Raw genomic sequence first — 52,530 nt, 5'->3', positions numbered from 1 at the left:
CGTTATAGGTTTGGCTGCCGCTCAGGGTGACGGCCAGCGGGTTGATGGTCATGCCGCCGCTGGCACCGGTCAGGGTGTAGTCGCTATTGCTCAGCGACAGGCTGTTGAAACCCGACAGGGTACGGCTGCCTGCATGGATGCTGTCCAGCGTGGCGGTGCCGCCCACGGTGACGCTGTCGCCGCCGATCAGATTGCTTACCGCCAGATTGCTGCCCTGCGCCGTCGCCGTGCCGTTATAGGTTTGGCTGCCGCTCAGGGTGACCGCCAGCGGGTTGATGGTCATGCCGCCGCTGGCACCGGTCAGGGTGTAGTCGCTATTGCTCAGCGACAGGCTGTTGAAACCCGACAGGGTACGGCTGCCTGCATGGATGCTGTCCAGCGTGGCGGTGCCGCCCACGGTGACGCTGTCACCACCGATCAGATTGCTTACCGCCAGGTGGCTGCCTTGCGCCGTCGCCGTGCCGTTATAGGTTTGGCTGCCGCTCAGGGTGACCGCCAGCGGGTTGATGGTCATGCCGCCGCTGGCACCGGTCAGGGTGTAGTCGCTATTGCTCAGCGACAGGCTGTTGAAACCCGACAGGGTACGGCTGCCTGCATGGATGCTGTCCAGCGTGGCGGTGCCGCCCACGGTGACGCTGTCACCACCGATCAGATTGCTTACCGCCAGGTGGCTGCCTTGCGCCGTCGCCGTGCCGTTATAGGTTTGGCTGCCGCTCAGGGTGACCGCCAGCGGATTGATGGTCATGCCGCCGCTGGCACCGGTCAGGGTGTAGTTGGCGTTGTCGAGTGTCAGGCTATTGAAGCCAGACAGCGCACGGTTGCCCACATGGGCGCTGGCCAGGGTGGCAGTACCACCGACCGTGACGCTGTCACCACCCACCAGGTTGCCAACCGCCAGGTTGCCGCCCTGCGCAATGGTTGACCCGTTATAGGTTTGGCTGCCGGACAGGGTGACTGCTCGTGGTTGAATCGTCAGCGTACCGTTGGTGTTGCCGCTGCTTGCCAGCACATAGTTGGAAGCGCCCGAGCCGGTAAGGCCGGTGACTTTTTCTACATAGCTACCGACCGCTGTATTGGCAGCCAAGGTCACGCTGGATCCGCCTTGGGTAAAGGCGCCCACGGTACCGAACACCTGATCGTTGTTAAGGATACCCGTCAGGGTGGAGTTGCCCAGGGTTGCCAGCGTGCCATAGGTCGAGAAGGCATCTGCAACGGAATAGCTCAGCGAGGTGTAGAGGATTGCCGGCTGCAGGTTCAGCGTGCCCGTGTGGTACTGGATGGTGTAATTACCCAGCCCGGTTCCGGTTGCCGCCGCCGGGGTGATGGTGTAGTTACCGACTGCAGTCGAGGCAGTGGTCGCCGTCAAACCGCCCGGTATCGTTTCAGTCAAACCGGTAATGGCATCACTGTTGACAAGACCGGTTTGCGTATAGCCGGTGTTGAGCGCGGTTGACAGCGTATATGGTGTTCCATAGGTGGCGGTTTGATCGCTGGCGGTGATGATTAGGGTGGCAGGGTTGACCGTTAATTGGCCGCTATTGGTAAACGTGGTTGCACCATAACCGTTGCCAACGCTTAGCGTTCCTGCGGCCCCGCTAATCGTATAGGGGCCACCTGCCACGGTGGCACCAACAGCCGTGCCACTTGAGGACATGCTCGGCGCACCGCTGTACACCATGGCTGCGGTATCGGCAAGATAAGCGCCACTTACCGCCGGCTGTAGGCCGCTGATGGTGTAGTCGGACTGGATAGCGGAAGAGGCATCAACGCCATAGGTCTTGCTGCCGTTGGTACTGGTAACCGTCAAGTGCGGCTGATAGGCAAAAACGTAGCGGTTGCCGCTGGCGCTTACCGAGGCACCGGCTGCGGTATTCCACACCGCCGTGTTATTACTATTCAGATTGCCGAAGGTATCCCCACTCGGGCCTGCCGAGTACACCAACCAGCTACCATTGGGAACAGACAGCGCACTTGCCCCGGCGTTATTGATGAAGTTACCGCCGGTTTGCAGCGTAATCGTGCCGTTGTTTGCGCTAGCGGTGAGTGCGGCACCGCTAGACAAGGTAATCGATCCGTTCTGGGTTCCGAGGTTTTTCACCGAGATACTGCCAGCACCGATACTGCTGGCCAGCGTGATATTGCCAGCCGCGTTGTTGGTGTTACCGGCCCCATTATCAAGCGTGATGTTCACCATGCCGCTACCAGCCGACAGGTTGGCACCGGAGGCAACCGAGATGGATGCCGCTCCACTATCGCGATCAGCATTGACCACGTTATGAGAAGCGGTGTCGTTCGCAGTCAGCGTCAAATCACCATTGCCGGTGTCGATGGCGGCATTAACCGCAATACTGCGGCCTGCATCCAGAGTCAGGCCCGCTGTCGAGCCCGAATTGGCCGCAATCGCGCTGTTGACGGTGATGTCGTTATTGGCCTGCAGCGTGACAGAAGTGCCGCTGTTAAGGGTTTGCAAAATCAGGCTAGGCGCAATGGTAACGTCAAGCCCGGACATGAACCCATAAGTGAAAAGGGTGGGATCAGTAAACGCCAGCGTCACCGTTCCGCTGCCATCACTCGGCCGCGCCACCAGGAACTCCTTGGCGCTATTAAGCGCAGATACGGTCTGGCTACTGTTAGCGGTTGCGCCGGCCAGGCTGTTGCCCGTGTTGACGGTTCCGGTGATGCCACCGGTGGAATTGCTCCAGGTTGCCGCGCCACGGCCGCCGTTCCAGCTCGGGCTGGAAATGACATAATCACCGCCGGACAACAGCGCAACACCGCCACTGCCAACCTGATCGCCAGCGGTGCTACCAATCAGACTGTTACTGGACGATACCGCTCCAGTTACCGCGCCACCGTAGCTGACATAAGTCACCGCACCAGCCTGGCTGTTCCATTGGGAGCTGAATACCAGGTAATTATTGCCGCTGACATACTGCATGCCACCATAGCCAACTTGGTCGCCACCTGTGGTCGAAATCGAGAAGGTACCATTGCCTTGGGCATAGCTTGATAAGGTACCTGCCGTTGAACCAACCAGGCTGTTGCTGCTACCGACTACGCCGGTAGCACCACTGCTACCATTGCCGTAGGAAACAGCACCACGATTGTTGTTCCACAGCGGGCTGAACACGACATAGTCGTTATTGGCCTGTACGACGACATTGGTCATCCACAGATTTTGGTCGCTCTTATAGAAATAATTGGCGGAACCGCCGGTGCCAATCGCGTCGCCGTTCTCATACTGCTTGTAAACGTTTCCACTGTAGTTGTAGGTATTGACGGTGCCTGAATATTGACCGACCAAACTATTGGAAGACGACACATCACCTACCGTTGCCGATGAGGGATTGATAAAGGAGATCGCCCCCTTATTGCCGCCCCATAACGGACTCAAAACCAGGTAATTGCTACCGCCATTATTGGATAAGGTCAGAATACCGCCAGAACCAACCTGATCGCCGCCAAACAGACTAACCACGTTACCGCTGACCGAACCGTTGAATTGTGTAGAAGCAGTGGAGCCGACCAGACTATTGCCCGATGTCACATTGCCGGATGTGGCCTGCGCTGCCGTCATCAGCGTAACGGCACCTTTCTGCTGCGCCCAGTTGGGGCTGAGCACAACCCAATCACCATTGCTCAGATTGACGATGCCACCACTGCCAACTTGATCGCCGCCAAGATTGTATGGATTGCTGCCCCCCAGTATCCCCGTAGTACCAACAATACTGTTGCTTGAGCTGACGCTGCCGGTTACGCCTGCGCTGCCGCTGCCACGGGTAACCGCACCGCGATAACTGTTCCACACCGGGCTGAGTACGACATAGTCGTTATCGCTCAGGCTGACAATGCCGCCAGAGCCAACGTTGTCGCCGCTGCTGCTGCCCACCAGGCTGTTGGATGACGATACCGTACCGGTAATGCCACTCGTGCCAGAGCCGAAGGTGACTGCACCTTGATGGCCATTCCAGGCCGTGGCAGTCACCACATAATTACTATTACTGAGTTTGGTGACACTACCAACCTGGTCGCCACCGCTGATGGAATTCTGGTGATAGGTGGAGTCATAACCGGTTGCCGCGCCTGCCGTGCTACCCACCAGCGAATTACTGGACGATACCGCGCCCGTCAAGGGTGAGGTCAGCGACATGAAAGTAACCGCACCTATGTTGCTGCTCCAGTTGGTACTGGACGCCACGACATTGCCGTTACCCAGATCAGTTACCCCACCAGAGCCAACGGCATCGCCGCCATAGTAAGCGCGATAACCATAGTTGGAGGTGTAGTAGGTGTTGCCGCCGCTGTCGCCAATGCCTTGGGTTGTCCCCACCAGGCTATTGGCAGCACTGACGGTACCGGTCACGCCGCTGGTACCGTTACCGATGGTCACCGCACCGCGCCCATGCCCCCAGGCAGACGAAACCACGGCATAGTAGCCGTTGGACAGCGCAACCACACTGTTACCAACACTGTCACCGTTGTAGTACCCATAGCTGGTACCGCTATTGGTACCGTTAGAGCAGGAAATGCTACATGTGGCGGAATACCAGGTACCCGCATTACCAACCAGGCTATTGGAAGCGCTGACCGCACCCGTCAGCCCCGAACTTTTATCAATCAGCGTTACCGCACCCGCGTTCTGGTTCCAATACGGGCTATCCACCACAAAATTGCCATTGCTCAGAATGGTGATGCCATTGGAACCAACCTGATCGCCACCCAAATTGTTATTTGCGACAATGGTGCCATGGGTACCAACCAGGCTATTAGACGATGAGACGACGCCCGAGACGCCACTAGCAGCACTACCAAACGTGACCGCCCCCATGCCGGTATTCCACTGCGGCGCGATGGACACGTAATTGTTGTTGGGCAGCAAGTTGACGTTGTTACCGATATAATCATTCGCCGTACTACCCAGCAAGCTGTTGCTGGACGACACCGTGCCGGAAAGACTACCGTTGGCGTTCACCCAAGAGATGGCCCCCGCAGTGCTGTTCCAGCTCGGACTGAGGATCAAGAATGACTTGGTGGTATCGTTGACCAGCGGGGTACCGATGTAATAGGTGTTGTACCAATTCTGATAATTCAGGAACAACAAGCCACCGCTACCCACTTGGTCATTCGCATGCGAGCCCTGCAATGCAGACATCAGCCCGCCGGTCGTGCCGTTATAAAAATACACCGACCCGGCACTGCTATTGCCTGCTACCGTATCGCCCGGTTTGGTCACCACGTAGCTGCCATTGCTCAGTTGCACCGCAGCAGTACCGAAACCGGAGCCGGAACCGGCATTCGGGTCGATCAGATTGGCACTGGCAACATCCCCGGCAGTGGCACTAATGGTAATGTTCTTCGGATCCAGCAACAGTCTGCCTGCAGCCCCTGCGGGAGCACTGGCGTTCGCCACACCACCATAGACAAGCTGGTCACCGCTCGACGCTTCAATCAGGCCACCATTTCCACCTTGCTGGCCAGCCCGTGCGTTGACGGTACCCAAGAAGGTGGTTTTCGTATTTGACCAGACCACAACCTGGCCACCATCACCAACACCGGTGGCATTGGCGGCAAGCGTAGTCGAGGCATTGACGACGGTGGTATCCGCCGTTTGCGAACCACTACCATGCAGCCCACCGCCGATATTGATTTGGCCCCCGCCCTGCACACCATTCGCTTCAAAATCAGCGGCGGCAAGCGCTACCCGCTGGCCGAGTGCAGAAATCGTTCCGCCTCGCTGCCCATTGGCAGTGACTTTCCCGGAGCTAAACAGCGATCCCGCGCTTGTCAGCTGCACCGTACCGGCTACTCCGTTGGTGCTATTGGCTGAGGTTTTTGCCGACGCAGTCTGAATCAGATTACCCTGGGTAGACAAAGCCACTACCCCGCCCGGCCCGGCAAGGCCGTCCGCACTGATCGTGCCGGACTGTAACAAGCCAACGCCCTGCACCGTGACATTGCCACCACTGTCGCCGTCCGCATGAATGGCACCAGACTCAACAATCTGCCGCCCAGAGACCGCGATATTCCCCGCTGCACCGCTACTCGACGACGCGGTGATCGTGCCGTCCAGCAGAACCACGCCATTGCTTCCGTTATGATCCGCAGCTGCCTGTACGCTTATCGAGCCGCCGGCACTACCCGCGCTACCCGCAGAGGCATCCAGCGTTGCACCGCTGCCCACCTGCACCGTGCCACCAGGCGCTGACAGCCAGATCTGACCACCCTGCCCACTGACTTCAGTGGCACGAATCAAGCCTTGGGTATTACCTGCGAGCGCATAGACATTACCATTCTCGGTACGAAGTTCCGCTGCGGTCGCCTGGAGCAGGCCTGCATTAGTCACCGAGGTCGACGTGCCGCCCAGTCCGATGACAAAGCGTCCATCCTGATCGGCCTGGTCTTTCACCAGCACCTGATAGCCCCCCAGCAACCCAACCCGGCCATTAGCAGCCTGAATCTCACCTTGATTGGCAACCTGAGCCGCAATCAGGATGACATCGCCGCCGGAGGCACCGATTTTGCCAAGGTTAGTCACCGAGGCTTCGGAATTGCCACTGAAACTCAGCGCACCGCCAGCCATGAAGTTGTTATTGGACAGATCCTGAGTCGAAGCAACGAAAGAGCCCCCTACCCGGACTTCACCATTGCGCCCAATGATGACGCCAGCGGAGTTAATCAGGTACACGCTGCCAGAGCTCGCCAGCAGGCCATCGATGACGGATGTCGGAGCGCCAACCGCAACGCGGTTAAGGGTTGCCCCAGCGCCGTTGTTGAATCGGACGGTTTCGTTGCCTGCAATCGAAAATGACGACCAGTCGATGATTGCACGGGCGGTATTCTGGTTGATCGTGGTTGTGCTGCCGGATGCGGCAATCGACGCACTGCCGGCTGAAACATTCCCCCCGACAGGAGCCGCCTCGGACAATGCGGAAGCCAATACCAGAGACAGCGTCACCAGGCTGCGACAGGATGAGCCGCCTTTGCGCTGGCTGCGCGTTGTTTCAGCCACTACGACATAACACCCGCGACTGTCATTCCATACTGTGCGATAGGCGCTGTTCACCCTGAGACTCCTTCATAGATGTGATAACCGAATTTACTTAAGTCAAGGGGACCATTGCCGCCATCAATAACTTTTCGTCATAAAACAAAACATACAAGCAAGCCACCGCCATGCAGGCATGGCATACATTGCTTCTGCGTGCACGATGCAAGGATCAGAAGCATAACCGGCAAAGTAGAGGTAGATACATTTGGTGATGCGGACCAGATGGCACCGCGTGCGCAGTCAAAACGCTTCACCTTGCATATAACTGCAACTCACCCATAGGCAAAAATGCATCTAAATCAAAATAGATGCACAAAAATAAGCATTTAATGTCAAATATATAAAAATACAGGCCGAATTAAACCACAGCGGCCACCCTCAAAAAGCAGTCTCAGTTGGTAATTTCCGCGCAAATTGCGTCACTTTTACTCTATTTCGATCTAACTTATCCGAGGTGAGCGTGCTATTGATACGACTTTAGATGACAATGTTTTTTATATCATGGTGTTGTATCCGTCAAGATAAATCCCAAGTGAATAGTGATTCTCAAAACCATCCAGTATCCCCTGCCCGCCAGCTACTGAATCGTCTCTGCTGCTCCAGATGCGTATACGCCCGAAATCAATACAGAAGCGGATGTCGAGAGCCTGGCGGTGACTGACGGCCTTGGCCTTGGCCGAAGCAGCAGCGGTCAACTGCCGTCACAGCTCCCTGCCATCACGCAGGGTGATTTCATTTTTAGGCGGCGGTAAGGTATCGAAAAACAGGATGGGACCTCCCTCCTCCATCACAGGAAAAGGTCGCGGCAAGGAAACGCGAGATCGCCAGTGATATCGCCAGTGATCCTGCGCTGCGGTGACAGTAAAAGTGCAAAGCAATGCTAAAACTGCGGCAAAGTTATCGTCAGGCAAAATCGAAAAACTTGAGGCAGATTGTTATGCAGGAAAAACATAAGGGACAACAAAAAGCCCCGAATAATCAGGGCTTTTTGTAGATATCTGGCGAAGGGGGAAGACCAAATTTAATCACAAAACCCCCTGTTTTTCTGGCATGTTTCATCAATCCCACACAGCTAGACAATCGCGTTTGTGTAGAACTGATTGCGCACTGGCAGTTGATGTATTCACAACATATAAGCCCATCTGCTTATTTTGGCCTTTCGCCAGAGGGCTGCGTGTCCAGAAAGAGTCTGTGACTCAATATCCTGCGGTCAAACCGAAATCCAGCATGACATTGGCCCCGGTCACCCCGGCACAGGCGGGAGACAGCAGCCAAAGCACATGGTCGGCCACCTCGGAGGGGGTCAGGAAACGGGCTTTGTCTTGTTGAGGATAGTGCGCCATCAGTCGGCGATAATAGCCTTCCGGATCGCCCTCGCCGTAACGCACCACCTGAAACTCCAGCATGGGAGAGAAAATATCGGACGGGCATAATGCGTTGACACGGATGCCACTGGGTGCCAATTCCCTGGCCAGCGCCTTACTCATGACGGTGACCCCTCCTTTGCTGGCGCAGTAAATGGCGGCACCGGCATTGCCGATCACGCCCGCATCGGAACTGACATTGACGATGGCACCCTGCGTCTCGCGCAGTGCCGGAATGGCACGGCTGCACAGAAAGAACACCGCTTTGAGATTGATATCCACGCAATGATGCCAATCGTCTTCGCGGGCCAATTCGCTTGGCCCTTCCACCCATACGCCTGCGCAGTTAGCCAAGCCGTCTAGCCGGCCATATTGCTGCAGGCTGAAATCAATCAGGGCTTGCGTGTTTTCAGCCTGGCGCAAATCGGCAGCAAAGGCCGCAGCGCCCAGTGCGTCGGCGCGCTGTTGCAGCCGATCGCGCTGCACATCGGTCATGACAACCTGCGCGCCCAAGGACAACAGTTTTTCCGCCACGCACCCACCCACCCCGCCGGCGGCGCCGGTTACCAGGTAGACACGTCCGGCAAACAAATCTGGCTTGAATGGTGTCATCCCTTGCGCTCCTGCAGACAGTTGGCACCATCCACCACCAGCATCTCTCCATGGATGTAGCTGGCGGCGGGCATGGCGAGGAATACGATGGCCGCCGCCATCTCTTCCGGGGTACCGGCACGCCCCATGGGGGTATGCATTGCGGCTTGCTTCTCCACCTCGGTCTGCGATGCCGTGGCCACCCAGCCCGGCGCAACGCAGTTAACGGTAATGCCCTTGTGGCCAACTTCCAGCGCAAGTGCCCGGCTCATGCCCACCATGCCGGCTTTTGCCGCGCTGTATGCCACCTCACCTGGGTTTGCCACCAGAGGGCCGGTGACCGATGCCACGTTGATAATGCGGCCATGGCCGCTTGCCAGCATGCCGGGCAACACGCGCCGCGTCAGCAAATAACAAGTGTCGAGATTGCGCTGGAGGGTTCTCGTCCAGTCGCTATCTTCCAGCCGGTCAAACGTGGTGAATGCTTCGGCCTGCCCTTCCTGCGCCATCCCCGCGTTATTCACCAGAATATCGATGCAAGGAAAGTCCTGCGCCACCCGCGCTAGCAAACGATCAACTTCCTCAGCAACGGTCAGGTCGGCGATATAACCCTGGGCCGCTATGCCTTGTTGTCGCAAAGCGGCTGCGCGATCGTGGATGCGTGGGCCTGTGGCACACAAGGCAACACGACAGCCCAGCTCGCCCAGCAGTCTGGCGGTGGCAAAGCCGATACCTTCTGCGCTGCCTGCACCGCTGATCAGCGCCGTCTTTCCTTGCAAGCTAAACAGCGGGTGCGCTGTTGCCGGATGCGTCACTGCCTTTGTCATGAAGCCATCCTTATGATCAAAAAATAACGTAACAATGAATATTTATCACAAATATCTTTGTTATGCGCATTTATTTGATCAAATATAGCAATGGCTTTATGTCTTGCCCTCAGTGTCTGACGTTAGCAACATGCTCTTGATGTCTTTATGCACGGCAGCCCAAGACTGAAAAACACCACATTGCAATCGGGTGCTTGCCCTAGCCTGCCGGTGCTGGATGATGATGTTTAGCCGCGACCGGGCATAGCTCTACTGAAATGCCGCGTTGAGTGTGAGGCGCTCGCGGTATCCAGAAATGGAGGGGCGATTCAACCCATCCCCCAAGCAAGGAGGGCAGCTCCTGCTCTGGCTCGACACAGGCATGCACGGGCAGGCTCCGGCTAGCGCTAACCCGGTCGACGAACGCTAGTGAAAAACGCAGATGGAGACAGGCCGAAGTGTTTTTTGAAGGCCACGGCATAAGCACTATGGCTTTCATACCCGCTGCTTAACGCGACTTGGGTAATGGGTGCACCTTCGAGAAGTTGGGCCATGGAAGACATCAGGCGCATCTGTTGTCGCCATCGTCCAAATGTCAGCCCTGTACTTTTCTGAAAGCGGCGATGGAAGGTCTTTGTACTCATGGCCAACTTCGCAGCCCAGTCATCGGCCAGTGCCGGATGAGATGGATCCTGGACCAACTGATCACATACGTACTGAATCTGAGCGTCAGAAGGCCAAGGCAGGTGAAATGGCAATGGACGCTGCAAGCCCAGTTCTTCCATGAACAAATCAGCCAGCAGTTGTTCGCGTCTTGAATGGATGGACTTGGGGTCGAGTAACGTCAACGCACCAATCAGCTCCCTTAGCAAACCGGAAACATGAAGGACGCAGTCTTCCGATGGCAAATGCTTTGCTGCACTTTCATCAATGAAGATTCCGTGCACTTCCACTGGAACCGTAATGACCAGGCGATGGGATATGCCAGGTCTCAACCAGACGGCAGCTGTCGGGGGCACCAGCCAGTGTCCTGTTGCAGCCTCAACCAGCAGCACCCCTTCGGCGGCATACAGCAGGTGTCCTCGGTGGTGTGCATGCTCTGGCACGATGTGGCCAGCAGGGTATCGGCCGACTACGCCGGTAACCGGGAAGGCCGAAGATTCGTGATTGCTAAGGTCCAGTAAGCGGGGGCCTGCTGATGTAGAGACAAATCCCATGTTAAATCCGAATGTCCATTTTGATAAAACATCTGTCCAAAGCTATGTAGATGGACAGGTATAGTCAAGCCTATAGTCCCATCAAGACTTCCTGAATCAGAAAAACATGCCTGCCTTCTTAGCTATTTCGCTACTGCTACTACGTCTGACACCCGGTCGGGGTCCGGACGCACTTGTCTGCGTCATGACCCATCCTGATTCCCCCTGACCCCGACCTAGGCCAGCTTGCTATCAGCAGGGGAATCAGGTGTTTCCAATTCCATTGTTGAGGTTTTCATGCTGGCAAATCCTTCTACCAAATATCATGCCTTTCCTGGTATCGACATGCCGGATCGGCAGTGGCCATCCTGTGTGCAGTCCCAGGCGCCCATCTGGCTTTCTACTGATTTACGCGATGGCAATCAGGCCCTGTTTGAGCCGATGAATCTTGCGCGCAAGCTGCGCTTGTTTCAGGAGCTGCTCCGCATCGGTTTCAAAGAAATCGAGGTAGGCTTCCCCGCCGCATCCCGTACCGATTACGACGTAATCCGTCACCTGATTGATACCGAACAGATACCGGAAGACGTCACCCCCATGGTGATGACGCAATTGCGTGAAGACCTGATCACAGAAACCGTGCGCAGCGTGCAGGGCGCACGCCGCGTGATCGTGCACTTTTACAATGCCATCGCACCGGCCTGGCGTGAGATCGTGTTTGGCATGGATGTGCCACAGATCATTGCCATGGTCGAACACCATATTGCCTTGTTCAAAAAGCTGATCGCTGACTATCCGCAAACGGAATGGGTACTCCAGTACTCCCCCGAAACCTTCTGCATGGCAGAACTGGACGTATCACTGGCCGTATGCAATGCCGCTATCCGGGCTTGGGATGCAGGCCCGCAGCGCCCCATGATCATCAATCTCCCCACCACGGTAGAAGTTTCAACACCCAATGTTTTCGCCGACCAGATTGAGTGGATGCATCAGCGTCTGGAGCGACGTGAGCATATCGTGCTGTCCGTGCACCCGCATAACGACCGTGGAACCGGTATCGCCTGTGCCGAACTGGCAATGCTGGCGGGGGCACAGCGGGTTGAGGGTTGCCTGTTTGGCAATGGTGAACGTAGCGGCAATCTCGACATCGTGACCTTGGCACTCAATCTCTACACGCAGGGCGTCGCACCCGGCCTGGATTTTTCCGATATTGCGGCGGTCGCCCGTATTGTTGAGGCGTCCACCGCCTTGCCAATTCATCCGCGCCACCCCTATGTCGGGGACCTGGTATTTACCGCCTTTTCCGGGTCACATCAGGATGCTATTGCCAAGGGCCTTGCCGCGCAGGAGCCTGACGGACTTTGGCGCGTTCCGTATCTGCCAATTGATCCGCACGACCTGGGGCGCACTTACGATAGCATCGTGCGCGTCAACAGCCAGTCAGGCAAAGGCGGAATTGCCTTTCTGCTGCAGCGTGATCATGGCGTGGTCATGCCGCGTCGCATGCAGATTGAATTCAGCACCATTGTGCAAGCGCTGGCAGATACAAATGAAACCGAGTTGACCAGTGAGCAGATCTGGACCGTGTTCGCGGAAACTTATCTGGCACCGGGTACTGGGGCCGATTGCGCCAGCTATCGGCATCATCGCTTGTTTGACACCCCCGAAGGCCAGGGCATTGAGCTGGAACTGGTATCCCCGGAGGGCAGCGTGTATACCCGCCAGGGTGTTGGCAATGGGCCCATTGCCGCAACTGTCGCAGCCCTTGGTTTGCCGCTGCGGATCGACCACTACGAAGAGCGAAGCCTAGGCGCAGGTGCCGATGCGTCGGCAGTTGCCATCGTGGAAATAGCATGGCCAGGGGTAGCAGGCTCCCGCTTTGGCGTTGGCATGCATCCGAACATCATCACCGCGTCAGTGCTTGCAGTACTGAGTGCGGTGGCCCGATGTTCAAAAGTAGCCGAAGAAAGAGCCGCGCTCTTGAACGAGTGAGCCACTTTGGTAGTGGCCGATTATTTGTGCCTAGCGAAGTCGCCGACCTGGCTGGTATCCCGGCAGGTCGGCCTAAGCGATCCTTCCGCGTCGGGCAATCAAACCACGTGCTATCACGGCCCTGCGCTGGGCGCGGTGGCTGTTATATCGTTCACCACCATGCTGCCTGTTGATTCACACGCATCACGAATCCCGGCGAGCGCCAACTTGAGTTCGCTTGAAAGCGCCTGCAGTTCCCGGATTTTTCGATCGACCACACCAATCTTGTCAACAAGAATGGCGCGCTTCTGCTCCGGCCTGAAGCTGTGATTGGCCCATGCGTCCAACAGCTCCTGGATTTCTCCCAGCGAAAACCCCAAAGCCTTGGCCTGCTTGATCAGGCCCAGGCGTCGCACAGTCGACGCATCGTAACGGCGGTAGCCGTGGCGACCTTCTGGTCCGCGTTCGGACCTGATAAGGCCTATCCGCTCGTAGAACCGAATTGCATCTCGCGTCATCCCTGTCTGTTCGGCCAACTCTCCGATCCGCACGATCAAACTCTCCCGATGAATTTAGTCTTGACCTTGGACTATACACCAATGTTTACAGTGTTCTTTCCAACAGCCTTGGCTGACATCCGCAACACCCCTCATGGGCTGACGATCAGGGAAAAACATGACGCAAGAAAAAATCGCATTTGTCACCGGAGCTACCGGATTGCTAGGTAATAATCTGGTTCGTTTACTACTGGCAGAAGGCTATCGGGTCAAAGCCTTAGCCAGATCCGAACAGAAAGCCAAGGCGCAGTTCGGGGCGCTAATAGGCAACCGTTTGGAGGTGGTACCGGGCGATCTCACGCATGTCGAGGGATTCGCAGCGGCATTGCAGGGCTGTGACCTTATGTTTCATACCGCAGCGTACTTCCGTGAAAGCTACAAAGGTGGCCGCCATCAGGCCGCCCTGCACAAGACCAACGTGGAAGGCACGCAAAGCCTGCTTAGCGAGGCATACGCAGCCGGCATTCGCCGCATGGTCCACATTAGCTCCATTGCCGTATTGGGCCGCAATGATGCTGGATTGACCGACGAGAGCATGGTGCTGGCAATCGAGGAGGCTCCGGATGACTATTACCGTAGCAAGATTGAAACCGACGCGGTGATATTCGCTTTTCTCGACCGCCATCCTGACATGCATATTTCTCTTGTCTTGCCGGGCTGGATGCATGGGCCGGGCGATCTTGGCCCCACTTCAGCCGGACAGTTTGTAGAAGATTATCTGCAGCAAAAAATTCCGGGCGTGGTCGATGCGGCGTTCTCGGTGGTGGATGCCCGCGATGTGGCGCAAGTCGCTTTGGCATCCAGCAAAACTGGGGAACGGGGCGAGCGCTATTTGGCTGCGGGCCACCCCGTCAGCATGGCCCGCCTGTTGCAGACCATGGAAGTTGTCAGTGGTGTAGCCGCCCCACGTCGCAAACTGCCGCGCACGCTGTTGTATGTCATCGCATTTTTGCAGGAAGTCTATGCTCGACTAAGTGGTAAGCCGGTATTACTCAGCCTGGCCATGGTAAACAACATGGCAAACGACTACGGCAGAAAATTCTCAGCGGAAAAAATCGGCAGGCGGTTCGGCCTGGGCTTCAGAACCCTGGAAGAAACGTTGACAGACGAAGTCAGGTGGACCCAACAAAGAGCCATGCGAGGGGATGTGTAGCAGCTTGCAAACTACTCACCGCTTGGTCAATGCGCGTCGTTGATCGTATCAAATGGGATAGGCGCCCGCTTTCCACCCAGAGCAGGCCGTGACAGCAAGGAGATGAACGTCCCTTCTGCTTGAGCAAGCGCTTTCCATCTTGTCAACGCACAGGGCGGCGGGGCCGCTGACGCCAGCGCTGCGTGAAGCACGCTCATATGGCAAGCTATAGAACAGACGCGGACGCGTTGCGCCAATGCGAATTCCCCCCTCTCTTTTGCGACTCGACATGCCCCAGAAATCAGCATCCACACGCCCGGACTGGGTGATGCACGCAAAGCCGATCGAAGGCATCGAGCGCATCGAAGCCTGGTTTCAGGGCAAAGCGTATGCCATGCATCGCCACGATACCTATGCGATTGGCCGCACGCTGGCGGGCGTGCAGAGCTTCAACTATCGGCGCAGCCGGCGCAACAGCCTGCCAGGCAATACCATGGTGCTCCATCCTGATGAAGCACACGACGGCCAGGCCGGTACGTGCGAAGGCTTCCGCTACCGAATGATCTACGTGGAACCCGTGCTCTTTCAGGACGTACTGGGTGGCCGTGCGCTGCCCTTTCTCGAAGGTGGCGTCACGGCCGATCCGCGCATTGCGGTGGCAACCGAAGCCTTGTTGCAACACGTCGGCCACACAATCGAGCCGCTTGAACAGAGCGACGCGCTGGCCGAACTCGCGCATGCGCTGGCCGCCGCCGCAGGCATGCCACGTGCACGAGGGAAAGGCGATTATCTTGCGGCGAGCCGGGCGCGCGACTATCTACAGGCAAACTTCACGCGAGTCGTCACGCTCGAAGAGCTGGAAGCCGCGATAGGCCGCGACCGCTGGAGCCTCTCGCACGATTTCCGCACCTTCTACGGCACGAGTCCGTATCGTTATCTCACAATGCGACGCCTTGACGCCGTGCGTGGCCTACTGCTCTCAGGCAGCTCGCTCGCAGGAGCGGCAACCGACGTGGGCTTCGCCGATCAAAGCCACATGACTCGACATTTTCTGAAGACCTTCGGCTTCACGCCAGGACGTTGGCTCCAGATCATGGCTAATGTGTCCCGCGATTGAATTCTCAGCCACGATCATTCAATACGGTGTTCCGGCGGCTGAGTATTCTCGGTGCATCCACACCCGAACGGAGAGAACGATGTCCACATCAACAGATTTCCACACTGCGCCCGCCGCGCGCGGCCAATGCGAGGCCATCGACCTGGCTGGCAAGATCGCGCTGATTGACGGTTACTGGCAACCGCGCGTCGTCGCGGAAATGAGCGATTACCAATTCAAAGTCGTCAAGCTTGAAGGGGAATTCGTCTGGCATCATCACTGTGATACGGACGAAACCTTTATTGTGCTGGACGGCGAGTTACGTATCGATTTTAGAGGCGGGCCATCAGGTAACGACGCGATAATACTGCGCGCCGGTCAGATGGCCGTCGTGCCGAAAGGTGTTGAACACAAGCCCAGTGCGCACGCCGAAGTCAAACTGCTGCTGATCGAGCCGCGTGGCGTGGTGAACACCGGAGATGGCGCAATAAACGAACGCACTGCCAAGAACGACCAATGGATTTAAGGCCCGCCGGATAACTGGTAAAACCCTGCGCTGCCAGTCAGCAACACAAAGGCGTCCGCTGTAAGGGGGACGCCTTTGTTGCATCTGCCGGTATCGCGCCGCTGCACAGTGTCAGAACACCGGCACCACCGCGCCCTGATAACGCTGGTCGATGAACTGGCGCACTTCATCGGTGGACAGCGCCGCCACCAGCTTTTTCAGCGCCGGGCTGCTGCGGTTGTCCTCGCGCGCGACGATGATATTGGCGTAAGGCGACTGGCGGCCTTCGCTAAACAGCGCATCACGCTTGGGTTTCAGCCCGCCTTGCAACGCGTAGTTGGTATTGATCAGCGCAATGTCCACCTGGTCCAGCACGCGTGGCAGGGTGGCGGCTTCCAGTTCCTTGATCTTGAAATGGTGGGGGTTGCTGCTGATGTCACGCACGCCGGACAGGATGTTGGCCGGGTCCTTCAGGCTGATCAGCCCTTGCTTGTGCAGCAGCAACAAGGCGCGGCCGGTATTGGACGGGTCGTTGGGAATGGCAATGGTGGCACCGTCCGGCAGCTCGCTGGCCTTGTGATACTTGTGCGAGTACGCGCCGAAAGGCTCCACGTGAATGGCCGCCACGCTTACCAGCCGGGTGCCTTTGGACTTGTTGAAGCTATCCAGAAAGGGTTGGTGCTGGAAGTAATTGGCATCGATTTCCTTGCCGGCCACCGCCAGGTTTTCCTGCAGGCCATTGCTGAACACTTTCACTTTCAACTCAATGCCCTGTTTGGCCAGCGCCGGTTTCACATGTTCCAGAATCTCGGCATGCGGTACCGCTTCGGCACCGATGGTAAGTACTTCGGCGTGGGCGGTGAGGCTGGCGGCCAGGCCAAACAAGGCCAGCCAGAGGCTTGCGCGTTTCATGCGTATTCTCCTGCGGAAGTAGAAAGGGAAGCGGCCTGCAATGCTTGCGGGGAAAGCAGGTCGGCATGGTGTCGGACGGCCACTTTGGGATGGGAGCGCAGCCGCCCTTTGAGATAGTTGTCACCCACACGGTAAAACAGCGGGTTGTCCGGGTCGGCCTCCGGGCCACGCGCTTCGGCAGCCAGCTGTGCCGGCAGTTGCAGCAGCGGAATGGTGGCATCCAGTCGCGGGCCGAGGAAAAAGGCCACGGACAAGCGGTCCTTGCCTGTCGGCGGACTCAGCACGCGATGCACATTAGCCCGCAAATACCCATCGGATGCCATTTCCAGCGATTCACCGATATTGACGATGAAGCTGCCCGGCAATGACGGCGCATCAATCCAGCCCTGCTCGGTTTCCACTTGCAGGCCGTCCTGGCTATCGTCTTGCAGCAACAGGGTAAGGAAGCCGCCGTCCTTGTGCGGCCCCACGCCCTGCCCGGCTGCGCCTTGCCGGCTGCCCGGATAACGGATGATTTTCAGATGCTCAACCGGGGCTTCGACAAAAGCATCGTCGAAAATGTCGACCGGCTGCTGCAGGGCTTCGGCAAAGGCACGCAACAGGCGGATGGAAAGGCGGGTGGTTTCCTGCTGCCAGTCCAGCAGCACCGGCTTGAGTTGCGGCAAGGCTGTCGGCCATTGATTGGGGCCTTGCAGACGCCACCACGGGTCCTGTGCTGCCAGGTCCGGGCGCGGGGGGCGCTCGGCACCGATATCCAGTTGTTCGCGCCAGTCGGCAGCGCCGCGAGTGCGTTCTTCTCCAGCACGGGTATAGCCACGAAAATGCGGCGAGTTTTCCATGTCGATGGCCAGCTTGGCGGCTTCAGACAGGGCAAAAAATGCGCGTGATGCCCGACGCAGTGCCGTCACTTTGTCAGCGGCAATACCATGGCCGACCAGATAAAAGAAACCGTGATCACGTGCCGCGCCACGCAGTTTTTGCAGCAGTTGCTGACGTTGTTCGGCGCAGCCATCCAGCAGGCTGAAATCGATGACGGGCAAGGCAAGAGGGCTTGGCATGACAACTCCGTAAAGCAGCACCACCGGGGTGCCGGGAAGCTTCACGATATGTCATGCCAATGGCAGTGCGAACCAAGAAAAACTGATTTGAATATCAAACCCATGACTGCAGCGAAACAGCCCTCAGGCTGCCTCGACACTGCCACCCAGATAGAACTGGTGTACGTCTTCACGCGCGGCCAGCTCGGCCGAGCTACCCGACAGTGCCACATGGCCGTTTTCCAGCAGATAAGCCTGATGGCTGTAATGCAAGGCCAGGTTGGCGTTCTGCTCGGCCAGCAAAAAGCTCACCCCTTCCTGCCGGTTCAGCACTTGCAGGATATCGAAAATTTCCTCGACGATTTTCGGGGCCAAACCCATGGAAGGCTCATCCAGCAACACCAGCCGTGGCGCGGCCATCAGGGCACGGCCAATGGCCACCATCTGCTGCTCGCCACCCGAGGTATAGCCCGCCTGCGCGCGGCGGCGTTCTTTCAGACGCGGGAAATACTGGTAGATGCGTTCCAGATCCTGCTGCAAGGCCGCGCGGCTGGGTTTGCGCACAAAGGCAGCGGTCAGCAGGTTCTCTTCCACGCTCAGGTGGGCAAAGCAATGCCGTCCTTCCAGCACCTGCACCAGCCCGCGCTGCACCAGTTCATGCGGGGCGGTGTGGCTGACATCCTGCCCGGCATAGACAATGCGCCCTTGCTGCAGGCAGCCGCGCTCGGCGGTTACCAGCCCGGCAATGGCCTTGAGCGTGCTGCTCTTGCCTGCCCCATTGGCACCCAGCAAGGCCACGATCTGCCCCTCATCCACCTGCAAGGAAACACTGCCCACGGCCAGAATGGCCTGGTTGTACACCACCTGAATACCTTCCACCTGTAGTAAGGGCTGGCTCATGATTCAACTCCGCAATCCGTCAAAAACCGGGTGATAAAAACCCGGCGCAGCAAGCCGCACCGGGCGTGAACGGGCTCAGGCCATCACGATTCCTTGCTGCAATCGCGCGGGGTAATGCCCTTTTCCTTGGCGTACTTGTGCGAGGAATTCTCGATGATGGGACGCAGCAGCTTGCGATCAGCCTGTACCCACGGCGAAATCACCTTCCACTGCTGGCCGTCCCACTGCTGGAAGCGCACCGCGCCGCCGCCTTCGTGGTCGGCGCAACTCAGTTGCAAGGGTTGCAACAGCCCCAGCGCGCCCACTTCCTTCAGCCGCTTGTCGTCAAAGTGCAGGTGCTCGAAGCCCCAGCGCACTTGCTCGCCGGTCAGCGGTTTCTTGCCGAACCTGGCCTGCGCCAGGCGCACGGCTTCCACGTTCAGAATGCCGTTGACCACGCCCAGGTTGTAATACACCGTGCCAAAGCGCTTGGCGTCGGCCAGATTGCCCTTGCCGGCATCCAGCACGGTTTTCTTGATGCCTTGCAGCACCGGGAACTGGGTGCCGGACGGATGGGTGGTGATGGAGATGAAACCCTTGGCGGCGGCACCGGCCGGGGCGGCGTCTTCTTCCGAATTGCTCCAGATATTGCCGATGATGTGGTCAGCCGGATAACCGGTTTTCTGGGCGGTTTTCAGTGCCACCGGGTTCATCACCCCCCAGCCGCGCAGAATCACCCAGTCCGGTTTTTGCTGGCGGATGGTCAGCCACTGCGACTGCTGCTCGTTACCCGGATGCGGCACTTCCAGCGACACCAGCTGGAAGCCGTATTTCTTCGACAGCAGTTCCAGGATGGGATTGGTTTCCTTGCCATAGGGCGAGCCGTGGTAGAGCACGGCAATCTTCTTGCCCTTGAGCTTGGCAAGGCCGCCGGATTTCTGGCCGATGTAGTTGATGATGGCCGACACCTCGGAATACGGATTCAGCTGCAGCGGGAACACATAAGGAAACACGCTGCCGTCGGTGGAGTCGGTACGGCCGTGGTTGATGGTGATCAGCGGCAGCTTGTCGGCGGTGGAGCGCTCCAGCGTGGCATAGGCAATGCCCACCGACAGCGGGTTGGTGGCGGCAGCCGGTGCGCCGTTCAGGCCTTTTTTCAGCCGCTCGTAGCATTCCACGCCCTTCTCAACCACGTATTCGGTTTCGCACTCACTCCAGGTCAGCTTGACGCCGTTGACGCCGCCTTCCTTGATATTCACGTACTGCAGGTAATCAATGAAGCCGCCAAAAAAACCGGTACCGCCAGCCGCATATGGCCCCACGCGGTAGCTTTGCAGCGGGAAATACTGTTCAGACGCCGCCTGTGCCGTGGCCGATGCTGCCGCCAGGCCCAATGCCAGTACGACCGCCCCTTTCAGTGTGTGCAGATGATTTTTCATTATGGGTAAACTCCCTGGTTCAATAGACGAAACTGCTAACGGAAACAACAAGACAAAAACGCTCAGAAACGCAGTGGCCACAGCCGGGCGCGCGCGCGCCAGCCTTGCCACAGCCGCGCCAGACCGTCCGGCTCCTTGATCAGGAACAGGATGATCAGCACGCCAAAGATGATTTTTTGCAGATTCTCCAGCTGGCCGGCGGGCAGCACCCCGCTGAGCAAGCTGCCGGACAGGATGGACAGCACGATGGGCAGCAGCACGATGAAGGCCGCGCCAAGGAAATTGCCCAGAATGCTGCCCATGCCGCCCAGGATGATGATGAACAGCACCTGGAACGACCGGCTGAGATCAAAGCCATGTGGCTCCACCGTGCCCAGATAGGTAAACGCCCACAGGGAGCCGGCCCCCCCCAGGATGAAAGAGCTGATGGCAAAGGCCAGCAGTTTGGTGCGCAGGATGGGGATGCCGATGACAGCAGCAGCGGTATCCATGTCGCGCACTGCCATCCAGTTGCGGCCCAGGCTGCTGCGTACCAGATTGGCCGCCAGCACAAACAGCGGCAGCACCACGCTGAGCGTCAGCAGGTAACGCCCGGCCGGGCTGCCAAAATCGTGACCGGCCACCAGCAGCGGCGGCGCGGTGATGACGCCGGATTCGTTACCGTTAGAAAACCAGGCAAACTTGGTGAGCAGCCATTCGACAAAAAACTGTGCCGCCAGCGTGGACACCAGCAGATAAAAGCCCTTGATGCGCAGGCTGGGCAGGCCGAACACCACCCCCACTGCCGCTGCCACCACACCACCGGCAACAAAGCTGAGCAAGAGCGGCAGGCCCGGCAGCAGGAATTGCAGCTTGTAGCTGGCAAACGCCCCCACCGCCATGAAGGCGGCCGAACCCAGCGACAGCTGACCGGCATAGCCGGTAAGCAGGTTCAGCCCCAGCCCGGCCAGTGACAACACCAGGAAGGGAATCAGAATGGCGCTGAACCAGTAGTCGTTGCCAATGAAGGGCAACAGGCCGAAAGCCAGCAGCAGCAAGGCCCACAGCGCGGCACGCTGCTGCCACAACCGCAGTGCGCGGCCATCCTGCCGGTAGCGGGTGCTGAATTGCCCGGATTCCTGATAAAACATGCGTATTCTCCTTACACCCGTTCGATGGCGCGTTCGCCAAACAAGCCTGCCGGGCGCAGCAGCAGGAACAGCAGCGCCAGCACATAGGGAAACCAGTTTTCAATGCCGCCACTGAGCAGCGGCCCCAGATACACTTCCGCCAGTTTTTCGCTGGCACCCACAATCAAGCCGCCGACAATGGCGCCGCCTATCGAGGTAAAGCCGCCGATAATCAGCACCGGCAAGGCCTTGAGCACGATCAGCGACAGGGAAAACTGCACCCCCAGCCGCGCGCCCCACAACAGCCCGGCCACCAGCCCCACCAGCCCGGCCACCGCCCACACCAGCACCCACATGCGTTGCAGGCGGATGCCCACCGCCAGCGCGGCCAGCTGGTCGTCCGCCACGGCACGCAGCGACAGGCCGATGCGGGTCTTGTTGAACAGCAAGGACAGCAGCAGCACCAACAGCCCGGCGCTAGCGGCGGCAAACAGGTCGAAGCGCGACAGCATCAGGCCACCCAGCTCCAGCGGTGTGTCCTCGATGCCCAGGTCCAGCCCGTGTACCTGTGCGCCCCACAGCGCCTGGGCCACGCCCTCCACCACATAACTCAGGCCCAGCGTGGCCATGAACAGGGTGATGGGTGGCCGGTTTACCAGATGGCGCAGCACCAGCCGCTCCAGCAACAGCGCCAGCAGCAGCATGGACAATAGGCTGAGCACAAAGGCCAACCAAAACGGCAGGCCGCGCTCCAGCAGGCTGACAAAGGTGAGCGCGGCAAACAGCACCATCGAGCCCTGGGCAAAATTGAACACCCCGCTGGCCTTGTAAATCAGCACGAAGCCGATGGCCACCAGCGAGTACATCACCCCGGCCAGCAAGCCGCCGAGCAGTACTTCCATGAAAAACGACATCAGACAGCCCCCTTGCCGGAACACCGGCGCAACAGGTCCCCGCCCCGCGCGGGAATACCGGCGGGAACAAGGTGGATACAGATCAGAAAACAGGCTTTAGTGGCGCTGCTGGCCCAGATAAGCGGCAATCACCTCCGGCAGCGCACGCACCGCTTCGGGCTCGCCATCGCCGATCTTGCGGCCGTAGTCCAGCACCACCACGTGGTCGGACAGCTCCATCACCACGCCGATGTCGTGCTCAATCAGCACGATGGTGGTGCCGAACACCTGGTTGACCTCGCGGATGAACTGGCTCATTTCGCGCTTTTCCTCGCGGTTCATCCCAGCCATGGGTTCATCCAGCAACAGCAGGCGCGGCCGGGCTGCCAGCGCCCGCCCCAGCTCCACCCGCTTTTGCAGGCCATAAGGCAGCTGGCCCACCGGGGTATGCCGCCAGGCTTGCAGGCGCAGGAAGGCAATCACCTCCTCGGCTACCGCACGCTGGGCTTCTTCATCGGCCACCGCACGGCCTACACGGAAGGCCTGCTCCAGCCAGCTGCTGCGGCTGGCCAGGTTGCGGCCGGTGAGAATGTTGTCCAGCACACTCATACCCTTGAACAGCGCAATGTTCTGAAAGGTGCGGGCAATGCCTGCCACCGCCGCCTCGTGCGGCTGCATGGCGCGGCGGGCGCGCCCGGCAAAACGGATTTCCCCTTGCTGTGGCTGGTACACACCATTGATGACATTGAGCAAGGAACTCTTGCCTGCGCCATTGGGGCCGATCAGTGCGCAGATCTCCCCTTCGGCCACGTCAAAGCCGATGTCGGTCACCGCCTTGACGCCCTTGAAGCTCAGGGAGATGTGCGCCAGGCTCAGTAAAGGCGCTACGGTCTGGGACATAGTGTTGTTTCCATTTCCTGATTCAGGCTTGCAGCGGTGGCACTCCGGTTTGCAGCCATTGACGCGTGCCGCTTTCCGCTTCGGCTTGCAAAGGCCGTTGCTGCCACTCGGCGTTATCCGGCCAGTTGCGCACTTCCACCCCCAGCACAGCAAAAAAGTGACGGGTGTTTTCCGCCAGCGGCGCACCCAATAGCAGCGGGACACGGGTTCGGCTGAAACCCAGTACGTCGCGCAGCGGGCGAATCACGCTGTAATGCCCGGCCCAGCGCCAGAAGCGCCCGGCATCCGGTTGCAGCACGCGGTCTACCAGCGCACGTTGCCAGCTGCCGGTAGGTGGCAGACGGCTGCGTGCCAGTTGCTCCAGTCGGCTGTAGGTTTCGCGCGTACCGGCCACCAGGGTGGGCCCCAGCTCGCGGCGGTCGTTGTCGCGGGTGGCCAGGTTTTCCGGAAAATTCAGCCGGAAACCGGCTTGCAGCCACGGCGCCAGCAGGTAGCGCACCTGGGCGGAACTGGCAAAGGCACGCGAGGCCAGTGCGTCTTCATTGGCGCTCAGGCCTTCGGCTTGTAACAGCTGGCTGCCCGCCTGCAGCAAATGGCCATGCTGCAAGGCCTGCTGTTGCAGCTCGCCCCGGCCATCCACCCGCCAGAAGCGGAAGGCCACCGCCTTATTGCTGGCAAGCAGCGCGGGCGCAGGCAAGGCCGCGCCTGCTTGCTGCAACTGCGCAACCGACAGCCAGCCCGGCCCTAGCCGCTGCTGCAAGCCACGCCCTTCGGCGTAGAGCAATAGCGCGGGGGCAGGAAAGTCAGGAGGCAGGCGGTGCAGGGCCTCGGCATCCTCCACCAGCAGCCAGCGCGGCTGTACATGCAGCAGAATGGCCTGCAAGTCGCGCGCTGGCTGTTGCAGGTCCAGCGCTACCGCCTCCCCGCCCAGCCATTGTGCCGCCAGGCTCAGCAGCAGTACTTCGGGGCGCGGGTGACTGAGCAACACCAGGCTGTGCCCGGCCGCAAAGCCTTGCGCAGCCAGCCCGGCAGCCAGCGCAGCCACTTGCTGCTGTAACTCAGCCCAGCGCCATTGCTGCCAGATGCCCAGCCGCTTGTGGCGCAGGGCAATGGCCTGAGGCTGTTGGTCGGCCTGCCATGCCAGCCAGACTGGCAGGCTGGCACTGCTTGGCTGCGGCGCTTCCTGATGTCGCTTCATCACCCTTGCTCCTGTCAGGCGGCCACGGCTGCGTGCGCTTTGGCGCGCGCTTCCAGCTCGCGCACCAGCGGCAGCACTTTTTCGCCGAAATAAGCCACTTCTTCCTGGAAGTGCAGGAAGCCGCCCAGCACCAGGTCCACCCCCACGGCCTTGAGGGCGACGATGCGCTCGGCAATTTGCTGCGGGGTGCCAATCAGATTGGTCTTGAAGCCGTCGTTGTACTGCACCAGGTCTTCAAAGGTGGACTTGGCCCAGTTGCCCTCGCCTTCCGGGCTGGCCTGACCAGCCTGCTTCACCGCATCGCCAAAGGCGTTGACTGCCTCCGGATCGGCCTTGTCGAGAATCTCGGCCAGCACGGCGCGGGCTTCTTCTTCGGTATCGCGGGCAATGATGAAGGCGTTGACGCCAATCTTGACCTGATGGCCGTTGACTGCAGCCTTGGCGCGGATGTCGTCCACCTGCGCCTTGATGCCCTCTACCGTATTGCCGTTGGTGAAGTACCAGTCGGACACACGCGAAGCCATGTCACGCGCTGCACGCGAGCTGCCACCCTGGAAGATTTCCGGGTGCGGCTGTTGCAGCGGTTTCGGCTTCAGGGTGTAGTCGCTGAAGCGGTAGAAGTCGCCCTTGAAGCTGAAGTTGTCCTGGGTCCAGATGCCCTTGAGCACACGGATGAACTCTTCCGAACGGCGATAGCGTTCGTCATGCTCCAGCCACGGTTCGCCAATGGCGGTGAATTCGCCCTGGAACCAGCCGGAAACAATATTGACGGCGACGCGGCCGCCGGTGAGGTGGTCGATGGTGGCAATCTGCTTGGCCAGCACCGCCGGGGTCCACGGGCCGGGCAGAATGGCGGCAATCACGCGCAGTTTTTCGGTAGCGGCCAGCAGCGCATGGCTGAAGGAAACCGACTCGTGCTGGTATTCCGCACCATAACCGGCGGTAAAGCGGATTTGCGACAGCGCATATTCAAAGCCGGCCTTCTCGGCGATTTGCGCCAGTTTGCGGTTGTAATCGATGTCCCAGCTGGTGCGCTGTTCGATCTTGCTGACCACCAGGCCACCGCTGACATTGGGTACCCAGTAGGCAAACTTGATGGCGTTTTGTGCTTGGCTCATGTGATTTCTCCGTGTAGATGCAGGTAATGGTTAAGTGGGCAATGCGGGCTGGATTCAAACAGGGGAAGCGACGGCAGCATCTGCGCTGGCAATCACCGGCTGGCGGTGGCTGATCAGCGGCAAGGCACGTTCCACCGCCAGGCGGATGCGAGCCTGCAAGGCGCTGTCGCTGACCTGGTAGTCGCTGAAGTCGGCCTCGGCGGCATAGATACCCAGCGGCAGGGTTTGTGCCTGGAAGAAGCTGAACAAGGGGCGCAGTTGATGTTCGATCACCAGCGCATGGCGCTCGCTGCCACCGGTGGCGGCCAGCAGCACCGGCAGGTCGAACAGCGCTTCGTGATGCACGAAATCAAAGAAATGCTTGAACAGGCCGGTGTAGCTGGCGCGGTAAACCGGGCTGGCGACAATCAAGAGATCAGCCTGCTCCACCGCCTGAATGGCCTCGCGTACGGTGTCAGGCAAATCCGCCGGACGGGTGACGCCACCGTAGTGCGGGGCCAGATCGCCCAGTTCAATCACGCGGGCCTCAACTGGCAGGTGGCCGGACAATTCCGCCAGCACGGCTTGCACCAGCGCCAGGGTGCGCGAGGGGCGCTGCAGGCTGCCGGATACGGCAACAACATTAAAAGAGTGGCTCATGGCTTGCTCCATCATCAGGGTTCTCCTGATACATAGCAGCAAACGTGCCAGCTTTATTTTTCTTTAATATCAATAACTTGCGCAAATTTAACCATAACCGGCAACTGCTGCTGCCGCACCAGCATGCTGACCGGCTGCTGCCTGGGCAGCAGCTGCAAAACCATGCAAAGCAATGCCGGATTGCTGATATGGAAACAGCATCAACTCCAATGCAAAAAGCACACCCCATGGGATGTGCTTTTCATGTACAGACGATGGCCGGAATGGACTTGCTTCAGCTTATTTGCCATTCCACACAATGTCCCTCACCACCAGCGGCTTGGGAATCAGCTTCAGCTTGAAGAAGGTATCGGCAATGCGCTGCTGCTCGGCCACCACCTTGCCATCCAGCAGCTTGACGCCATAGCCGGAGCGCTTGGCTGCCACCTGCACGATGTCCTTGTCCAGGCCAATCTGGCCGGACAGCTCGGCAGAGACTTCGGGAATATGGCTCTTGCCCCAGGCATCCAGCCGTTGCAGCTCTTCCAGCACCACCTTGATCACCTTGGGATTGCTGGCCACATAAGGCTTACGCCCCAGGTAGAACTGGGTGTTGTTGACGATGCCCTTGCCGTCCGCCAGCGGGCGGGCATTCAGTTGCTTCTCGGCAGCGGCCAGGAAGGGGTCCCAGATCACCCAGGCATCCACGCTGCCCTGCTGGAAGGCGGCACGGCCATCAGCCGGGTTGAGGAATACCGGGGTGATGTCTTCATATTTCAGCCCGGCTTTTTCCAGCGCCCGCACCAGCAGATAGTGAACATTGGAGCCCTTGTTCAGCGCCACGCGCTTGCCTTTGAGGTCCTTCACACTGCGGATGGGCGAATCCTTGCCCACCACAATGGCCTCGCCTTCCGGCGCAGCCGGTTCATTGGCCAGATACAACAGGTCGGCACCGGCTGCCTGGGCAAAGATGGGCGGGGTTTCACCGGTGGTACCCAGGTCCACGCTGCCCACGTTCAGCGCTTCCAACAGTTGCGGGCCGCCGGGGAATTCCGCCCATTTCACCTTGACGCCCAGCGGCGCCAGGCGTTTTTCCAGCGTGCCCTGCGCCTTCAGCAGCACCAGCGTGCCGTATTTCTGATAACCGATATTCAGTGTGTCGCTGCCTGCGGCCAGCGCAGTGGCCGACAGCGCGAAGCCGGCAGCGGCCAGCAGGCCCAAGACACGACGACGGGTGGGCTTGAAGTGTTGCATCACGATTCCTTGTTGTTTGCAGTATGGGTGTCTGGTTTTACAGGCCGAACAGGCGGGCAGCATTGCCATACAGCACCTTGTCCAGCACATGGGGCCGCAGACCCAGGCCGTGCAGGTCGTCTATCGACTGGCCTATCGGCCGGAAAGGATAGGACGAGCCAAACAGCAGCTGGTCGGCCATGAAGCCGTTGGCCGCCTCGATGTACAGCTGGCTGCCGGGCAGAAACTGGTACATGTCCGGCACCACCAGCACGTTTTCGTGACGGAAGGCGATGCCGACAATCTCCGCCACGCGCGGCCAATAGCCGTGGTAGCAAACAATGGGCAAGTGCGGGAAATCCGCCGCCACCCGCGCCACACCGGCCGGGTCGTTGAAACGCGGGTCCGGCGTGGTGGGGCCGGACATCAAAAACACCGGCACGCCCAGCGCGGCGCAGGTTTCATAGATGGGGTAATACACCGCATCGTCCGGCTGGCGGGCCGGTACACCAAAGCCCGGTTCAATATCAATACCGGCCAAGCCCAGTTGCTGGATGGCGCGCTCGGCCTCGGCCACCGCCGCTTGCTCGCCCTGCAAGGCCGGGTCCACCCCGGCAATGCCCAGCAGGCTGTCGTGGCCGTGCACGATCTGATGGATGGTGTCATTGGGCAGATGCTGGCCCGGCGTATGCCGCCCCACCACCACCGCGCGGCTCAGCCCGGCGTTTTCCACTTCATCCAGAAAACCCTGCTGGGTGAGCGACGAGACAAAGTGCTGGTCGTCACGCGAACCCACGCGGCGGTTGAGCCAGCGTGCGGCCTCGTAAGCCTGGGTGCCGGGCGAGGCACCAAAGAAGTCGTGCAGGAAAGCGGGCCTGCAACGCATGTCGATCACCTTCATGCGGCCTCCGTTTCGGCTACGGTTTTCGTCACCACGGTGCTGGCATCAAACGGGCCGCCGGTCTGTACCCGGTCGTCGCCATACACCCAGCGCTTGCCCGGCAACAGCGGGAACACCAGCTCGGCAAAGCGGTAGGCTTCTTCCAGATGCGGATAGCCGGACAGCACAAAGCTGTCCACGCCCAGGTCGGCATATTCCTTCAGCCTTGCGGCTACTGTTTGCGCATCGCCCACCAGCGCAGTACCGGCACCGCCACGTACCAGGCCGACACCGGCCCACAGATTGGGGCTGACTTCCAACTGGTCGCGCTTGCCGCCGTGCAGCGCGGCCATGCGGCGCTGGCCTTCGGAATCCATCGCAGCAAAACGCTGCTGCACCTTGGCAATCACCTCGTCATCCAGATGGCTGATCAGCGCATTGGCCGCTGCCCAGGCTTGCTCGGTGGTTTCGCGCACAATCACATGCAGGCGCACGCCAAAACGCACGGTACGGCCCAGTTTGGCGGCGCGGGCGCGCACATCGGCAATTTTTTCGGCCACGGCAGCCGGGGGTTCGCCCCAGGTGAGGTAGGCTTCCACATGCTCGGCTGCCAGGTCGTGCGCGGCATTGGACGAGCCGCCAAAGTACAGCGGCGGGGCCGGTTTCTGTACTGGCTCAAAGAAGTTCTGCGCGTTTTCCACCGTGTGGTATTGACCGGCGTAGCTGACGGTTTCACCGGCCAGCAGGCGCTTCCAGATATGCAGGAATTCGCTGGCTTCCTCGTAACGCTGGTCGTGATCGAGGAAAATGCCATCGGCGGCCAGTTCGGCGGAATCGCCCCCGGCCACTACATTCAGCAGCAGGCGGCCATTGCTGGCCTGATCCAGCGTGGCAGCCATGCGCGCGGCAGCGGTGGGCTTGGTCAGCGCGGTGCGCAGTGCCACCAACAGCTTCAGCCGACTGGTGACCGGCACCAGGCTGGAAGCCGTCACCCACGGGTCCAGGCAGCCGCTGCCAGTGGGGATGAGAATGCCGTCGTAACCCAGATTGTCCGCAGCCACGGCAATTTGCCGCAGGTATTCGTTGCTGACGGCGCGGCCAGAGCCGGACTGGCCCAGATAACGGGTATCGCCGGAGGTCGGCAGAAACCAGAAGATGTCGAGACTCATGCTGCTTCCTTTGCTGGCAGATTGCATGACGCCGCAGCGCACCGGACTGGCCGCTGTGGCATGAAGGTGATGGGCCGATTCTAGTCAGCGCCCTGCCCGTCACGAACCAAGGAAAACAGCAAAGCAAATCACTTTAAGTCATAACCTGTCATGACAGCTTGCCCGGTGTTTGGCTTTATACTCGGCGCAATCCCATCAAGCCCTGCCCGCCCATGACCACATTAGCCACGCCCCAGGCCCTGCATGCCCGCATCCGCGAAAGCCTGCGCAGCCAGATTCTCAGCGGCCATTACGGCCAGCACGACAAACTGCCATCGGAAAAACAGCTGATGGAAAGCTTTGGCGTCAGCCGCATTACCGTGCGCCACGCACTGGGCGCACTGGAACAGGAAGGCATGGTGTTCCGCATTGCCGGCAAGGGCTGCTATGTGGCCAAGAGCAAACCGGCGCAAACCCTCACCCGGCTGCAAGGCTTTGCCGAAGCCATGCACAGCCAGGGCTATGCCGCCTGCAACCGGGTACTGAACCTGCAAACCTTGCCCGCCAGCGAAACCGTGGCCCAGGCCTTTGGCGTGGCCGTGGGCACGCCCATGGTGGAGCTGCGCCGCCTGCGCTATCTGGACAATCTGCCGGTGTCGCTGGACATCAGTTATTTCACCCAGGAACTGGGCTTGCGCCTGGCGCGTGAAGACCTGGCCAGCCGTGATGTGTTTCACATTCTGGAAAACGACTACGGCCTGCCACTGGGCCATGCCGACCTCAGCATAGAAGCCACGCTGGCCAGCACAGAAGAAGCCAGCTTGCTGGACGTAGCACCCGGCGCGCCCTTGCTGGCGCTGCAACGCATGACCCGTGGTGCCGATGGTGCCGGGCTGGAGCTGGACTTCATCCGCTACCGGGCCGACCGTTTTCGCTACCAGCTGCGGGTGGAGCGCAACTAAGCCCTCTGCTGCGCTGGCAGCAGCCAGCCAGCACAGTTGTGCTGATTTACAGCAAAAAGCCGCATTTTTCGAGGTAAAACCAGGCATTTTCGCAGGCACGCTTATTGCCATTCTTGTGGCATCCCCGGATACCCGGACTTACACAAGGAAACGCGATGACGACCTCCCTGAGCGACCAAGCTGCCGTTCGTGTCAACTCTCCCGAGCCTTTCGCCGCCCGCCCGCGCCCCGTTACCCCGGCGCACATCATCCGTGACGATGCCGAAGCCATCGCCGTGGCACGTCAGCTGGCCATCCGCTTTGCCCACGATGCAGCCCTGCGCGACCGTGAAGGCCTGCTGCCGCTGGCCGAGGTAGACGCCTACTCGCAAAGCGGCCTGTGGGGCATCAACGTGCCCAAGGCCTATGGCGGTGCAGGCGTGTCCTACGCCACGCTGGCCGAGGTGATCAAGATCATCGCCGAAGCCGACTCCAGCATCGCCCAGATCACCCAGAACCATCTGGCCATCAACCTGCATATCGCGCTGGATGGCAGCGAAGCGCAAAAGCAGGAACTGTTCGGCCTGGTGCTGCAGGGCTACCGCTTTGGCAATGCCTTCTCCGAACTCAACAGCAAGACGGTGGCCGCGTTTGAAACCCGCTACTCCATCGACGGTGACACTGCGGTGGTAAATGGCGAAAAGTTCTACACCACCGGCGCGCTGCTGGCCCATATCGTGCCCATCGTGGCCGTGGGTGAAGACGGCCTGGGCGCACTGGTATTTGCCGACCGCGACACGCCGGGGCTGAGTGTGATCAACAACTGGTCCAGCTTTGGCCAGCGCACCACTGCCTCCGGCGGCGTGAAGATTGAACAGGTTCGCGTAGCGGCCAGCCGCGTGCTGCCGATTGCCGCCTTCGACACCCCCACTGTGGCCGGGCCGGTATCGCAGATCATTCAGGCCGCTATTGACGGTGGCATTGCCCGCGCCGCGCTGGCCGACACCATCGAGTTCATCCGCTCGCAAAGCCGCCCCTGGCTGGACAGCGGCAAGGACAAAGCCGCCGACGACCCGTTTACCGTTTCCGCCATCGGCCTGCTGGAAATCCGCCTGCATGCTGCCGAAGCGCTGCTGGAAAAGGCTGGCCGCCTGATCGACGCCGCCCTGGCCCAGCCGGATGAAAACAGCGTGGCACTGGCCACCGTCGCCACCGCCGAAGCCAAGGTACTGACCACCGAAATTGCCATCGAGGCCAGCAACAAGCTGTTCGAACTGGCCGGCACCCGCGCCACCCTGATTGCCCATAACCTGGACCGCCACTGGCGCAATGCCCGCGTGCACACCCTGCACGACCCGGTGCGCTGGAAGTATTTCCACATCGGCAACTACTACCTGAACCACATTGCGCCGCCGCGCCATCCGTGGAACTAAAACATCACCGGCAGTGGAACGCTGCCGGGTTTGCCATCACGCCAAACAGGAAACAACCATGAGCCAACACACTCTGCCGGACGACCTGTCCACCGGCACCGACTACGAAACCCTGGCCCAGCGCTTTCGCCCCATCTTTGCCGAAATCGCCCAGACCGCCCTGCAACGCGAACGCGAGCGCAAACTGCCGTATGAGCCGATCAACTGGCTGAAACAGGCCGGTTTTGGCGCGGTGCGTGTGCCCAAGCAATATGGCGGGGCCGGTGCTTCGCTGCCGCAGTTGTTCCAGCTGCTGGTGGAGCTGGCCACCGCCGATTCCAACCTGCCGCAAGCGCTGCGCGGCCATTTCGCCTTTGTCGAAGACCGGCTGAATGCCCCGGCAAGCCCGGAACGCGCAGTGTGGTTCCAGCGCTTTGTCGCCGGTGAAATTGTCGGCAATGCCTGGACCGAAATCGGCGAAGTGGCCGTGGGCGAGGTGATTACCCGCGTCAGCCGCCAGGGCGACAAGCTGCTGCTCAATGGCCGCAAGTTCTACAGCACCGGCAGTATTTTTGCTGACTGGATCGACGTCTATGCCCAAGTGGATGGCAGCAATCAGGACGTGATTGCCGCCATCCGCACCAGCGACCCCGGCGTGACGCAAAGCGACGACTGGGACGGCTTTGGCCAGCGCACCACCGGCAGCGGCAGCACCGTGTTTGCCAACGTGACGGTGGTGCCGGAAAACCTGATCGACTTTGCCAGCCGCTTCAAATACCAGACCGCCTTCTACCAGCTGGTATTGCTGGCGGTGCTAGCCGGCATCGGCAAGGCGGTGGAACGCGATGTGGCGCAGCAAGTGCGCGACAGAAAGCGCGTGTTCAGCACCGGCAATGCCAGTAGCGTTAGTCAGGATGCGCAGATCCAGCAGGTGGTGGGGGAAATCTCCGCCCTGGCCTATGCCGCCGAAGCCACCGCCATTCGCGCCGCACACCCGGCCCAGCGCGCTTATGAAGCCCGTTTTGGCAACGACGCCGCGCGCGAACGCCAGGCTAATATCGACGCTGAGCTGGAATCGGGCAAGGCGCAGATTGTGGTATCCGAACTGGTATTGCGTGCTTCCACCCAGCTGTTCAATGCACTGGGCGCATCGTCGGCCCGCGCCGAACTGCTGCTGGACCGCCACTGGCGCAATGCCCGCACCGTGGCCTCGCACAATCCGCTGATTTACAAGGCGCGCATTGCCGGTGACTGGGCCATCAACGGCACCGAACCGCCTTATGTCTGGCAGATTGGCCGTGGCAAGGCCTGAAGGTTTTACCAACCGGAAAATGACAAGGCCCGCGCTTGCGGGCCTTTTGTATGGCTGTCAGGCGGTGCAGATTATTGACAAGCCCCTCTCGCTTTCCTCAGGAATAGAGAGACTCCCCCGGAATGGAAACAGACATTAACACTGCATAATCAATTACTTGGTTCATACAAACCACATTGCCGGGTCCTGTAAAACCGTACCAAACGACTTTGCCAGTAGCCTGACACCCGCCATAGCGGGTGTCAGTGGTAGCGCCGCAGGAGCGGATCAGGCTGGCACGCCCACCGGGGTAGCGCTGGCCAGCGCCGCCATTTCGGTTCGTTCCCGATAGGCAATCAGCTCGGCAATGGTGATGATGGGCAGCCCGTGCTGGCGGGCAAAGCGCAGCAGCTCGGGGCGGCGCGCCATGCTGCCATCGTCATTGACGATTTCGCACAGCACCCCGGCCGGGGCCAGCCCGGCCAGCCGCGACAGGTCCAGTGCTGCCTCGGTATGGCCCGGTCGCGCCAGCACCCCGCCCGGCGCATAGCGTAGCGGGAAAATATGTCCGGGACGGGCAAAGTCGCTGGCCGGAATGCGGCTGTCCGCCAGCGCCCGCAGCGTAGCGGCGCGGTCGGCGGCGCTGATGCCGGTAGTGGTGCCGTGCAGGTAGTCCACGGTCACGGTGAAGGCGGTGCGCTGCGATTCATTATTGCTGCTTACCATCAGCGGCAGTTGCAGCTGGTCCAGCCGCTCGCCGGTCAGCGCCACGCACACCACGCCACTGCTGTAGCGCACCAGGAAGGCCATTTGTTGCGCGGTGATTTTTTCAGCGGCAATGATCAGGTCGCCTTCGTTTTCACGGTCGGCATCGTCCACCACTACGGCAAAGCCACCGGCGGCAATGGCGGCAATGGCTTGTTCCACCGTGTCAAAATTGTCTTCAACTGCGTGCAGGTTCTGGGTCATCTTGGGTCTCAGGAATAAAACGAGGGGGTCGGGTACTGGCCATTCAGTGCCCAGTCACCCAGCTCTTGCAGCTTGTAATCCAGCGGGTCGTGCAGGCTGTGCACGCGCAAATTGCGCCAGAAACGGTCCAGCCGCAGCGCGGCGCTGGTGGCGCGCGCGCCGGTTACGTCGAAAATACGGCTGGTGAGGTCCAGCCCGCTGCGGCTGGCATGCACCTTGGCAGCGGCAATCTGCAAGGCCAGTTGGCCACGGCCTGCCTCATCCAGCGCATCGCCCTGCTGCCAGGCTTCATCCAGCTGCTGGCTCGCGTGGTCGGCCAGCAAACGTGCGCCTTCCAGAGCGGCCTGGAATTCGCCGTAATGCAGCAGGGTGTAAGGGTCCTTGTTGGCTGACCCTGCCAGCGAGGCGGGCCACAGGCGGCGCTGCTCCAGCGTGTAGCGCCGGGCTTCGGTCACCGCCCCTTCGGCAATGCCCAGATAGATATTGGTGAGGATCAGCTGGGCAATCAGCGAGCGCAGGCAGGCGCGTGGCGTGGACAGCGGTCCGGGTTGCAGCAGCAATTCATCCGCCCTCACCCGCACCTGCTCGAACCGGGCAGAGCCGCTATCGGTCTGGCGTTGGCCGATATTGTCCCAGTCCTGATGGGTATGCACGCCTTCCCGACGGGTGGGGATGACGGCAATCAGCAAACCGCCCTGCCCGGCGCGCAAGGCCGAGGCCAGCAAGATGTCCGAATCGGTGGCACCAGAGCAGAAACTCTTGTCGCCGGTAAAGCGATAGCCGTCACCATCCGGCGTGGCCAGCGTGCGGGTATCCAGCGGATTGAGCGCATTGCCCCAGAACCAGCGTTCACGCACGGTTTGCTCGAACCAGGGCTGCCATTGGTCGGGCCGCCCGAACAGCTGGGCAGTGGCCAACAGCAAGTGCTGGAAGGCAAACACATGGGCAACCGAGCTATCCACCCGTGCCAGTTCACGCACAATCTGCAAGGTAGAAGCCCAGCTTTCGCCCAGGCCACCGAATTCGCGCGGAATGATCAGGCCCAGCAGGCCGCTGTCGCGCAGCGCATCGCGTTCGGCCTTGGGGGTGCCGCCTTGCTGGTCACGCGCAATGGCTGTGCGGGCAAAACGGCTGGCCAGTTCGCGGGCGATGGCCAGCGGGCTGTCGGGCGCAATGGATGAATCAGCCATGCTGCCTCCCGCTCTGGCGGCGCTGCTGGCGGCCATATGAAACATTTTTGCTGCTGAATGAATGAATAAGCATGAGATTACCTGCGGCGGAAATTAAACCGGGTGCGGTTTTGCCCGTATTCATTAGCAGATTGCATGCCAGCCAATTCAGCCTCATTCATGCTGAATCCGGCCAGATATTGCTGCTGCAGCAGCAACCCCACCGCCACTACTGCTGCTTGCCCAGCAGCCAATAAACACCGTGCTGCACCAGCAGCACTATTCCAAAACGGACATTGGCTGCCATCCCCGGCTAATTCGAATTCTGCATATATTCCTGATAAATCCTTGGTTTACAGCTGCTGATTGGGGCGGTTAAAACTGTCGTCAATGTGTCAGACAGCACACCGTATAAAAGGATGAACGCTTGAACCTGCCCCACCACCTGCTGGCGCCCTCGCCCACCGCCAGCACCCCGGCCTCGGCCTTGCTGCTGGCGCAGCAACTGGCTGCCCAGTTTGCGGCTACCGCAGCAGAGCGCGACCACGCTGGCGGCACGCCCAAGGCCGAACGCGACGCCATTCGCGCCAGCGGGCTCTTGGGCCTGTCCATTGCCAGCGAACTGGGTGGCCTGGGTGCCAACTGGCAGCAAACCCTGCTGGTGGTGCGCGAATTTGCCAAGGCCGACAGTTCGGTAGCGCATGTGTTTGCCTTTCACCACCTGATGCTGGCCACTGTCGAGCTGTTCGGCCAGCCGGAACAATGGCAACCCTGGCATGAAATCACCACCCGGCAAAACTGGTTCTGGGGCAATGCCCTCAACCCGCTGGATGAACGCACCATCAGCCGCCGCTTTGACGGCTGGCACGAGTTTTCCGGGCAAAAAAGCTTTTGCTCCGGCGCGCTGGATTCGCAAATGCTGGTGGTTTCCGCCCGTCTGCAGCACAGCGGGCAATTGGTGGTGGCGGCCATTCCCACCGGGCGCAGTGGCATCAGCGTGCAGCAGGACTGGAACAATATCGGCCAGCGCCAGACCGACAGCGGCAGCGTGAATTTTGAAAAAGTGCGTATCGAACACAATGAAGTGCTGGACAATCCCGGCCCGCTCACCACGCCGCGCTCCTGCTTGCGGCCACTGCTGGCCCAGCTGATTCTCACCAATATCTACCTGGGTATTGCCGAAGGTGCGTTCGAAGAGGCCCGGCACTACACCTTGCACGAAGCGCGCCCCTGGCGGGCGGCGCAGGTGGACCACACCCATGAAGACCCCTACATCCTTGGCCATTACGGCGAGTTCTGGGTAGGGCTGGAGAGCGTGCGCGCCCTCAGCGACCGTGCCGGTAACAGCATGGTGGCCGCACTGGCCCGTGGCGAGGCACTGACACAGGACGAGCGTGGCGAAGTGGCCATGCACATTGCCGCAGCCAAGGTGGCGGCCACCCGGATGGGCCTGAACCTGGCCTGTCAAATGTTCGAGGTCACCGGCGCGCGCGCCACCCATGCCGGACTGCGTCTGGACCGGCACTGGCGTAACTTGCGCACCCACACCTTGCACGATCCGGTTGATTACAAATTAAAGGAGTTAGGGGAATGGGCTTTGATTCGCAACTATCCGACACCGACGTTTTATTCCTGAAACCCGCATCGGCCCGGAGGGCCGAGCCAGCACAAGGCCCGGCCATGCCCCTGATCACCCTGCCTAACCGGCAAAGCCTTACCACCTCCATCCGTGCCACGGCACAAGTGTTCGAGGACCCACTGTCCACCGCCCTGCTGGCGCGGATACAGCTGATTGCGCCCAGCGACGCCAATGTGCTGATCATCGGCGAAACCGGCACCGGCAAGGAGCTGATTGCCCGTCATGTGCACGCGCTGAGCCAACGGGCCGACCAGCCCTTTGTCGCCGTCAATTGCGGCGCATTTTCCGAATCGCTGGTGGAAAGCGAGCTGTTCGGCCATGAAAAAGGCGCATTCACCGGTGCGTTTGCTGCCAAGCCCGGCTGGTTCGAGGCGGCCAATGGCGGCACGGTGTTTCTTGATGAAATCGGTGACTTGCCGCTGAACATTCAGGTGAAGCTGCTGCGCATCCTGCAGGAGCGCGAGGTGGTGCGGCTGGGTTCGCGCAAGCCCATTCCCATCAATGTGCGGGTGATTGCCGCCACCAATGTGCGACTAGAGGAAGCCGTGGCCGCCGGGCATTTCCGCGAGGACCTGTTCTACCGCCTGCGGGTGGCCCATCTGGCCCTGCCCGCCCTGCGCGACCGCCCCGGCGACATCCTGCCGCTGGCCCGGCATTTTGTGGACGAATACCGCCAGCGCCTGGGCTATGGCGATGTCGCCCTGCATGCCGATGCCGAGCGCAAGCTGCTGCAACACCCGTGGCCGGGCAATATCCGCGAACTGGAAAACGTCATCCACCATGCCTTGTTGATCTGCAAGCACAATGTAGTGCGCAGCGAAGACTTGCAGCTGTCATCCTTGCAACTGAACCGCCGCAACGAGCGCCACAGCACACCGTCCAACCCTGCGCTCATTAGCCAGGACGCGGGCGAAGGACACCAGCAGTTGCAACAGGCCTTGCAGGCCCTGTTTGAAACCAATGGCAGCCATCTGTACGAAGACATCGAAAGCACCATCATCCGCGCCGCCTATAACTATTGCCATCGCAACCAGGTGCAGGCCGCGCGCTTGCTGGGCATCAGCCGCAACATCATCCGCGCGCGGCTGATCCGCCTGGGGGAAATCAGCGCGCTACGCTAGGCAGGGTCAGACAGGGGAAAACTCAGGCCCAGGCCGCGCCGCCATGCAGGTGCAGCACTTCGCCGTTCATGCTGCGGTTGTGCATCAGGAACAAGGCAGCCTCGGCAAATTCTTAAGCCTGCCCCAAGCGCCCCAGCGGCAAAGCGGCAGCCAATGCCTGCAAGCGTGCCGCGTCATCTCCCAGTGCGGCGGCAAGCAAGGGGGTTTCCATGGGGCCCGGGCTGATGACATTGATGCGGCGCGGTGCCAGCTCGCGCACCAAGCTGTGCGCCAGGGTTTCCACCGCAGCAGCAGCCACCGCCGCCATCGCCTTGCCCGGCTGCGGACGCTGCACCACCATGCCGGAGGTGAGTGTGATGGAGCCTTGCTCTGCCATGCGCGGCAAGGCAGCACGCAGACAATGCACACTGCCCCAGAAGCGGCTGTCCAGATTACGTTGCATGTCAGCCATATCAGACTCCTGCAAACGTCCCGGGCTGAGCACGGCGGCAGTCACCAACAGGTGATCCAGCCTGGGGATGCGGTCAAAAAAACACTTGATGGATGTCACGTCCAGCACATCCACCGGCCAGCCACGGGCTGACTGTCCCAGTAGTGCCAGCGCCTGCTGCAAGCGCTCCGGCTGACGCCCGCCAATTACCACCTGCGCCCCGGCTTGTACGGCGGCCTGTGCGGCAGCCAGTCCCAGCCCGGAACTGCCGCCCACCACCACCACGGTTTGCCCCTGCAATGTTTGGTCTTGCATCGCCTTGCTCCTGCTTTACTGGAAAAAGCTGATGCTAAAGCTGCGTGGACAGCGTTAATGCAAGTCATTTCCTGTTTAAAAAATGACTAAATCTGTAAATATCGTCAGATACTTCTTGGTAAGACCAGGGCTAACTACGCAAACAAGGCATTGCCGCAGCAATGCCTTGTTGTAGATGAAAACAGGCAGCCTATTTTTGCCAGGCCAGGCTGTAAAGCTTGTCGTTATTGGCGTAGGACTTACTAATCTGCGCTTTGACTGCCGGTGAATGCTGGTAGATCTGCACAAACTTCAACAGGCGCGGGTCACGGGCATTGTCTTCACGGGCTACAAAGCGCAGAGCGTATTGCTGGTCATCCTTGCCGGAGAAAATCAGCGCGCTGCCGGGGTCAAACGCATGGGCCGCCACGATGAAGTGCGGATAGCCCTGCGCCAGATCGACATCATTCACCACCCGCACCAACTGCGGCCCTTCCACTTCCACAAACTCCAGCTTGCGCGGATTGCTGACAATGTCACTCAGCTTGCCGCGTGCGCCCACACCGTCACGCAGCTTCACCAGCCCGGCTTTTTGCAGCAACAGCAAGCCACGGCCCTGATTGATGGGGTCGCTGGCAATGGCCACCTTGGCACCTGTTTTCAGCTCGGAAAACTGCTTGATGCGGCTGGAGTACAGGCCGACATTGGCCAGAATGCCCAGGCCTACCGGCTTGAAATGATAGCCCTGGGTCTTGATGACATTGTCCAGAAAAGCCTGATGCTGGAAGTAATTGGCGTCCAGATCCTTGCTGGCCAAGGCCACATTGGGGGTGGTCCAGTCGGAAAACTCCACCACCTCCACCTCCAGCCCCTGCTTTTTTGCTTCTTGTGCAGCCACCTGCACCGAGTCGGCATAGGCCCCCGGTGTAACACCAATCTTCAATGCCGCCGCCAGCGCGCCTTGTGCCAGCAGCAGCCCGACCAGCGCCAGCGCGCCCAGTTTCTTCTGGTGAAGTTTCATGATTTTCCCTTGAGTGTGTGATGTTGTTTTGATTTCCTGTCGCCTCAGCGTGGCCGGTAAGCCGCTGCGGCATGGCGGGCGGGCAGGCGGTCGCCCTCGGCAAACAGCTTGTGGCGCAGGCTGCCTTCGGCGTAGGCGGTTTTGTAACTGCCCCGGTTTTGCAGCTCCGGAATCACCAGCTCGATAAAGTCTTCATAGCTTTCCGGCGTCACGGTGCGGGACAGGTTGAAGCCATCCACCCCCACTTCGTTGACCCAGCTTTCCAGCTCGTCCGCCACGCTGGCGGCATCGCCCACCAGCGTCGGGTAACGACTGCCCAGCCGGAAGCGTTCCAGCAATTTGCGCCGGGTCAGCTGGTTGGCGGCGGCGGTTTTGGCTGCCGACTGGATGGCATTGCTGCCGCCGTATTCAATCGGGTCGTCCAGGCCATAACGGCTGAAATCCACCCCGATGCTGCTGGCAAAGTGGGCGAGGCCCGCTTCCGGGCTGGCGTACTGCCAGTAGTCGTCAAACTTTTCCTGCGCCTCGGCCTGGGTTTGTCCCACCACGGCGGCAATGCCGATGAAGATTTTCACGTCCTCGGCACGGCGACCGGCGGCCACCGCCTGACGGCGGATGTCCTGCACCAGCTGGCGGGTTTTGTCCTTGTCTTGCGCGGCAATGAAGATGCCCTCGGCGTGGCGGGCGGCAAACTGCTGGCCACGGTCCGAGCTACCGGCCTGAAACAGCACCGGCGTGCGCTGGCGCGAAGGTTCGCACAGGTGGTAGCCATCCAGCTGGTAGAACGGCCCCTGATGGCTGATGCGGTGGATGCGGCTGGCATCGGCAAACACCCGCGCTGCCTTGTCGCGCCGCACTGCCCCGTCCTCCCAGCTGCCTTCCCACAGCTTGTACAGCAGTTCCAGATAATCATCGGCGCGGTCGTAGCGCTGGTCGTGTTCGTCCTGGGTAAGCAAGCCCATGGCGCGCGCGCCACTGTCCAGATAACCGGTGACAATATTCCATCCCGCGCGGCCAGCGGTGAGGTGGTCCAGCGTGGACATGCGCCGGGCAAACAGATAGGGCGGCTCGTAACTGAGGTTGGAAGTGACGCCAAAACCCAGATGCTGTGTCACCGCCGCCATGGCCGGTACCAGCAGCAAGGGGTCGTTGACTGGCAGCTGGATGGCTTCGCGTGCGGTCAGGTCTATCGACTGCTGGTACACATCGTAAACACCGATGATGTCGGCGATGAACAGGCCGTCGAACAGGCCGCGCTCCAGCGTTTTGGCCAGTTCGGTCCAATAAGACAGCGTGTTGTAGTCCACCGAGTTGTCACGCGGGTGGGTCCACAGGCCGTGGTTGATGTGGCCGACGCAATTCATGTTGAAGGCGTTGAGCAGAATCTGTTTTTTCGCCATGTCACAGTGCTCCATGCCGCGGCGGCAGCACATCGTTCAGCAGGTAATTGCCGATGGCGTGGAATTTCCAGCGCAGCGGGTCGTGCAGGGTGTGTACGCGGGCATTGCGCCAGTAGCGGTCCAGATTGCGCGCTTCCAGCGTGGCGCTGGTGCCGGCCAGTTCGAACAACTGGCTGCCGGCCTGCAAGGACACTTCAGTAGTCAGCACCTTGGCTTCCGCCACCGCCACCGAGGCCTCGGCCACACTACGTGCATCGGGGAAGGCCTGCGCCTGCAGGGCATCGAGCACCCGTCCGGCGCGGCGCAGCAAGGCATCGGCCGCCCGTAAGCGCACCCGCAGATTGCCCACCCGCTCCAGCAGCAGCGGGTCGCGGCTGGCCTTGTCCACGCCGGAATCTATCCAGGGCCGCGCATGCTCGCGCACATAGTGCAGGGCTTCCTGATAGGCACCACGCGCCTGACCCAGGTCGATGGCGCAATGCAGGATCTGGGCAAACGGGCCGATGGGAGTGGGCCGGTCAAACGAGGCCTTGAACGGGACAATCCACTCCGGCTCCACCCATACCTCGCTGAAGCTGACCGAACCACTACCAGTCACACGCTGGCCGAAGCCGTCCCAGTCGTCGGTAATCTCCACCCCGGCACTGTCACGCGGGATGAAAGCCAGATAGCTGTCCTGCTTGTCATCCACCACCAGCGTGGGAATCCACTGCGCGTACAGCGCGCCGGTGCAGTAAAACTTCTGCCCGCTGACGCGATAGCCCTTGCCTTCCGGTGTCAGGCGGGTGCGGCGCTGGTAGTCCTTGTGGCCGATTTCGGCCAGCGCATTGCCAAAACGCACGCCAGCTAGCGCCAGTCCGTAGAAAAAGCGCTTCTGTTCTGCGCTGCCACCCACGCGCAGCACTTCCAGCGCGTAGAAATGGTTTTGCGGAATCTGCGCCAGCGAGCCGTCCGCCGCGCTGATGGTGGCAATCACCTCGGCCAGCGTGACGGCGGACACGCCGGCACCACCATATTTGCGCGGCACGGTAATGCCCCACAGCCCGCTCTGGCTATAGCCTTCCAGCTCGGCCCAGGGCAGGATGCGCTCGCGGTCGCGCCGGGCGGCATCGCGGGCAAATTCACCAGCCCAGTGGCTGGCCAGTTGCAGCGCCTCTTCATCGCTGGTGATCCGGTGGTGGGCCGCCAGCGGCTTGCCCTGCTGGCCCGGCACCGGGCGCAATGCAGCTACGTCACTCATGCTGCTCTCCTTTCAATTCCATTGATGACGTGCCGGAAACACGCCGTTCAGGCTGTAGTTGCCAATGGCGTGGTACTTCCAGCGCACCGGGTCGTGCAGGGTGTGCACGCGGGCATTGCGCCAGTGACGGTCCAGCTGGTGGCGCGAGCGGGTAGCGGCCGAACCGGCCAGTTCGAACAGCTTTTCGCTGGCTTGCAGGGCGATTTCGGTGGTCAGCACCTTGGCTTCGGCCACGGCAATGGACGCCTCGGCGCTGATGGCATCGGTCACTTCGCCGCTGCGCAGGCGGTCCAGCGTGCGGGCGGCATCGTCCAGTACTTCCTGTGCGGCATGCAGGTCGATCTGCAAACGCGCCACCGCCTGAATCACATAGGGGTCGTCGCTGGCACGGCTGACACCGGAATCCAGCCAGGGCCGGGCATGCTCACGCACAAACAGGATGGCATCGCGCAGCGCCGCCTCGGCAATACCGGCGTCGATGGAGGCCTGGATCAGCTGCGAAATCGGCCCGGTGAGATTGGGGCGGTCCGCCAGCTGCCAAACCGGCAGCAGCTGCGCCTCCTCCACCCGCACCCGCTCAAAGCGCACGCTGCCGCTGGCCGTGGTGCGCTGGCCAAACGAGGACCAGTCGTCAATCACCTCCACGCCCGGCGCATGCCGTGGCACCAGCACTTGCACGGTCAGGCCGGATTCATCGCGGGCGCGGGTGGGAATCCAGTCGGCAAACAAGGCCCCGGTGGAATAAAAACGCTGGCCGCTCAGGTACAGCCCGTCCGCCTCGCGGCTTAATTGGGTACTGAGCTGCTGCATGGGCTGCTTGCCCTTTTCCGGCCCGGCATTGCCCAGCCGCCGCCCGGACAGCACTTCGCTGTAGATAAAGCGCAACTGGGCAGGCGTGGCCAGCAGGGGGAAGACTTCCAGCACGGCAAAGTGGTTTTGCGGAATCTGCCCCAGCGAAGGGTCGGCCGCGCACAGGATGCGAAACACCCGCGACAGTGTCAGCAGGCTGACCCCGGCACCGCCATATTGGCGCGGCACGGTAATGCCACCCAGGCCACTGGCGGAATACCGCGCCAGCTCGGCCCAGGGCAGGCGGCGCTCACGGTCGCGCACACCGGCTTCCACGGCAAATTCGGCCGCCAGCTGGCGTGCCACTTCCAGGGCTTCGGCATCGCTGCGAATCAGCGCGGCCTCTTGCAAGATTGCTTGTTGAGTCATGAATGGTTTTCGTTTCATTGACGATGATTGAGACGACGTGCCAGCACGTCACCGGCGGTTTGCACCACGCTGACCAGCACCACCAGGCCGATGAGCACCGACACCATCACCTGGGTATCAAAGCGCTGATAGCCGTAACGGATGGCCACGTCACCCAGGCCACCGGCCCCCACGGCACCGGCCATGGCCGAGGAGCCGATCATCGCCACTAGGGTGATGGTGAGGCCGGAGACAATGCCCGGCAGCGCTTCGGGCAGCAGCACGTGCCACAGCACATCGCGCTTGCGCCCGCCCATGGCCTGCACCGCTTCAATCAGCCCACGGTCCACTTCGCGCAGGCTGACTTCGGCAATGCGGGCAAAAAACGGAATACCGGCCACCGACAGCGGCACCACCGCCGCCCACACGCCGATGGTGGTGCCCACCACCAGCCGGGTGAAGGGCAACAGCACCACCAGCAGAATGATGAAAGGCACAGAGCGGAACACGTTCACCACGCTGCCCACGCCCCGGTTGAGCCAGGGCCGGGCGTACAGATCGCCCGGACCGGTGGTCACCAGCAGCAAGGCCAGCGCCAGGCCGAAGATGGCGGACACCAGCGCCGACACGCTGACCATTTGCAGGGTCTGCCAGGCGGCAGTCAGATACAGGTCGAAAGAATCAGGCATGGTCGAGGTACCCCAGGATGCGGATATTGCCAGCCGGAATGGCCAGCTGACGGGCCAGATCACCCAGCCGGTTGCGCGACTGCGGCGCGCAGGCCAGTACCAGCCTGCCCTGCGCCCTGCCCTGTATGCGTTCCACCCCGCCATGCAGCAGGCGGGTGGCCGGCCCCAGTGCCGCCACCAGCGGGCCCAGCGCCGGGTCCTGCCCGCTGACGCCATCCAGCCGCACATCCAGCAGCAGTTCCGCCTGTGCACTGGCCGGTTCCGCCACAATGCGCCCGGCCACATCGGCTGGCAGTTCGTGATTCAGCGAAGCCAGCAAGGCGCGGGTGGCATCGGCCTGCGGTGCACCAAACACCTGCCATACCGGCCCCAGTTCCACCACCTTGCCCGCTTCCAGCACGGCCACGCGGTCGCACACTTCGCGGATGACAGCCATTTCGTGGGTAATCAGCACCACGGTGACCTTGAGTTGACGGTTGATGTCGCGCAGCAACGCCAGAATGGACTGGGTAGTTTCCGGGTCCAGCGCCGAAGTGGCTTCGTCGCACAGCAGCAGCGCTGGTTGATGCACCAGCGCGCGGGCAATGCCCACCCGCTGCTTCTGGCCGCCAGACAAGCGGGCCGGGTAGACATCGCGCTTGCCCTCCAGCCCCACCAGTTGCAACAGGCTGTCGACGCGGGCGTCAATCTCAGCCTGCGGCAGCCCGGCTATCTTCAAGGGCAGGCCGATGTTCTGCGCCACCGTGCGCGAGGACAGCAGGTTGAAGTGCTGGAAAATCATGCCGATGCCACGCCGCGCCTGCGCCAGCTGGGCTTCGTTCAGGCCGGACAAGTCCTTGCCTGCCACCAGCACCTGGCCGCTGCCGGGCGATTCCAGCCGGTTGATGGTGCGCAGCAAGGTGGACTTGCCCGCGCCGCTGCGGCCGATGATGCCGAAGATTTCACCGCGCTGAATGTCAAAGCTGACATCCAGCAAGGCCTGCACGCTGCGCCCGCCAGCCTGGAACTGACGCCCCACCTGCCGGAAGCTCACCAGCGCCTCCCCGGCAGGTTCCGCCGCCCGCTGCCACAAGGCCGGGCCTGGCTCTACCTCTGGCCGGATTGCCTCTGCCAATGCATTCATGCGTCTCTCCCTCACAGCCAGGCCGGGGTGTAGAGCTTGCCGAACACCTTGTCCAGCGAGGCACGCACCTGCTTTGATTGCTGATAGATGGCAATGAAGCGGCGGATTTGCGCATTGTTGACATCCTGTTTGCGCACCACCCATTGCAGGGCGTAAATCCTGTTTTCCAGCCCGTCAAACAACAAGGCACTGTCCGGGTTGTCGCCCGCCAGCTTGAGGAAGGACGGGTAGCCTTGCGCCAGATCCACATCATCCAGCGAACGCGCCAGTTGCGAGGCTTCCAGCTGCACGATTTGCAGCTTGCGCGGATTGGCCACGATGTCCTGGATGGTGGCCTTGTAACCCAGGCCGGGCCTGAGCTTGATCAGCCCGGCTTTTTCCAGCAGCAGCAAGCCACGGCCGCCATTCACCGGGTCACCGGCAATGGCCACCTTGCCGCCCGTTGGTATCTGGGCAAAGGATTTCCATTTATGCGAATACAGGCCGATTTTCATGATGGTGCCGGGGGCAATCGGCACAAAGTCGTAACCGCCCTGCTTCTTGGCGTTTTCCAGAAACGGGATGTGCTGGAAATAATTGACATCGATATCGCCATTGGCCAGCGCGGCATTGGGCGTGTTCCAGTCGGAAAACTCCACCAGCTCCACATTCAGGCCCTGGGCCTTGGCTTCCTTCACCGCAATTTGCAGCGATTCGATTTGCGGGGTGGAGGACACCCCTACCTTGATGCCATTGGGCCCGGCCACGGCCAGGGTACTGACAGCCAGCAACAGCGTGGCCAGCACACCGCCCCAGCGTGAGGATTTGATGGTTAATGACTGCATTGCAGACTCCCTGATGGTGGCTGCCGCTAGTGGGTGGGCAGCACATTCAGGGGACAGACTAACCATCCGGCATGCATCAACAAACCAATAAAATCGCCGTTAAATATCAAAAATAAAGATAAATGACTGCAATTAACGACAAATAGCACCCATATTTCCATATGGGTGCTGTATTGGATTTAACCGGCACAAATCTCAAACGATGGCAGCAGCCTGTTCGAATTCCAGCCGTGGCCCGCGCGGCGGCAGCCCTTCTGTCACGCCATAGCCCAGATTCACCACCAGCAGGCTGCGCCACTGGCCATCCGGGAAGAAGGCGGCATCCACCGCCGCGGCATCAAAGCCGGCCATCGGCCCGGCATCCAGCCCCAGTGCACGGGCAGCCAGAATCAGGTAGGCCGCTTGCAGGCTGGCATTCAGCCGCGCATGCGGCTCCAGCAGTTGCGGCAGGCCATCGTAAAAGCCCTTGGCGTCATAGGCCGGAAACTGCACAGGCAGATGCTGATGAAAAGCGGGATCCCAGGCCAGCACCACGGTGAGCGGTGCCGCTGCGGTCTTGTCACGATTGCCGGACGACAGCGCGGGCAGCAGCTTTTGCCGCGCCTCGGCACTGTGGATGAACAGATAGCGACCCGGCTGGCCGTTGAAGGCAGTCGGCCCCCATTTCAGCAAGACGTACAACTGGCGAATGGTAGCCTCAGTTACCGGTTTGTCCTGGAAACGATGATTGGAACGGGCAGCCACAAACAGCTGTTGCAGTGCGGCTTCGGGCAGAATGGCGCTCATGCCTGCTCCTTACGCCAGCGTGGCAATGGACACTTCGGTGGACTTGACGAAGGCAATCACCGGCGAACCCACTTTCAGTTGCAGCTCGCGCACCGAGCGGGTGGTAATCACCGAGGTGACAATACCCGATGCCGTTTCCACATCCACCTCGGACAGGACCGGCCCTTCCAGGATTTCCTTGATCACGCCCTTGAACTGGTTGCGTACATTGAGGGATTGAATACTCATGACAGATCCTTTGCCGTTTGGTACATGGCGGACAAGACGACCGCCAGAAACAGTAAGCAAACTAGCAGAGGCAAGGCTGATGACTAAGCAATAAAAGCTGAATTTCTTATCGAGAAAACTGCAATGCAAACACAGCACGATGATGCAATTTGGTGATTGTCAGCTGTGAGCAGCCACTTCAACTGAACAGCCTGGAGCAAAGTCGTCTTGATGCTCCCTGTTACTTTCATAAATCTTGAACAGCCATTACACATGGAGCCCCCCCCCCCATCGAGCTGCTGGCTGACGCCAGCCCAGTGGCAGCTGTTCCTGGTACACCGCCAGCGCACCAATCCGAACTCAAGCTTCCCTACTTTACTTGCTGGGCAAGCTGCCGCCCAAATCGCTATCAGTGGTGCCGGTCTCGTTGCTCAAGCCGACGGATGGGATTCGATGGTTGAGTGGGCCGGAGCGTCTCGCGATCATGGGCTTTGCCTCGGACTGAGTGCGACCAAATTGCAGAGGCTCAAGCTGTCGGTAACGCCGGTCTGTATAACGACTAATATGGTTGGCAGCCATTACCATATCCCAAATACATAATTTTCAAACACTTTGTCATGCATCCGTTTGTATAACCCTCAACCTAACGGCTAGCATGGCCATGCTGCCGCTTGCCCGCGACCTTACGTTCTTACCTGAAGGAGTGTTGGCTGAAAGTCGTATCGCAGGCACCTTCGGTCACATGAGCAAGTAGCTGCTCTGGGCCCCCCCTCGGCAGCAAAGGAAAGCAGTTATTCAGACCGAGTGAAACACTACAGGCAGCTAGCTGACTGATTGCTGACGTTGCGCAGGGGCCATACCTGTGGCCGCTTCGGCCGAACTGTTGACGTTGTGTCAGCCTAGTCGGCAGCAGTTCGGCCAAAGCGGCCCCTCACCTCGCCCTCGACAAATAGCTGCAGTCACATCGGAAAGCAGCCATCAATGTATCTAGCAAACAAGGGCTCTAACTAGTCAGGGCATGGAAGAAATTGTTGGCCCAGAAATGAGCACGCGAACAAGCCTCCATGCTGACTAGGCAAGGTGGGATGTTGGTAAAGAAAGCAGCCAATTTTGCACGAGCAAGCTGTTTCTTCAATACAACCTGACCGCGCTCATCAATGGCGAGAATCTGGAAAACTTGTTTGGCTAGATCCAGGACAATGGTCTTGATTGTCATGGGGGACTCCCTTGTAAGTGACATGCCTACTGTCTCACCGGGCAAGCCGGTCAGGGGGTAGCGTCCATACCATTAACAAAGCCAAATGAGAGCCAATCACTCATCTCCCTTATACAGGGTGCGGAACTTGAATAGCCCAATGCCATTTAGCGCACCCTCATAGAATGCATCCTTAATGAATCCGGCCACGGAATCATGAATATAACTTTCAAGAAAGTGCTCAATGGCAGGTGTTAACCGTCGCAAATCCATACTGGCAGCGACGTTAACCGGGTCTGTTTCTGGCAATACGGTTGGGCTGAGAACCCTGCTGTACTGTGTTTGTCTGTGCTTTATTTTTACTGCTTCGCGCATCGGATCAAAATCTGCTGCCATCGGGTTGCCGGCATGCAGCTTACTCAAACCAGAGATGATTCCTTGCTGGGTTTGCTGCAAGTACTCCTGATGTTTACTGTTGGCAGTACGGTAGGGAGCACGCTGGGTAAAGTCGCGCCGGTATTTGAAGCGTTGGCTTAGATATAGTGCCATATGCTGTTGATGCATCTTTTCGGCCGAGGCCGGGGCTATTTTGGCATCACGCAGATAAGCGTTGAAGTCATTGATCACCTGCTGTGTGGGACTAAGTAAATCCTGAATCTTTTTGTCTAGCTGCCCAATTGCTAGCAGTGGTACGCCGGCCTTCAGTGCCTCTTCATACATGCGGCGGCAGGGAATCACACACATCTGGCTGTTTTGTGCAGGCATGATGCCCAAGTCACCGCTGGCATAGCCTCCACCTACATCGGAATGCGAACCTGGGTACATCACTTCCACCGCATTGCCAGGATAACTATTGCCGCGACGTACAGTATCCAATGGGAAGCAGGCGCGTACCTCGTGCCCGGCAATATAGTGGACACATTGCTCGACTGCCGGGTGTATGGCCAGGTTGCCATCAGCCCATGCCATATGTCCGGTCGCAGGCAGGTTGTCGGGAAACAGCTGGGCGATGCCGACGGATGCTACCGTATCAAAAATCCCCAGGAACTGGGTGCGCAACGGGATGCCAGCAAAGTGCCAGCCTCCGTTTTCCTGCTGGCAGAGCCGGTACAGCCAATTTACAAAGGCACGCGCTTCAGTAGCACCACGCGAAAAACCAAATACTGATAGGTTTATTTGCGTTACCTCGGGTTTGCGGCCCTTCAACGCAGCCTGTAATCGACGTTGCCAATTAGTAAACAAGGCCCAGCGCATTGCACCGCCTGTTACTCCGCTGGCCATTTCCGTGATGGACTTGGCCAATCCATCTGTAATCAAAAAACTCTTGTTGACATACTGATGTGGGGCATTCACCAAACGTGTCAATGCCCACAGAATGCGGGCCTCTCCTCCCGCGCCGGCACCGCCACCAAGCATGCCGCCCTTATCGCCAATTTCCGGGAATGGAGTACCAACACCAGGCATATAGAAAGCGAAATAGCCGTCCTCTGGTTTGTCTCGCGCCGCCAGAAACATACGGGCGATATTACTGGGCTTCTGCTGGCCCGGCTTGGCCTGGTAATAGTCCAGATTGAGATTATTACCGGTGCCATCGAAGAACAGCATCACATGGACCTGGCCTCGGCATTTGGAGCTATCTTTGCCGCTGACGCAGGCCAACGCTTGTGCCCGTTGTAATTGTTCCCGTGCGGTGAGGGCGCGCTGCCCGCTTGGATAGGGTGCTGGGTTTTGGGTACTCATGGTGTGGCTTTCTGCGTCTCGCGGGGATAGGCGGGGCGATAGTCTGGATGATAAGGCAGAATATCGCTCAATTTGACCAGCACCTGATCGTTGGGCAGGAAGTGGATATCAACATGTTGCATTTCTTTGGCCTGATATTCCGGAATGGTTACAGTGCGAGTTTTCCGTGGCGCTGCTACATATACTTTTATGCCATCCCGAATAATGGGCTGGCCATTTTTATCTCGCAGCCAGTCACCATCGTTTTCCCAGCCGATTGTCACGGTTAATCCCGGCCGCCATTGACTGGGAACTATAACGCAACAGACCTCTTTTCCCCCTCCGCCCATGGCGGGAGCGTTAAGAATCCCCCCTTGGCCATTGATTGTGATGGAGAGTACCGATTTGTCGGTGTGATTGACCGCCAGATAACTCAAACTGGTTTTTTCTTCTTCGCAGCCTGCCAGTAGTGGTAGGCCCAGTATCAGTAATAAAGGGATTAGTCTTCGGAATGCTGTCATGGGGAGCCTTAATTAAGGGGCTGATGAGGACAGTCAATGGAGTATCGCCGCTGAGTGAGTTGTACTCTCTCTCCCATTGACAAACCCTTGGAAAGCCAATTTTTCTTTGTAGCGTATTGTCTGACAGTGTTTACTATGTTGGCGGGTATGTTTTCCAAAGAAAAGCAAGATAGATGCCACCATAAATTAATAACATCATGGTTATTGAGGTTACTTTTATAGTTATTTTTTGAACTCCATTTATTGCCCATGCGGATAAGGGCAGTAGTGCCATTATTAGAAGTGGCGAAGTTAGGATTAGAAAGTAAATGTGGTTTAATGCCGACCAGTCTCCCTCTGTTGTTGGGCCTGGGGTTCTTGTGTATTCAAAATATGTGATGCCGATAACGAATATCCAGACAATGGAAACGATTATCAATGCACTGGTCAGCAACAGCGGTTGGATAGTTTTTTTTACTACTGAGGTTTTTTTCGCATGTGTCATGGTTAATTCTCAAGAGGTGTGAGCATCGTCGAGTAACGGAGCAAGTCCTTCACTCAGGGAGCATCTTTGCTCGACAAAGCTCTTCAGCATCTGGATCAGCCGAGGGTCATCCAGCAAGCGTCCTTGGCTGTAACACACGGCCACCGCTACGGTTAGCTGCTCAGGGGCATCCTCAATGTGATGTTCTGCTAACAGATCGGCCGTACGTTGCAGCCAGCCATGCAGTACTGCACCAGAGCTAGGAAGCAGGTTGGCAAAACCTTCGTGCAACTGGTCTGCCAATACATCTGCCTGGGAGGCATGCATTAAGGCTGTGAACTCCTGGGCGCTCAGCAGCCATGGGTCGAGCGCATCAGGGGGGAGCGTCTTGGGCGGCATGGGCAATGCCTGCAGTTGGCCGTAGCGGTCAATAATCAACCACTGCTCCACAGGTTGGCACAGCCGTTGCCAAGCTGCAGTAGCCAGCACATGGGGCAGGCTGGCAGCGATGCGCGTATCGGCAAAACGGACGACGTACCACTGCCCGTCTTCGGTGGTGGCATTGAGGCTACGTTGCCAGGCATCCCGCAAGGCAGGGGCGCTAAGCTGGCTTATTAGAAAGCTCAGCATCGGCCGTCCCTTGCAATGACGCAGCAGCTGTTGCAGCTCTGGCTGATAGCCAGGATGCAATGCAACAAGTCGTGGTGAAACCTCGCGTAGCTCCCCCCAGTCCGGCTGGTCATACAAAGGCCAGCTTGCCTTGGTTTGCCATATCTTGCGCCGCTTGTAATCGAATCCATCATCCACTAGTGCGTAGCAGTACAGACTGTCTGGCAGCTCTTTCAGTAGCGTTTCCAGTTTTTGTGACTGTTCCGCTATATTTCCTTCGTCCATTGCAAAATACATTGCCATTCCTATTGTCCAGCCAAGGGCAAACCGGACTTGATTGCATTGAGCATGCATTGCAAGCAGAACTGCTTACCAGGGAAAACCGGCATCGGGATATTCAAACTAGCCGGCCCGCTCCAGTCATGGCTCCCCCCCTTGAAACTGACGGTGCCGGGGGCGTGCAGCTCGATCTTGCCATCCTTGATCCGTACATAAGCGCCACCGCTGGTCAGCAAGATTTCCTGGCTGGCGGCAATGGTGACCTTGCCCTTGGCCGAGGTCACGGTCAGCTCCCTATCCGCCGTCAGCTCCATCGCATCGCTCTGCGCTTGCAACTGCACCTTGCCTTTGGCGGCGATCAGCT

45 protein-coding genes are annotated in these 52,530 nt (G+C 59.7%); 9 read left to right on the top strand and 36 right to left on the bottom strand.

Annotated elements, in window-relative coordinates; all coding sequences use genetic code 11:
- The 4 genes from ACODR9_RS21390 to ACODR9_RS21375 all read right to left on the bottom strand — a co-directional run.
- The coding region (locus ACODR9_RS21390) for an ESPR-type extended signal peptide-containing protein (RefSeq protein ID WP_488812158.1) at window positions 1-7,063 on the bottom strand (7,063 nt) is incomplete at its 3' end.
- A 1,181-nt stretch (window positions 7,064-8,244) separates the two neighbouring features.
- Entirely contained in the window at window positions 8,245-9,024 is a 780-nt protein-coding gene (locus tag ACODR9_RS21385; RefSeq protein ID WP_488812157.1) for an SDR family NAD(P)-dependent oxidoreductase, read from the bottom strand.
- Window positions 9,021-9,830 carry an SDR family NAD(P)-dependent oxidoreductase gene (locus ACODR9_RS21380; protein ID WP_488812156.1) on the bottom strand — a complete coding sequence of 270 codons (810 nt, stop codon included), beginning with the start codon at window positions 9,828-9,830 and terminating at the stop codon, window positions 9,021-9,023. The genes ACODR9_RS21385 and ACODR9_RS21380 overlap by 4 nt, the downstream gene beginning before the upstream one ends.
- A 386-nt stretch (window positions 9,831-10,216) precedes the next feature.
- Window positions 10,217-11,026 (bottom strand): AraC family transcriptional regulator, encoded by an 810-nt coding sequence (locus ACODR9_RS21375; protein ID WP_488812154.1) that lies wholly within the window; start codon window positions 11,024-11,026, stop codon window positions 10,217-10,219.
- A 276-nt stretch (window positions 11,027-11,302) separates the two neighbouring features.
- Here ACODR9_RS21375 and ACODR9_RS21370 point away from each other — a divergent pair, with 276 nt between their 5' ends.
- Entirely contained in the window at window positions 11,303-12,994 is a 1,692-nt protein-coding gene (locus tag ACODR9_RS21370; protein ID WP_488812152.1) for a 2-isopropylmalate synthase, read from the top strand.
- A 113-nt stretch (window positions 12,995-13,107) separates the two neighbouring features.
- Here the strand turns inward: ACODR9_RS21370 and ACODR9_RS21365 are convergent, their stop codons facing one another.
- Window positions 13,108-13,524 carry a MerR family transcriptional regulator gene (locus ACODR9_RS21365; protein WP_488812150.1) on the bottom strand — a complete coding sequence of 139 codons (417 nt, stop codon included), beginning with the start codon at window positions 13,522-13,524 and terminating at the stop codon, window positions 13,108-13,110.
- A 124-nt stretch (window positions 13,525-13,648) separates the two neighbouring features.
- Here ACODR9_RS21365 and ACODR9_RS21360 point away from each other — a divergent pair, with 124 nt between their 5' ends.
- From ACODR9_RS21360 to ACODR9_RS21350, 3 genes are all read left to right on the top strand, one after another.
- On the top strand, window positions 13,649-14,683 hold the full coding sequence (locus ACODR9_RS21360) for an SDR family oxidoreductase (protein ID WP_488812148.1): 1,035 nt from the start codon (window positions 13,649-13,651) through the stop codon (window positions 14,681-14,683).
- 307 nt (window positions 14,684-14,990) lie between these two features.
- Window positions 14,991-15,779: an AraC family transcriptional regulator gene (locus ACODR9_RS21355; protein ID WP_488812147.1), complete on the top strand. Its 789-nt coding sequence runs from the start codon at window positions 14,991-14,993 to the stop codon at window positions 15,777-15,779.
- 79 nt (window positions 15,780-15,858) lie between these two features.
- Complete coding sequence (locus ACODR9_RS21350) at window positions 15,859-16,284, top strand: cupin domain-containing protein (RefSeq protein WP_488812145.1); 426 nt, start codon at window positions 15,859-15,861, stop codon at window positions 16,282-16,284.
- 111 nt (window positions 16,285-16,395) lie between these two features.
- On the opposite strand, the gene ACODR9_RS21345 is transcribed toward ACODR9_RS21350, so the two are convergent.
- The 13 genes from ACODR9_RS21345 to ssuD form a co-directional block, all read right to left on the bottom strand.
- Entirely contained in the window at window positions 16,396-17,175 is a 780-nt protein-coding gene (locus tag ACODR9_RS21345; protein WP_488812143.1) for a MetQ/NlpA family ABC transporter substrate-binding protein, read from the bottom strand.
- Complete coding sequence (locus ACODR9_RS21340) at window positions 17,172-18,233, bottom strand: isopenicillin N synthase family dioxygenase (RefSeq protein ID WP_488812141.1); 1,062 nt, start codon at window positions 18,231-18,233, stop codon at window positions 17,172-17,174. The genes ACODR9_RS21345 and ACODR9_RS21340 overlap by 4 nt, the downstream gene beginning before the upstream one ends.
- 123 nt (window positions 18,234-18,356) lie before the next feature.
- Window positions 18,357-19,112: an ABC transporter ATP-binding protein gene (locus ACODR9_RS21335; RefSeq protein WP_488812139.1), complete on the bottom strand. Its 756-nt coding sequence runs from the start codon at window positions 19,110-19,112 to the stop codon at window positions 18,357-18,359.
- Between the two features lie 83 nt (window positions 19,113-19,195).
- Window positions 19,196-20,530, bottom strand: coding sequence for an ABC transporter substrate-binding protein (locus tag ACODR9_RS21330; protein ID WP_488812137.1), 1,335 nt, complete (start codon window positions 20,528-20,530; stop codon window positions 19,196-19,198).
- Window positions 20,531-20,592: 62 nt separating this feature from the next.
- Window positions 20,593-21,660: a branched-chain amino acid ABC transporter permease gene (locus ACODR9_RS21325; RefSeq protein ID WP_488812135.1), complete on the bottom strand. Its 1,068-nt coding sequence runs from the start codon at window positions 21,658-21,660 to the stop codon at window positions 20,593-20,595.
- A gap of 11 nt (window positions 21,661-21,671) precedes the next feature.
- Window positions 21,672-22,553 carry a branched-chain amino acid ABC transporter permease gene (locus ACODR9_RS21320; protein ID WP_488812133.1) on the bottom strand — a complete coding sequence of 294 codons (882 nt, stop codon included), beginning with the start codon at window positions 22,551-22,553 and terminating at the stop codon, window positions 21,672-21,674.
- Between the two features lie 96 nt (window positions 22,554-22,649).
- Window positions 22,650-23,432 carry an ABC transporter ATP-binding protein gene (locus ACODR9_RS21315; RefSeq protein WP_488812131.1) on the bottom strand — a complete coding sequence of 261 codons (783 nt, stop codon included), beginning with the start codon at window positions 23,430-23,432 and terminating at the stop codon, window positions 22,650-22,652.
- A gap of 22 nt (window positions 23,433-23,454) precedes the next feature.
- On the bottom strand, window positions 23,455-24,630 hold the full coding sequence (locus ACODR9_RS21310; protein WP_488812129.1) for an AMP-binding protein: 1,176 nt from the start codon (window positions 24,628-24,630) through the stop codon (window positions 23,455-23,457).
- 14 nt (window positions 24,631-24,644) lie between these two features.
- On the bottom strand, window positions 24,645-25,748 hold the full coding sequence (gene sfnG / locus ACODR9_RS21305) for a dimethylsulfone monooxygenase SfnG (protein WP_488812127.1): 1,104 nt from the start codon (window positions 25,746-25,748) through the stop codon (window positions 24,645-24,647).
- A 54-nt stretch (window positions 25,749-25,802) separates the two neighbouring features.
- Window positions 25,803-26,387: an FMN reductase gene (msuE, locus tag ACODR9_RS21300; RefSeq protein ID WP_488812125.1), complete on the bottom strand. Its 585-nt coding sequence runs from the start codon at window positions 26,385-26,387 to the stop codon at window positions 25,803-25,805.
- A gap of 279 nt (window positions 26,388-26,666) precedes the next feature.
- Window positions 26,667-27,620, bottom strand: a complete 954-nt coding sequence (locus tag ACODR9_RS21295) for a sulfonate ABC transporter substrate-binding protein (RefSeq protein ID WP_488812123.1) — start codon at window positions 27,618-27,620, stop codon at window positions 26,667-26,669.
- Between the two features lie 37 nt (window positions 27,621-27,657).
- On the bottom strand, window positions 27,658-28,500 hold the full coding sequence (locus ACODR9_RS21290) for an amidohydrolase family protein (protein WP_488812121.1): 843 nt from the start codon (window positions 28,498-28,500) through the stop codon (window positions 27,658-27,660).
- On the bottom strand, window positions 28,497-29,648 hold the full coding sequence (ssuD, locus tag ACODR9_RS21285) for an FMNH2-dependent alkanesulfonate monooxygenase (protein WP_488812119.1): 1,152 nt from the start codon (window positions 29,646-29,648) through the stop codon (window positions 28,497-28,499). The genes ACODR9_RS21290 and ssuD overlap by 4 nt, the downstream gene beginning before the upstream one ends.
- Before the next feature lie 212 nt (window positions 29,649-29,860).
- Here ssuD and ACODR9_RS21280 point away from each other — a divergent pair, with 212 nt between their 5' ends.
- From ACODR9_RS21280 to ACODR9_RS21270, 3 genes are all read left to right on the top strand, one after another.
- Window positions 29,861-30,589, top strand: coding sequence for a GntR family transcriptional regulator (locus tag ACODR9_RS21280; RefSeq protein ID WP_488812117.1), 729 nt, complete (start codon window positions 29,861-29,863; stop codon window positions 30,587-30,589).
- 155 nt (window positions 30,590-30,744) lie between these two features.
- Window positions 30,745-32,001: an SfnB family sulfur acquisition oxidoreductase gene (locus ACODR9_RS21275; protein WP_488812115.1), complete on the top strand. Its 1,257-nt coding sequence runs from the start codon at window positions 30,745-30,747 to the stop codon at window positions 31,999-32,001.
- A gap of 58 nt (window positions 32,002-32,059) precedes the next feature.
- Window positions 32,060-33,292 carry an acyl-CoA dehydrogenase family protein gene (locus ACODR9_RS21270; RefSeq protein WP_488812113.1) on the top strand — a complete coding sequence of 411 codons (1,233 nt, stop codon included), beginning with the start codon at window positions 32,060-32,062 and terminating at the stop codon, window positions 33,290-33,292.
- Between the two features lie 267 nt (window positions 33,293-33,559).
- Here ACODR9_RS21270 and ribB read toward each other — a convergent pair whose 3' ends face one another.
- Together ribB and ACODR9_RS21260 are read right to left on the bottom strand one after the other, a co-directional pair.
- Window positions 33,560-34,240, bottom strand: a complete 681-nt coding sequence (ribB, locus tag ACODR9_RS21265) for a 3,4-dihydroxy-2-butanone-4-phosphate synthase (protein ID WP_488812111.1) — start codon at window positions 34,238-34,240, stop codon at window positions 33,560-33,562.
- Window positions 34,241-34,248: 8 nt separating this feature from the next.
- Window positions 34,249-35,430 (bottom strand): acyl-CoA dehydrogenase family protein, encoded by a 1,182-nt coding sequence (locus ACODR9_RS21260; RefSeq protein WP_488812109.1) that lies wholly within the window; start codon window positions 35,428-35,430, stop codon window positions 34,249-34,251.
- A 406-nt stretch (window positions 35,431-35,836) separates the two neighbouring features.
- Between ACODR9_RS21260 and ACODR9_RS21255 the strand changes: the two genes are divergently transcribed.
- Complete coding sequence (locus ACODR9_RS21255; protein ID WP_488812107.1) at window positions 35,837-37,045, top strand: acyl-CoA dehydrogenase family protein; 1,209 nt, start codon at window positions 35,837-35,839, stop codon at window positions 37,043-37,045.
- Complete coding sequence (locus ACODR9_RS21250) at window positions 37,000-38,169, top strand: sigma-54 interaction domain-containing protein (protein WP_488812105.1); 1,170 nt, start codon at window positions 37,000-37,002, stop codon at window positions 38,167-38,169. Before ACODR9_RS21255 ends, ACODR9_RS21250 begins: the two co-directional genes overlap by 46 nt.
- Before the next feature lie 112 nt (window positions 38,170-38,281).
- On the opposite strand, the gene ACODR9_RS21245 is transcribed toward ACODR9_RS21250, so the two are convergent.
- The 16 genes from ACODR9_RS21245 to ACODR9_RS21170 form a co-directional block, all read right to left on the bottom strand.
- Window positions 38,282-38,914 carry an SDR family oxidoreductase gene (locus ACODR9_RS21245; RefSeq protein ID WP_488812103.1) on the bottom strand — a complete coding sequence of 211 codons (633 nt, stop codon included), beginning with the start codon at window positions 38,912-38,914 and terminating at the stop codon, window positions 38,282-38,284.
- A gap of 190 nt (window positions 38,915-39,104) precedes the next feature.
- Window positions 39,105-39,914 (bottom strand): MetQ/NlpA family ABC transporter substrate-binding protein, encoded by an 810-nt coding sequence (locus tag ACODR9_RS21240; protein WP_488812101.1) that lies wholly within the window; start codon window positions 39,912-39,914, stop codon window positions 39,105-39,107.
- A gap of 44 nt (window positions 39,915-39,958) precedes the next feature.
- Window positions 39,959-41,314, bottom strand: coding sequence for an LLM class flavin-dependent oxidoreductase (locus tag ACODR9_RS21235; RefSeq protein WP_488812099.1), 1,356 nt, complete (start codon window positions 41,312-41,314; stop codon window positions 39,959-39,961).
- A gap of 1 nt (window position 41,315) precedes the next feature.
- Window positions 41,316-42,554, bottom strand: coding sequence for an SfnB family sulfur acquisition oxidoreductase (locus tag ACODR9_RS21230; protein WP_488812097.1), 1,239 nt, complete (start codon window positions 42,552-42,554; stop codon window positions 41,316-41,318).
- A 12-nt stretch (window positions 42,555-42,566) separates the two neighbouring features.
- Window positions 42,567-43,772 carry an SfnB family sulfur acquisition oxidoreductase gene (locus ACODR9_RS21225; RefSeq protein ID WP_488812095.1) on the bottom strand — a complete coding sequence of 402 codons (1,206 nt, stop codon included), beginning with the start codon at window positions 43,770-43,772 and terminating at the stop codon, window positions 42,567-42,569.
- 14 nt (window positions 43,773-43,786) lie between these two features.
- A complete protein-coding gene (locus tag ACODR9_RS21220) occupies window positions 43,787-44,440 on the bottom strand; it encodes a methionine ABC transporter permease (protein WP_045847827.1) in 654 nt (217 codons plus the stop codon).
- Window positions 44,433-45,563: a methionine ABC transporter ATP-binding protein gene (locus ACODR9_RS21215; RefSeq protein WP_488812093.1), complete on the bottom strand. Its 1,131-nt coding sequence runs from the start codon at window positions 45,561-45,563 to the stop codon at window positions 44,433-44,435. Before ACODR9_RS21215 ends, ACODR9_RS21220 begins: the two co-directional genes overlap by 8 nt.
- An 11-nt stretch (window positions 45,564-45,574) precedes the next feature.
- Window positions 45,575-46,387, bottom strand: a complete 813-nt coding sequence (locus ACODR9_RS21210) for a MetQ/NlpA family ABC transporter substrate-binding protein (protein WP_488812091.1) — start codon at window positions 46,385-46,387, stop codon at window positions 45,575-45,577.
- A gap of 195 nt (window positions 46,388-46,582) precedes the next feature.
- Window positions 46,583-47,173 carry a malonic semialdehyde reductase gene (locus tag ACODR9_RS21205; protein ID WP_488812089.1) on the bottom strand — a complete coding sequence of 197 codons (591 nt, stop codon included), beginning with the start codon at window positions 47,171-47,173 and terminating at the stop codon, window positions 46,583-46,585.
- Between the two features lie 9 nt (window positions 47,174-47,182).
- A complete protein-coding gene (locus tag ACODR9_RS21200; protein WP_045847830.1) occupies window positions 47,183-47,401 on the bottom strand; it encodes a TOBE domain-containing protein in 219 nt (72 codons plus the stop codon).
- 982 nt (window positions 47,402-48,383) lie between these two features.
- Window positions 48,384-48,596 (bottom strand): hypothetical protein, encoded by a 213-nt coding sequence (locus ACODR9_RS21195; protein WP_488812086.1) that lies wholly within the window; start codon window positions 48,594-48,596, stop codon window positions 48,384-48,386.
- 96 nt (window positions 48,597-48,692) lie between these two features.
- Window positions 48,693-50,315, bottom strand: coding sequence for a T6SS phospholipase effector Tle1-like catalytic domain-containing protein (locus tag ACODR9_RS21190; RefSeq protein WP_488812084.1), 1,623 nt, complete (start codon window positions 50,313-50,315; stop codon window positions 48,693-48,695).
- Complete coding sequence (locus ACODR9_RS21185) at window positions 50,312-50,815, bottom strand: DUF3304 domain-containing protein (protein ID WP_488812082.1); 504 nt, start codon at window positions 50,813-50,815, stop codon at window positions 50,312-50,314. The genes ACODR9_RS21190 and ACODR9_RS21185 overlap by 4 nt, the downstream gene beginning before the upstream one ends.
- Before the next feature lie 133 nt (window positions 50,816-50,948).
- A complete protein-coding gene (locus ACODR9_RS21180; RefSeq protein WP_488812081.1) occupies window positions 50,949-51,299 on the bottom strand; it encodes a hypothetical protein in 351 nt (116 codons plus the stop codon).
- Between the two features lie 9 nt (window positions 51,300-51,308).
- The gene (locus ACODR9_RS21175; RefSeq protein ID WP_488812079.1) at window positions 51,309-52,184 is read right to left on the bottom strand and encodes a DUF4123 domain-containing protein; all 876 of its coding nucleotides are present in this window, start codon (window positions 52,182-52,184) and stop codon (window positions 51,309-51,311) included.
- A gap of 8 nt (window positions 52,185-52,192) precedes the next feature.
- On the bottom strand, window positions 52,193-52,530 hold a 338-nt coding region (locus ACODR9_RS21170; RefSeq protein ID WP_488812077.1), incomplete at its 5' end, for a DUF2345 domain-containing protein.

Source organism: Aquitalea sp. FG25, assembly GCF_057809375.1.
Note: the sequence above shows the minus strand (reverse complement) of the source record. Positions and strands in the feature narration are given on the sequence as shown.

Coding starts and splice junctions, on each gene's coding strand:
- ACODR9_RS21385 (WP_488812157.1), bottom strand. CDS start 9,024: ATGACACCATTCAAGCCAGATTTGTTTGCCGGACGTGTCTACCTGGTA.
- ACODR9_RS21380 (WP_488812156.1), bottom strand. CDS start 9,830: ATGACAAAGGCAGTGACGCATCCGGCAACAGCGCACCCGCTGTTTAGC.
- ACODR9_RS21375 (WP_488812154.1), bottom strand. CDS start 11,026: ATGGGATTTGTCTCTACATCAGCAGGCCCCCGCTTACTGGACCTTAGC.
- ACODR9_RS21370 (WP_488812152.1), top strand. CDS start 11,303: ATGCTGGCAAATCCTTCTACCAAATATCATGCCTTTCCTGGTATCGAC.
- ACODR9_RS21360 (WP_488812148.1), top strand. CDS start 13,649: ATGACGCAAGAAAAAATCGCATTTGTCACCGGAGCTACCGGATTGCTA.
- ACODR9_RS21355 (WP_488812147.1), top strand. CDS start 14,991: ATGCACGCAAAGCCGATCGAAGGCATCGAGCGCATCGAAGCCTGGTTT.
- ACODR9_RS21350 (WP_488812145.1), top strand. CDS start 15,859: ATGTCCACATCAACAGATTTCCACACTGCGCCCGCCGCGCGCGGCCAA.
- ACODR9_RS21345 (WP_488812143.1), bottom strand. CDS start 17,175: ATGAAACGCGCAAGCCTCTGGCTGGCCTTGTTTGGCCTGGCCGCCAGC.
- ACODR9_RS21340 (WP_488812141.1), bottom strand. CDS start 18,233: ATGCCAAGCCCTCTTGCCTTGCCCGTCATCGATTTCAGCCTGCTGGAT.
- ACODR9_RS21335 (WP_488812139.1), bottom strand. CDS start 19,112: ATGAGCCAGCCCTTACTACAGGTGGAAGGTATTCAGGTGGTGTACAAC.
- ACODR9_RS21330 (WP_488812137.1), bottom strand. CDS start 20,530: ATGAAAAATCATCTGCACACACTGAAAGGGGCGGTCGTACTGGCATTG.
- ACODR9_RS21325 (WP_488812135.1), bottom strand. CDS start 21,660: ATGTTTTATCAGGAATCCGGGCAATTCAGCACCCGCTACCGGCAGGAT.
- ACODR9_RS21320 (WP_488812133.1), bottom strand. CDS start 22,553: ATGTCGTTTTTCATGGAAGTACTGCTCGGCGGCTTGCTGGCCGGGGTG.
- ACODR9_RS21315 (WP_488812131.1), bottom strand. CDS start 23,432: ATGTCCCAGACCGTAGCGCCTTTACTGAGCCTGGCGCACATCTCCCTG.
- ACODR9_RS21310 (WP_488812129.1), bottom strand. CDS start 24,630: ATGAAGCGACATCAGGAAGCGCCGCAGCCAAGCAGTGCCAGCCTGCCA.
- sfnG (WP_488812127.1), bottom strand. CDS start 25,748: ATGAGCCAAGCACAAAACGCCATCAAGTTTGCCTACTGGGTACCCAAT.
- msuE (WP_488812125.1), bottom strand. CDS start 26,387: ATGAGCCACTCTTTTAATGTTGTTGCCGTATCCGGCAGCCTGCAGCGC.
- ACODR9_RS21295 (WP_488812123.1), bottom strand. CDS start 27,620: ATGCAACACTTCAAGCCCACCCGTCGTCGTGTCTTGGGCCTGCTGGCC.
- ACODR9_RS21290 (WP_488812121.1), bottom strand. CDS start 28,500: ATGAAGGTGATCGACATGCGTTGCAGGCCCGCTTTCCTGCACGACTTC.
- ssuD (WP_488812119.1), bottom strand. CDS start 29,648: ATGAGTCTCGACATCTTCTGGTTTCTGCCGACCTCCGGCGATACCCGT.
- ACODR9_RS21280 (WP_488812117.1), top strand. CDS start 29,861: ATGACCACATTAGCCACGCCCCAGGCCCTGCATGCCCGCATCCGCGAA.
- ACODR9_RS21275 (WP_488812115.1), top strand. CDS start 30,745: ATGACGACCTCCCTGAGCGACCAAGCTGCCGTTCGTGTCAACTCTCCC.
- ACODR9_RS21270 (WP_488812113.1), top strand. CDS start 32,060: ATGAGCCAACACACTCTGCCGGACGACCTGTCCACCGGCACCGACTAC.
- ribB (WP_488812111.1), bottom strand. CDS start 34,240: ATGACCCAGAACCTGCACGCAGTTGAAGACAATTTTGACACGGTGGAA.
- ACODR9_RS21260 (WP_488812109.1), bottom strand. CDS start 35,430: ATGGCTGATTCATCCATTGCGCCCGACAGCCCGCTGGCCATCGCCCGC.
- ACODR9_RS21250 (WP_488812105.1), top strand. CDS start 37,000: ATGGGCTTTGATTCGCAACTATCCGACACCGACGTTTTATTCCTGAAA.
- ACODR9_RS21245 (WP_488812103.1), bottom strand. CDS start 38,914: ATGCAAGACCAAACATTGCAGGGGCAAACCGTGGTGGTGGTGGGCGGC.
- ACODR9_RS21240 (WP_488812101.1), bottom strand. CDS start 39,914: ATGAAACTTCACCAGAAGAAACTGGGCGCGCTGGCGCTGGTCGGGCTG.
- ACODR9_RS21235 (WP_488812099.1), bottom strand. CDS start 41,314: ATGGCGAAAAAACAGATTCTGCTCAACGCCTTCAACATGAATTGCGTC.
- ACODR9_RS21230 (WP_488812097.1), bottom strand. CDS start 42,554: ATGAGTGACGTAGCTGCATTGCGCCCGGTGCCGGGCCAGCAGGGCAAG.
- ACODR9_RS21225 (WP_488812095.1), bottom strand. CDS start 43,772: ATGACTCAACAAGCAATCTTGCAAGAGGCCGCGCTGATTCGCAGCGAT.
- ACODR9_RS21220 (WP_045847827.1), bottom strand. CDS start 44,440: ATGCCTGATTCTTTCGACCTGTATCTGACTGCCGCCTGGCAGACCCTG.
- ACODR9_RS21215 (WP_488812093.1), bottom strand. CDS start 45,563: ATGAATGCATTGGCAGAGGCAATCCGGCCAGAGGTAGAGCCAGGCCCG.
- ACODR9_RS21210 (WP_488812091.1), bottom strand. CDS start 46,387: ATGCAGTCATTAACCATCAAATCCTCACGCTGGGGCGGTGTGCTGGCC.
- ACODR9_RS21205 (WP_488812089.1), bottom strand. CDS start 47,173: ATGAGCGCCATTCTGCCCGAAGCCGCACTGCAACAGCTGTTTGTGGCT.
- ACODR9_RS21200 (WP_045847830.1), bottom strand. CDS start 47,401: ATGAGTATTCAATCCCTCAATGTACGCAACCAGTTCAAGGGCGTGATC.
- ACODR9_RS21195 (WP_488812086.1), bottom strand. CDS start 48,596: ATGACAATCAAGACCATTGTCCTGGATCTAGCCAAACAAGTTTTCCAG.
- ACODR9_RS21190 (WP_488812084.1), bottom strand. CDS start 50,315: ATGAGTACCCAAAACCCAGCACCCTATCCAAGCGGGCAGCGCGCCCTC.
- ACODR9_RS21185 (WP_488812082.1), bottom strand. CDS start 50,815: ATGACAGCATTCCGAAGACTAATCCCTTTATTACTGATACTGGGCCTA.
- ACODR9_RS21180 (WP_488812081.1), bottom strand. CDS start 51,299: ATGACACATGCGAAAAAAACCTCAGTAGTAAAAAAAACTATCCAACCG.
- ACODR9_RS21175 (WP_488812079.1), bottom strand. CDS start 52,184: ATGTATTTTGCAATGGACGAAGGAAATATAGCGGAACAGTCACAAAAA.